The sequence below is a fragment of the Williamsia herbipolensis genome (assembly GCF_036153515.1).
GTDB classification, from domain to species: domain Bacteria; phylum Actinomycetota; class Actinomycetes; order Mycobacteriales; family Mycobacteriaceae; genus Williamsia_A; species Williamsia_A herbipolensis.
Map to the genome: position 1 here is coordinate 3501836 of NZ_CP108021.1, position 57671 is coordinate 3559506.

At 69.9% G+C, this 57671-nt stretch carries 50 protein-coding genes, 1 pseudogene and 1 riboswitch (2 of these 52 running past the window's edge); of the genes and pseudogenes, 28 read left to right on the plus strand and 23 right to left on the minus strand.

All coding sequences use genetic code 11. The features are described from left to right. On the minus strand, positions 1-55 hold the 5' portion of the coding sequence (locus OG579_RS16065; RefSeq protein WP_328856756.1) for a glycosyltransferase. 1082 nt of this gene lie to the left of the window's left edge; the window shows 55 of its 1137 coding nt (coding positions 1-55); its start codon is at positions 53-55; its stop codon lies off the left edge, out of view. Continuing rightward, the gene (locus OG579_RS16070) at positions 52-1098 is read right to left on the minus strand and encodes a glycosyltransferase family protein (RefSeq protein WP_328856757.1); all 1047 of its coding nucleotides are present in this window, start codon (positions 1096-1098) and stop codon (positions 52-54) included. Before OG579_RS16070 ends, OG579_RS16065 begins: the two co-directional genes overlap by 4 nt. Before the next feature lie 199 nt (positions 1099-1297). Here OG579_RS16070 and OG579_RS16075 point away from each other — a divergent pair, with 199 nt between their 5' ends. Genes OG579_RS16075 through OG579_RS16085 form a run of 3 tightly spaced genes read left to right on the plus strand, consistent with a single transcriptional unit; the run spans position 1298 to position 4586 of the window. Next, positions 1298-2215, plus strand: coding sequence for a WcbI family polysaccharide biosynthesis putative acetyltransferase (locus tag OG579_RS16075; protein ID WP_328856758.1), 918 nt, complete (start codon positions 1298-1300; stop codon positions 2213-2215). Continuing rightward, positions 2212-3255, plus strand: a complete 1044-nt coding sequence (locus OG579_RS16080) for a glycosyltransferase family protein (protein WP_328856759.1) — start codon at positions 2212-2214, stop codon at positions 3253-3255. Before OG579_RS16075 ends, OG579_RS16080 begins: the two co-directional genes overlap by 4 nt. Further along, positions 3252-4586, plus strand: coding sequence for a glycosyltransferase (locus OG579_RS16085; protein ID WP_328856760.1), 1335 nt, complete (start codon positions 3252-3254; stop codon positions 4584-4586). The genes OG579_RS16080 and OG579_RS16085 overlap by 4 nt, the downstream gene beginning before the upstream one ends. Here OG579_RS16085 and OG579_RS16090 read toward each other — a convergent pair whose 3' ends face one another. Genes OG579_RS16090 through OG579_RS16100 form a run of 3 tightly spaced genes read right to left on the minus strand, consistent with a single transcriptional unit; the run spans position 4587 to position 9586 of the window. Next, positions 4587-7067 carry a serine/threonine-protein kinase gene (locus tag OG579_RS16090; RefSeq protein ID WP_328856761.1) on the minus strand — a complete coding sequence of 827 codons (2481 nt, stop codon included), beginning with the start codon at positions 7065-7067 and terminating at the stop codon, positions 4587-4589. Between the two features lie 36 nt (positions 7068-7103). After that, positions 7104-8084: a glutamate ABC transporter substrate-binding protein gene (locus OG579_RS16095; RefSeq protein WP_045821637.1), complete on the minus strand. Its 981-nt coding sequence runs from the start codon at positions 8082-8084 to the stop codon at positions 7104-7106. Continuing rightward, positions 8081-9586: a hypothetical protein gene (locus tag OG579_RS16100; protein WP_045821638.1), complete on the minus strand. Its 1506-nt coding sequence runs from the start codon at positions 9584-9586 to the stop codon at positions 8081-8083. Before OG579_RS16100 ends, OG579_RS16095 begins: the two co-directional genes overlap by 4 nt. A gap of 161 nt (positions 9587-9747) precedes the next feature. On the opposite strand from OG579_RS16100, the gene OG579_RS16105 reads away from it, so the two are divergent. Beyond that, the gene (locus tag OG579_RS16105; protein ID WP_328856762.1) at positions 9748-10233 is read left to right on the plus strand and encodes an NUDIX hydrolase; all 486 of its coding nucleotides are present in this window, start codon (positions 9748-9750) and stop codon (positions 10231-10233) included. A gap of 49 nt (positions 10234-10282) precedes the next feature. On the opposite strand, the gene OG579_RS16110 is transcribed toward OG579_RS16105, so the two are convergent. Continuing rightward, entirely contained in the window at positions 10283-10735 is a 453-nt protein-coding gene (locus tag OG579_RS16110) for a hypothetical protein (RefSeq protein ID WP_328856763.1), read from the minus strand. A gap of 231 nt (positions 10736-10966) precedes the next feature. Next, positions 10967-11638, minus strand: a complete 672-nt coding sequence (gene thiE, locus OG579_RS16115; protein WP_328856764.1) for a thiamine phosphate synthase — start codon at positions 11636-11638, stop codon at positions 10967-10969. A 56-nt stretch (positions 11639-11694) separates the two neighbouring features. After that, positions 11695-11808: riboswitch (TPP riboswitch) on the plus strand. Here thiE and thiO point away from each other — a divergent pair. From thiO to thiG, 3 genes are all read left to right on the plus strand, one after another. Further along, on the plus strand, positions 11805-12884 hold the full coding sequence (gene thiO / locus OG579_RS16120) for a glycine oxidase ThiO (RefSeq protein ID WP_328856765.1): 1080 nt from the start codon (positions 11805-11807) through the stop codon (positions 12882-12884). (Overlaps the previous riboswitch by 4 nt.) Then, positions 12881-13096 carry a sulfur carrier protein ThiS gene (thiS, locus tag OG579_RS16125; protein WP_328856766.1) on the plus strand — a complete coding sequence of 72 codons (216 nt, stop codon included), beginning with the start codon at positions 12881-12883 and terminating at the stop codon, positions 13094-13096. The genes thiO and thiS overlap by 4 nt, the downstream gene beginning before the upstream one ends. 1 nt (position 13097) lies before the next feature. Then, positions 13098-13871 carry a thiazole synthase gene (gene thiG / locus OG579_RS16130; RefSeq protein ID WP_328856767.1) on the plus strand — a complete coding sequence of 258 codons (774 nt, stop codon included), beginning with the start codon at positions 13098-13100 and terminating at the stop codon, positions 13869-13871. Between the two features lie 15 nt (positions 13872-13886). On the opposite strand, the gene OG579_RS16135 is transcribed toward thiG, so the two are convergent. Then, complete coding sequence (locus OG579_RS16135) at positions 13887-15563, minus strand: sensor domain-containing protein (RefSeq protein WP_328856768.1); 1677 nt, start codon at positions 15561-15563, stop codon at positions 13887-13889. Positions 15564-15735: 172 nt separating this feature from the next. Between OG579_RS16135 and OG579_RS16140 the strand changes: the two genes are divergently transcribed. Both OG579_RS16140 and OG579_RS16145 read left to right on the plus strand, forming a co-directional pair. Beyond that, on the plus strand, positions 15736-16695 hold the full coding sequence (locus OG579_RS16140; protein WP_045821646.1) for an ABC transporter ATP-binding protein: 960 nt from the start codon (positions 15736-15738) through the stop codon (positions 16693-16695). Beyond that, positions 16695-17465 (plus strand): ABC transporter permease, encoded by a 771-nt coding sequence (locus OG579_RS16145; RefSeq protein ID WP_328859270.1) that lies wholly within the window; start codon positions 16695-16697, stop codon positions 17463-17465. Before OG579_RS16140 ends, OG579_RS16145 begins: the two co-directional genes overlap by 1 nt. A gap of 30 nt (positions 17466-17495) precedes the next feature. Here OG579_RS16145 and thiD read toward each other — a convergent pair whose 3' ends face one another. Next, a complete protein-coding gene (thiD, locus tag OG579_RS16150; protein ID WP_045821647.1) occupies positions 17496-18341 on the minus strand; it encodes a bifunctional hydroxymethylpyrimidine kinase/phosphomethylpyrimidine kinase in 846 nt (281 codons plus the stop codon). 35 nt (positions 18342-18376) lie between these two features. Next, positions 18377-20026: a phosphomethylpyrimidine synthase ThiC gene (thiC, locus tag OG579_RS16155; RefSeq protein ID WP_082501642.1), complete on the minus strand. Its 1650-nt coding sequence runs from the start codon at positions 20024-20026 to the stop codon at positions 18377-18379. 299 nt (positions 20027-20325) lie between these two features. Between thiC and OG579_RS16160 the strand changes: the two genes are divergently transcribed. Then, complete coding sequence (locus OG579_RS16160) at positions 20326-20670, plus strand: GNAT family N-acetyltransferase (RefSeq protein WP_045821649.1); 345 nt, start codon at positions 20326-20328, stop codon at positions 20668-20670. A gap of 68 nt (positions 20671-20738) precedes the next feature. After that, complete coding sequence (locus tag OG579_RS16165; RefSeq protein WP_328856769.1) at positions 20739-21497, plus strand: siderophore-interacting protein; 759 nt, start codon at positions 20739-20741, stop codon at positions 21495-21497. Here the strand turns inward: OG579_RS16165 and OG579_RS16170 are convergent. Continuing rightward, positions 21467-23143 carry a (2,3-dihydroxybenzoyl)adenylate synthase gene (locus OG579_RS16170; protein ID WP_328856770.1) on the minus strand — a complete coding sequence of 559 codons (1677 nt, stop codon included), beginning with the start codon at positions 23141-23143 and terminating at the stop codon, positions 21467-21469. The two genes, OG579_RS16165 and OG579_RS16170, sit on opposite strands and share 31 nt — an antisense overlap. Positions 23144-23234: 91 nt before the next feature. Here OG579_RS16170 and OG579_RS16175 point away from each other — a divergent pair, with 91 nt between their 5' ends. The 6 genes from OG579_RS16175 to OG579_RS16200 are packed head-to-tail and all read left to right on the plus strand — an operon-like array spanning position 23235 to position 28781. Then, positions 23235-24563, plus strand: a complete 1329-nt coding sequence (locus OG579_RS16175; protein ID WP_328856771.1) for a salicylate synthase — start codon at positions 23235-23237, stop codon at positions 24561-24563. Further along, on the plus strand, positions 24560-25558 hold the full coding sequence (locus tag OG579_RS16180; protein WP_328856772.1) for an ATP-binding cassette domain-containing protein: 999 nt from the start codon (positions 24560-24562) through the stop codon (positions 25556-25558). Before OG579_RS16175 ends, OG579_RS16180 begins: the two co-directional genes overlap by 4 nt. Continuing rightward, positions 25555-26334, plus strand: coding sequence for an ABC transporter permease (locus tag OG579_RS16185; RefSeq protein WP_328856773.1), 780 nt, complete (start codon positions 25555-25557; stop codon positions 26332-26334). The genes OG579_RS16180 and OG579_RS16185 overlap by 4 nt, the downstream gene beginning before the upstream one ends. Then, the gene (locus tag OG579_RS16190) at positions 26331-27146 is read left to right on the plus strand and encodes an ABC transporter permease (RefSeq protein WP_328856774.1); all 816 of its coding nucleotides are present in this window, start codon (positions 26331-26333) and stop codon (positions 27144-27146) included. Before OG579_RS16185 ends, OG579_RS16190 begins: the two co-directional genes overlap by 4 nt. Before the next feature lie 37 nt (positions 27147-27183). Beyond that, the gene (locus tag OG579_RS16195; RefSeq protein ID WP_328859271.1) at positions 27184-27477 is read left to right on the plus strand and encodes an acyl carrier protein; all 294 of its coding nucleotides are present in this window, start codon (positions 27184-27186) and stop codon (positions 27475-27477) included. Beyond that, positions 27474-28781, plus strand: coding sequence for a wax ester/triacylglycerol synthase domain-containing protein (locus tag OG579_RS16200; protein ID WP_328856775.1), 1308 nt, complete (start codon positions 27474-27476; stop codon positions 28779-28781). The genes OG579_RS16195 and OG579_RS16200 overlap by 4 nt, the downstream gene beginning before the upstream one ends. Before the next feature lie 171 nt (positions 28782-28952). Here the strand turns inward: OG579_RS16200 and OG579_RS16205 are convergent, their stop codons facing one another. The 6 genes and pseudogenes from OG579_RS16205 to OG579_RS16230 all read right to left on the minus strand — a co-directional run bounded on the left by OG579_RS16205 (position 28953) and on the right by OG579_RS16230 (position 41421). Further along, complete coding sequence (locus OG579_RS16205) at positions 28953-30305, minus strand: lysine N(6)-hydroxylase/L-ornithine N(5)-oxygenase family protein (RefSeq protein ID WP_328856776.1); 1353 nt, start codon at positions 30303-30305, stop codon at positions 28953-28955. Beyond that, a complete protein-coding gene (locus tag OG579_RS16210) occupies positions 30295-31821 on the minus strand; it encodes a pyridoxal phosphate-dependent decarboxylase family protein (protein ID WP_328859272.1) in 1527 nt (508 codons plus the stop codon). Before OG579_RS16210 ends, OG579_RS16205 begins: the two co-directional genes overlap by 11 nt. Positions 31822-31872: 51 nt before the next feature. Next, positions 31873-33372: pseudogene (locus OG579_RS16215) on the minus strand (condensation domain-containing protein); the annotation flags it as partial. Then, positions 33255-35567 (minus strand): penicillin acylase family protein, encoded by a 2313-nt coding sequence (locus tag OG579_RS16220; RefSeq protein ID WP_328856777.1) that lies wholly within the window; start codon positions 35565-35567, stop codon positions 33255-33257. The gene OG579_RS16220 and the pseudogene OG579_RS16215, both read right to left, overlap by 118 nt. Next, positions 35564-37369, minus strand: coding sequence for an IucA/IucC family protein (locus OG579_RS16225; RefSeq protein WP_328859273.1), 1806 nt, complete (start codon positions 37367-37369; stop codon positions 35564-35566). The genes OG579_RS16220 and OG579_RS16225 overlap by 4 nt, the downstream gene beginning before the upstream one ends. Positions 37370-37407: 38 nt before the next feature. Beyond that, positions 37408-41421, minus strand: coding sequence for a non-ribosomal peptide synthetase (locus tag OG579_RS16230; protein ID WP_328856778.1), 4014 nt, complete (start codon positions 41419-41421; stop codon positions 37408-37410). A gap of 90 nt (positions 41422-41511) precedes the next feature. Between OG579_RS16230 and mbtM the strand changes: the two genes are divergently transcribed. From mbtM to OG579_RS16250, 4 genes are all read left to right on the plus strand, one after another. After that, complete coding sequence (mbtM, locus tag OG579_RS16235) at positions 41512-43185, plus strand: long-chain-fatty acid--ACP ligase MbtM (RefSeq protein ID WP_408068690.1); 1674 nt, start codon at positions 41512-41514, stop codon at positions 43183-43185. Next, positions 43182-44342 (plus strand): acyl-CoA dehydrogenase family protein, encoded by a 1161-nt coding sequence (locus OG579_RS16240; protein WP_328859274.1) that lies wholly within the window; start codon positions 43182-43184, stop codon positions 44340-44342. Before mbtM ends, OG579_RS16240 begins: the two co-directional genes overlap by 4 nt. A 92-nt stretch (positions 44343-44434) precedes the next feature. Continuing rightward, a complete protein-coding gene (locus tag OG579_RS16245) occupies positions 44435-45238 on the plus strand; it encodes a hypothetical protein (protein ID WP_328856780.1) in 804 nt (267 codons plus the stop codon). 64 nt (positions 45239-45302) lie between these two features. Then, a complete protein-coding gene (locus OG579_RS16250; protein ID WP_045821661.1) occupies positions 45303-46268 on the plus strand; it encodes an ABC transporter substrate-binding protein in 966 nt (321 codons plus the stop codon). Positions 46269-46284: 16 nt separating this feature from the next. Here OG579_RS16250 and OG579_RS16255 read toward each other — a convergent pair whose 3' ends face one another. From OG579_RS16255 to OG579_RS16265, 3 genes are all read right to left on the minus strand, one after another. Then, positions 46285-47082: an exodeoxyribonuclease III gene (locus tag OG579_RS16255; RefSeq protein WP_328856781.1), complete on the minus strand. Its 798-nt coding sequence runs from the start codon at positions 47080-47082 to the stop codon at positions 46285-46287. A 46-nt stretch (positions 47083-47128) separates the two neighbouring features. Beyond that, positions 47129-47629: a CHAP domain-containing protein gene (locus OG579_RS16260; protein WP_328856782.1), complete on the minus strand. Its 501-nt coding sequence runs from the start codon at positions 47627-47629 to the stop codon at positions 47129-47131. 139 nt (positions 47630-47768) lie between these two features. Further along, entirely contained in the window at positions 47769-48437 is a 669-nt protein-coding gene (locus OG579_RS16265) for a hypothetical protein (protein ID WP_328856783.1), read from the minus strand. A gap of 111 nt (positions 48438-48548) precedes the next feature. Here OG579_RS16265 and OG579_RS16270 point away from each other — a divergent pair, with 111 nt between their 5' ends. Together OG579_RS16270 and fmdA are read left to right on the plus strand one after the other, a co-directional pair. Beyond that, positions 48549-48842 carry a zinc ribbon domain-containing protein gene (locus tag OG579_RS16270; protein ID WP_328856784.1) on the plus strand — a complete coding sequence of 98 codons (294 nt, stop codon included), beginning with the start codon at positions 48549-48551 and terminating at the stop codon, positions 48840-48842. 34 nt (positions 48843-48876) lie between these two features. Then, positions 48877-50130, plus strand: coding sequence for a formamidase (gene fmdA / locus OG579_RS16275; protein ID WP_045821664.1), 1254 nt, complete (start codon positions 48877-48879; stop codon positions 50128-50130). A 6-nt stretch (positions 50131-50136) separates the two neighbouring features. On the opposite strand, the gene OG579_RS16280 is transcribed toward fmdA, so the two are convergent. After that, positions 50137-50514 carry a hypothetical protein gene (locus tag OG579_RS16280; RefSeq protein WP_328856785.1) on the minus strand — a complete coding sequence of 126 codons (378 nt, stop codon included), beginning with the start codon at positions 50512-50514 and terminating at the stop codon, positions 50137-50139. A gap of 76 nt (positions 50515-50590) precedes the next feature. Between OG579_RS16280 and OG579_RS16285 the strand changes: the two genes are divergently transcribed. From OG579_RS16285 to OG579_RS16305, 5 genes are all read left to right on the plus strand, one after another. Continuing rightward, entirely contained in the window at positions 50591-51259 is a 669-nt protein-coding gene (locus OG579_RS16285; RefSeq protein ID WP_408068691.1) for a LysE family translocator, read from the plus strand. Between the two features lie 192 nt (positions 51260-51451). Then, positions 51452-52888 carry an ethanolamine permease gene (gene eat, locus OG579_RS16290; RefSeq protein ID WP_328856786.1) on the plus strand — a complete coding sequence of 479 codons (1437 nt, stop codon included), beginning with the start codon at positions 51452-51454 and terminating at the stop codon, positions 52886-52888. Between the two features lie 3 nt (positions 52889-52891). Beyond that, positions 52892-54316, plus strand: a complete 1425-nt coding sequence (locus tag OG579_RS16295; RefSeq protein ID WP_328856787.1) for an ethanolamine ammonia-lyase subunit EutB — start codon at positions 52892-52894, stop codon at positions 54314-54316. Further along, positions 54313-55038 carry an ethanolamine ammonia-lyase subunit EutC gene (gene eutC, locus OG579_RS16300; protein WP_275041727.1) on the plus strand — a complete coding sequence of 242 codons (726 nt, stop codon included), beginning with the start codon at positions 54313-54315 and terminating at the stop codon, positions 55036-55038. The genes OG579_RS16295 and eutC overlap by 4 nt, the downstream gene beginning before the upstream one ends. Before the next feature lie 123 nt (positions 55039-55161). Next, positions 55162-56040: an FAD:protein FMN transferase gene (locus tag OG579_RS16305; RefSeq protein ID WP_328856788.1), complete on the plus strand. Its 879-nt coding sequence runs from the start codon at positions 55162-55164 to the stop codon at positions 56038-56040. Positions 56041-56111: 71 nt separating this feature from the next. On the opposite strand, the gene OG579_RS16310 is transcribed toward OG579_RS16305, so the two are convergent. Further along, positions 56112-57092 (minus strand): GNAT family N-acetyltransferase, encoded by a 981-nt coding sequence (locus tag OG579_RS16310; protein ID WP_328856789.1) that lies wholly within the window; start codon positions 57090-57092, stop codon positions 56112-56114. Between the two features lie 24 nt (positions 57093-57116). Then, positions 57117-57671, minus strand: the 3' portion of a protein-coding gene (locus OG579_RS16315) for a peptide deformylase (RefSeq protein WP_328856790.1). 66 nt of this gene lie beyond the right edge of the window; the window shows 555 of its 621 coding nt (coding positions 67-621); its start codon lies beyond the right edge, outside the window; its stop codon occupies positions 57117-57119.

The window sequence follows — 57671 nt, forward strand, 5'->3', positions numbered from 1 at the left end:
GCCGGTCGCCGGTCGCGACATCCGAGGAGCGCAGCGGGGTGAGAACGCCGGTCATGAGGCACGCGCCGCGACGTCGGTGCGGATGTGGCGCAGTGCCCTGCGGTAGACGGCGTCGTGGGCCGCGGCGACGGCGTCGCGTTCGGACACGCGGTCCGAGCGGGTGGCCGTCGGCGGATGGTCCCGCAACAGGTACGTCGACCGCACGGCGCGTTCGAGACTGCCGGCGTCGAAACGGTCGGGACCGAAACCGAACTGCGTGACCGGGTGTTGGTCGCCGTGGTGGCCGCAGTCGCCGATGATCACCGCGGTGCCGACGTCGAAGCACGCCTCGAGCCATCCCGAATGCGTGCCGAAGCGGTAGGGGAGCACCGACACATCGATCACGGAGAGGTAGTGCCACAGGTCGTCGTCGCTGAAACGCGGGTGGACTCGCAGGTCCACGCCGGGCCGACCGGACATCGCGAGCAGATCGCCGGCGCGTGGATGGTCCGCATCGTCGATGTCGATGCGCAGCGTGACGTCGCCACCGCTGTCGTTCATGCTCGTCACCGTGCGCACAAGGGTGTCGGCGACCGCGCCGGGATCGAGATTGGCGCGAAAGCTCTTGGCGTGCAGCCCGATCACGAAGCCGTCGTGAGGGGTGCGCGGCGCACCGACACGGTCGAGCGGGGCGACATGCGGGTGCGCGATCACGGTGGGGCGTCGTCCCCACCGCTGCTCGATCTCGTCGGCCGCGCCACGGGTGAGGGTGATGAGTTCGTCGACGCCGGGGATCAGCACGTCGAGGCATGCGCGATGTGCCGCGTCGTCGCGGAAGTGGGGATTGTGCAGGTCGTGCGCGGTGAACACGACCGGCCTGCCCGCCGCGTGCACGGTGTCGAGGACCGCCCGCAGGGACGCGGGCGTGGCGGTGTCGAAACCGAAATGCAGGTGCAACAGGTCGAAGGAGTCGACATGGTCGGCGAGCCATCGTGGTTCGAGCAGACGCGGCGGCCACCAGCGGGTGTCACCGGGCCCCGCATCCGCCGGACGCGGGTCGGGGAGTCGGTGGACGGCTGAATCGACAACAGGGTCGGACAGCGAATCGAGATGTGCCACATAGGGATGCGCGGTGGGCACCGAGGCGACACGGATGGGGTCAGGAGGGGACGACGAAACCGATGGGATCAGGGTCAAATTTTCTCCGAGCGCGGCAGACGTTACAAAGGGGGGAGGGTCACACCCGGCCCGACTGCTCGAGAGGGAGAAGAAACGTGCTTCTCGACAATAGCCCCTCCCCCCGTCAGGCCCCACCCCGGTGACGAACGAACACGATCCGCGAACGATCCACTACGGCGATTTCTACGGGGTGTCGCAGGCCCCGGGGCCTGAGGACCCGCGCCCGCTGTGGGTGGTGTGGGGCAACTGCCAGGCCGAGGCGCTGCGGGTTCTCCTCGACACGGTCGCCGATCGGGCGTTCGTGACGTGCCGGGTCCCGCCGGTGCACGAACTCACCGGCGATGACATTCCTCACGTGCAGGCGCTGCTCGCCCGGGCTCGGGTGGTGCTCTCGCAGCCTGTGCGCTCGGGATATCGAGATCTGCCGATCGGCACCGACGACCTCACCCGGTGGCTGCCCACCGATGCGGTACGCCTCCGGTGGCCGGTCATCCGCTACGGCGGCCTCTACCCCTTCCAGGTCATCGTGCGTGATCCCGCCGCCCCGTCGGTGTCGCCCCCGGTGGTCCCGTACCACGACCTGCGCACGCTGTTCGGCCGCGACGACGTCGAGGTGACCCCGGAACAGATCCGTACCGCGGCGCGATGGAGCGTCGAACAGCTCGCCGCCCGAGAGGCGCGGCACTGCGATGTCGGCGTCTCCGACACGCTCCTCGCCTTCGGGGCGCCAGCCGCACACACCGTCAACCACCCGGGCAACCCTGTCCTCGCGACGGTCGCCACGCGTCTGCTGTCGGCGGCCGGTCACCCCGGCAGTCCCGGTGATCCGGGGCGCACCCTGCTGGGTGGTGTGCGGTCGCCGCTGGAGGAGCGGGTGATCGAGGCCCTGGGTCTCGACGCCGTACCGCGCGAGACGTGGACCGTGGAGGGACGATCCGTCACGAGCGCACACGTACACGCCGAGCAGACCGCGTTCTACGCCGACCACCCCACGTACAGAGAATCCGCGCGCATCCGCTACGCGGAACTGCTCGAGATCCTCGGGATGGCAGCGTGATCCGCGCCGGGGAGTCCGTAACGCATCTCCTCGTCGGGCCACCCGAACACGGAGTGGTCCGCTATGGCACGGCGGTGCACGCCGCCCTCGCCGCCGACGACCCGGCCGGCCACGCCCTGGTGGCAGTCCCCGCGGTCGACTCCAGGACCGTGGAGAGTGTCTGCACACCAGCGAGTCGCGGGCTGGTGCATCTGCAGTTCACCGACCGACTGTTCGGCGCGTCGGCTCCCGAAGCCGCCGCCGCCGCGACCGGCCTGGTCACCGCGCTGCACGATCGGGGAGCACGGGTCACCGCCACCCTGCACGACCTCCCGCAACCGTCCGACGGCACCGGTTTCACGCGTCGCGTCGAGTGCTACCGCCGGGTCGCCGCCGCCCTCGATGCGGTCGTCGTGTCCAGCGACCACGAGAGTGCGCTGTACACAGATCATCTCGGACTGCAGTCCCCGCCCGAGGTGATCCCGTTGATGGTCGAGACCCTCGTGGTTCCGCCCGGCGCCGCCGAGCCCTCGGCCGGGACGGTATCGGTGGGTGTGCTCGGTTTCCTCTACCCGGGCAAGGGACACATCGAGACCCTGCGCGCCATGGACGATCTCGACGCGGACATCGCGTTCGTCGCGCTCGGGGCGCCGTCACCCGGACACGACGACCTCGTCGACGAGCTCGAGGCGCATGCGACGGCCGTCGGGCGACCGCTGGAGGTGACGGGTTTCCTCGACGACGCCGAGTTGTACCGACGCATGGCGACGATCACCGTCCCCGTGGCGCATCATCGACACATGTCGGCGTCGGCCTCGGTGAACACCTGGCGATCGCTACGACGTGCGCCGCTCGTGCCGCGCACCCGCTACACCGAGGAGATGGCGACCCGGTCCCCGGGCACGCTGGTCGTCTACGCCGATGCCGACCTCCCGGCGACGATCGCTGCGGCACTCGACGATCCGTCACGCACCCGCATCGGTGACGACATCGCCGTCCATCCGACACCCGCAGAGGTCGCCGCCGCCCATAGCGTCGTGTTCGAGCGGGTGTGCCGATGACCGCGGACCGGGTGTTCCGCTGCGCCGACGGGACGGTGGTCGTCGCCGACAACCGATGGGATCTCGTCGCCGACGATCCGACACCGGTCCGCTCGATCAGCGTCGTCATCCCGTACTACGAGCAACCCGCCCAGCTGCACCGCGTGTTGACCGCCCTCGATGCCCAGACCATCGGCACCGACCGGGTCGAGGTGATCGTCGCCGACGACGGGTCGACGCACCCGCCCGACGTGCGCGGCCACACCGTCGACGTGACCGTGGTCCGCCAGGCCGACAACGGATTCCGCGCCGCCGCCGCCCGCAACCTCGGTGCGCGCGCATCGAGCGGCGAGGTGCTGTGCTTCCTCGACGCCGACACCGTGCCCGAGCCCGACTACCTCGAGTACGCCGTGCGGCTGCCGTCGGTGATGCCCGATGCCCTCGTGGTGGGGCGCCGTCGCCACGCCGACTTCACCACCGACCCGCCGACCGAGCTCACCGAACCGCAGTGGCTCATCGACGCCTACGGCTGGACCGAGAACCTGCTGCGCCCCGGCTGGACCGGGTATCGCTACGTGATCAGCGCGGTGATGACCTGCAGCCGTGTGCTGTTCGACGAGGTGGGCGGGTTCGACGAGTCGTTCACCCGCTACGGCGGCGAGGACTGGGAACTGGCGAACCGGATGACGATGGCAGGCGCCGTACTGGCCCACGAGCCGCGGGCGGTGGCGTGGCACGACGGCCCCGACTGGGCCGAGCGCGACACCGCGCGGCGAACCGACGCGAAGAACGGCGAGGCGTTGAGCCTGATGCCGGTCATCACCGAACCGGCCGCGCGCACCGCCGGTCTGCACCACGAGGTGCCCGATGTGGCGGCCAGGGTCTCGACCGAGGGTCACAGTCCGGCGTCGCTGTATCGGACGATCGCGTCGATCGTGCGAGCCGGCGACGTCGCGGTGTGGTTGGTCGGTGAGGACGGCGAGAGCATGCACGACGTTCTGGCGCTGCAAGATTCACGGATCCGTCGCGGCGTGCCCGGGCGCCACGTCCTCGACCGGTGTCGATTCGTCGCCGACGTGACCGGGCGGGTGGTGTTCGGTGACACCACCCTCGATGCGGTGACCTCTCCACTCGGGCCCGGTGGTGCGGGTGTCGTCGACGTCGCCTTCGGCGATGCCCCCGCCGCCGTGCGGGTGTCGACGACACGAGCCCTCCGCCGTGCGCAGCGCCACCTCGCTCGCCTGGAGATGACGCAGGACGAGGCGACCGCCGCGCTGTTCGGGCGCCTCACCGTCGCCGCTCACGACGTGGATGTCGCGGTCGTGCCCGAGGAGCCCTGGCTGAGTTGGTAGTCAGAACAGGGTGTGCGGGCGGATCAGGTTCGCGAGATCGACGAGGTTGAAACGCTGTTTGCGGTCGACGGTCGATCGGGCGAGGCGCCGGAGTGACCGTTCGAGTCCGGCCCGCAGGCCGTGTTCGGTGAACGGGAACCCCAGCAGTGAGATGTTCGGCGACGCCTTGTCGGGGTGGGCGTTCACCCAGCCGAGTGCGGTGCCCAACACCATGATCGACAGGCGCGGCTTGCGCGGCTCGGTGTCGGGCATCGCGGCCAGTCGGCGGGCGGCCTCACGCAGCTGGTCGCCGGTGACCTGCTCGGGGTCACGTCCGTGGACCAGCGCCAGCACCGTGGTGCACGACGCGGTGTTGAAGTGGCGGCTGGTGGCGGGGACGTCGTCGAGTGCCTTCACCGACTCCTCGATCTCGCCTGCGGTGAACAACATCCGGGCCACACCGAACGCGGCGGTGACGATACCGCGGTCGGTCTGCCACAGCGTCGTGTACTCGCGCAGCGCCACCTCGTCCCAGTGTTCTATCGCCGCAGCGCGTTCGGGGTCCGCGGTGGCCGTGCCGCCGCGGCGCGACCCGGGATCGGAACCCTCGCTGCGCAACCAGCGTCCGATGAGTTCGGCGGTCGCGGCGACGGCCAGCTTCGGGGCGATCTCGCCGGGCATGGCCGCGAGCACCGTCGAGAACCGTTCGTGGGCGACCTCGGGCTCCCCGTTGATCAACGCGCACAATCCGAGGAACCACTCGATGCGCCAGGAGTGCTGGTGGTGCCGCGAGGTGATGTCGAGCAAGCCGAGCGCGGTGTCGACGTCGCCGAGTTCGATGTAGGCACGGGCCTCGGCGAGGTCGACCTCCAGCGACGGGTGGTCGTCGCCGGGGTCGGTGCCGATCAACGACGACAGGCCGTCCTGCTTGGCGCTGCGGATCGTGTCGAGGGTCTGGTTGGGTTCCGAGAGTGCTGCCGAGGTGAGAAGCCCGGCGGCGGGGTCGGTCTGGTCGACGAGCGGCACGGGCAGCGCCGCGGCGATGTCGTCGGGGTCGAGGAACGTCTCGGAGTTGATCGGATCGAAGAACCCGTCGACCGGGCCGAGCAGGAGGTCGGTGCCGAAGGTGGTGCGCTGCGGGGTGAACACCGTCGACAGCGCCGGCCGGGGCACGCCGGTGGAGCGGGCGACGATCTCGCGGAGCACCGACAGCATCTGCGTCGCCATCTCGTCGGTCGACGAGAACCGTTGTGTCGGGTCGGGATCGGTCGAGCGTTGCAGCAGCCGGTGGAACGACTCGTTGTCGGCGAGGATCTGCGCGTCCTCGGGGGAGGGGAGGCCGTCGATGTAGCGGCCGTTCTCCATCGGCATCGGCAGGGTGAGGACGGCGAGCGTGCGTCCGATGCTGTAGATGTCGGTGACGATCTGCGGACCGGTCTTGACGATCTCCGGGGCCTGGAATCCCGGTGTGCCGTAGAGGTGTCCGTATCCGTTGATGGGCGAGACCGCCCCGAGATCGATCATCTTGACCTCGTCGCCGCCGATCATGATGTTCTCGGGTTTGACGTCGTTGAACACCAGCCCCACCGAGTGCAGGTACCCCAGCGCACCCATCACCTCCAGCAGGTACGCGATGGCGTGGGAGATCGGGAGGTGCTTGCGGTGGGAGGAGTCGCCGTCGACGGTGGTGAGGCTCTTGAGCGTCGCACCGCCGACGTACTCCATCACGATGTAGCCGAACGTGCGCCCCGAGGTGTCGAGGTGTTCGACGAAGTTGAAGATCTTGACGATGTTCGGGTGCGACACCGACGCCAGGAACTGTCGCTCGGCGAAGGCGACGGCCTGGGCCTCGGCGTCGTTGGAGTTCAGCAGGCCCTTGAGGACGACCGCGCGATCGGACACGTTGCGGTCGAAGGCGAGATAGATCCACCCGAGACCGCCGTGGGCGATGGCGCCGGTGATCTCGTACTGGTCGGCCACCATCGTGCCCGGCGTCAGGCCGGGGGTGAACGAGTAGTGCGCGCCGCAGTGGGGGCAGTCGCCGTTGAGCGGTCCCTCGCCGGGCCCCGACGAACGACCGAGGGGGCGACCGCACTGCCAGCAGTCCCGCTTGGCCTCCGGGATCACCGGATCGGACATCACCGCATCCTCGGGCTCGATGTCACGAACCCAGGTGACGTCGACGAGCCCGGCGCCGAGCCGACGTCGCTTGCGCGTCACCCGACTGGTCAGGGCCTGGAGCGCGGGCGGGACGCGGGTTCCGGCGTCGTCGGTGGTGGCCTCGGTACCCGGACCGCCGGTGGGGGTGGCCGCCTGGGTCGCCTGCGTGCCGACGTCGGGGACCGCTGCCTGAGTCGCCTGCGTACCCACCTCGAGCTCGGCGGCCTGGGTGGCGACCTCGATGTCGACGGCCTGGGTCGCGACCTCGGCGTCGTCGTCGGTCCCTGCATCGGTGCCGACGTCAGAGGCCGGCGCGCTGCCGCGTGCGTCGGTCTCGGCCATCGTGGTTCACCTCCGAAGGGGTCACGTCGATCGTGGTCAGTCGCGGTAGAGCGGCTGGGGCGGGTAGTACAGCGGTCCGAGGATGGAGAGCCACCGAGTGTAGATCTCGTACCAGGTGCCGTCGGCGCGGATCTGGTCGAGCACGCCGTTGACGAATCGCACGAGATCGGGCTGGTCCTTGTTGACCCCGATGCCGTAGGGCTCCTCGCCCAGGCTCGCCCCGACGACATGGACGTAGGGGTCCTGCGCGGCGAGCCCGGCGAGGATCGCGTCGTCGGTGGACACCGCGTCGACCCCGCCCTGCTGCAGCACCACCAGACAATCGGCCCACGTCGACACCGACGCGACGCGCACGCTCGGCACCCGTTGCTGCAGTCGCGCGATGGAGGTGGTGCCGCGGGCAGCGCAGACACGCTTGTTCGCGAGGTCGTCGATGCCGTTGATCGATGACCCGCGTAGCGCCAGGATGCGTTGTGACGCCTCGTAGTACACCGTCGAGAACGCGATGTCCTGCAGTCGGTCGCAGGTGATGCTCAGTGTCTTGACCACGAGATCGACCTCGCGGTTCTGCAGCGCCGAGATCCGTTCGTTGGAGTTGAGTATCCGGTACTCGATGCGGTTGGGGTCACCGAAGATGGCGAGAGCGATCTGCTTGGCGATGTCGACGTCGAAGCCCTCGATGTCACCGCTGATCGGGTCCCGGAAGCTGAACAGGTTCGAGCCGACGTCGAGCCCGACGATGAGGCGTCCGCGCGCGAAGATGCCCTCCATCGCCGAGCCGGTGGGCATCCGCCCGACCGGTGGCATTGGGCCGGGCCGCAGGCTGCCGGTCTCGCAGGAGGCCTGATCGGGGACCTCCTCACGCGGGGCGTCGGTCGTGAGTCCGGGGGGTGTCGGGATGGTCCCCGAGGCCGAGGGGGGTGCGTCGTCGGGGGCGGGCACGCGCAGACATGCCGACGCGGTGAGCGCGACGACGGCGAGGAGGAGCACGGCGAGCAGTCGCCGGCGGGACGTCATCGGTACTCCCGGATGCGCGGGGTCATGCCCAGCGCCGAGGTCGCCGCGGCCAGCAGGCCGAGCACGAGGGCTCCGCTGCCCACGTATCCGATGACGACGCGAGCGGTGTTGATGTCGTCGCGGAAGGCGGTCCGGGTACGCGTGATGCCGTCTATGAGTGCGCGGTCGAGGGTCATGTAGGCCTGCGCGGCGCCGTTCGCGGTGTTGCCGACGGCCATCGCGGTCGCGCCGTTGAAGTCGCCGGCGTTGGACCGCTCGATGGTCGCGGCGTGTGCGGTCTGCCATGTCGACAGTGCCGCCAATGCGCGCTGCACCGATTCGCGGGCGTCGGTGTCGTCATCGTCGTCGGTGTCGGCGAGATAGGAGTTGAGGGTGGCCGCGATGCGGCCGTTCGCGCTCACGAACTGGTTCTGCAGCGTGGCCTCGTCGCCGCGGCGCACCAGCGACAACGTCTCCGCCGATCGGGCCTGCTGGGTGAGGATGCGCGCGGAGGTGAGGTCGCGCAGCGGCTGGGCGCCGCGCGTCTCGGCGCTGTTGGTCGCCGACACCGACAACAGGCTGCCGACGAGCACCCACAGGGCGGCGACGACGGTGAACCCGATCGCGAGCAGCAGACCCAGGTTGAGACGGCGACGGGTCCGTCGGGCCAGGTACTGGTGGGTGGCGATCAGCGCGACGAGCAGAACGGCCAGCGCGGCGTAGACCCCCCACGGCGGATCGGTGAAGCGGTTCTGCGGATCGCTGATCGCCGTCGAACGCGCGGCGTAGAGCCGCTGCGCCGCGGGCAGGATCGTGGTCTGCATGAGGTTCGAGGCCTCGCCGAGGTAGGCCGATCCGACCGGGTTCCCCAGTCGGTTGTTGGTGCGCGCCGATTCGACGAGACCGGTGTAGACGGGCAGTTGCTCGGCGAGCGAGTTGAGGTCGTCGCGGACGGTGGTGTTCTCCTCGGCCGTCCCGCTCGCCGCCTGGATCAGGGCCTGGGATGCCGTCGCGATGGCCGCCGAGTAGCGGCTGCGGAGGGCGGCCGGTTCGAGTCCGCCGGAGATGAAGGCCGCGTTCGCCGACGCGTCGGCGATGGACAGGTCGCTGTAGAGCACCTGTGACGACTCGGCGATCGGCTCGGTGTCGGAGATGGTCTGCGCCAGCGCCGCGGTCCGGTTGTCGAGAGAGGTCGACGCATACCAGCCGGTCGCGATCGCGCCGATCACCAGGATGACCGCGATGAGGAAGAGCTTGCCGGGACTGGTGCCCGCGAGTTGGCGGATGGTGGCCAGCGGTGATCGCGCCTGATCGCGCGCCAGGGCCATCAGTTCGCGTCGTTCGGCGCGCGCCCCGCGGGAGGTGAGCGAGCCGCGTCGCTCGGTGCGGCGTCCACCCCGCCGGGTCCGGAGCAGTCCGCCGGGCCGGGTCGCGGCGGGCCCGGAGCCGTCGGGTCGGGAGTCGACGGATTCCGATGGCCCACGGATCAGCCGGGAGCGCAGGGACGCCGCGTCGCCGGTCACTGGTGGGTCCCTTCCGTGCGGACGGTGCAGATGTACCTGTCCGACTCTAATCGCGCAGCGCCTGCCCATGTCCGCAACTCCGACGCCGTCACCTCATCTCGGTACGGTTGTGACAGTGCGGCGACCTGCAGGTCGCCCGGGGAGAGAGACGAGGTCCGACAGTGCGAGGCGACGGTGACGGGTGGGTCTTCGAGTCCGACGGCGCCCGACACTGGGGTCTGCACGGCGCGGCGGGACTGTTGCTGCGGGCTCCCCTCGACGACGGATCGGTCGGCATCCTGCTGCAGCACCGTGCGCTGTGGTCGCACCAGGGAGGTACCTGGGGACTGCCCGGCGGAGCCCGCGACTCCCACGAGTCCGCCCGCGACACCGCGGTGCGGGAGGCCGGCGAGGAGGCCGGCATCTCCCACGACGACCTCACCGTCCGCGACGAGGTGCTGACCCATGAGGCCGCCAGTGGCTGGACCTATCACACGGTGATCGCCGACGTCAGCGCCCCGCTGGAGACCGTCGCCAACGTCGAGTCGTCGGAGCTGCGGTGGGTCGCCGAGCACGTCGTCGACGAACTCCCGCTGCACCCCTCGTTCGCCAAGGCCTGGCCGGCCCTGCGGACCCACATCACCACCGAACTCCCCGAACTGGGCTGATCTCGCAGGTCAGCCAACTGCGGGCTCAGTCCCGTCGGCCCGCCTCTGATCACCGCAGTCGATTGGCCGCGGCGATCATCGCGCCGACGCCGGCAAGCGCCGGATCGGCCGCGATGCCCATGCCCCAGGCCCGACGGCCGTCGATGTCGCACTCGACGAAGGTCACGGTGTCGCCGCAGACCGACTGCTGATGCAGGCCGATGATCTCGATCGCGACGCCGAGCGAGTGCAACATCGCCGTTGCCGCGCCCAGTGGTCCGACGGCGGTGGCATCGACGGCGCAGATGCGGTCGCCGACGGCGAGCGTGGCGCGGAAGTCGACGAGGTCGTCGTGGGCGGCGACGGCCGACCATGTCCCCAGGCGGATCGATCCGGACACGGCGTGGCCTGCGCAGAAATCGCGCCAGTCGAGGGTCTCGGCCGATGCGCGCAGAGCGCGCGGCAGGGGAGTGGCGAACCGGTTCGACGCCGGTTCGAAGGATGTGGATGTGGTGGCGAACATGAGTGGTCTCTCAGGAAAGAAGGAGGACCGAGAAGACGAGCGCACAGCGACCCCGCAGCGGGGGGTCGGTCGGATCAGACCCCGCTGCGGCGGGCTACGAGAAGAATGCGCGTCATGATCCGAAGAGGATAGATCAGTCGGCGATCGGGACACAACCGTCACCGATGCCGAGGGGCACGTGGACTGTCCACACGCCGCGCACCATCGGTGCGATCTGTGTACGCACTCGCGTCAGCTGTCGGGCGTGAGGAGCGATCGCAGGCGCGCAGCCGCGGCGCGCGGGTCGGGAGCAGCGGTGATGGCCCGGACGACCACGATCCGGCGTGCCCCCGCGGCCACCACCTGGGCGACGCGCGTCTCGTCGATGCCGCCGATGGCGAACCACGGCAACCGGGTGGCGCGGGCGGCCGTCGTCTCGACGAGTCCCAGGCCCGCAGCGGGTCGGCCGGGCTTGGTCGGGGTGGGCCAGCAGGGGCCGGTGCAGAAGTAGTCGATGTCGGGATCGGCGTCGGCCGCGGCCGCCTGCGCCGCATCGTGGGTGGACCGACCGATGACGGTCCCGCGCCCGACGATCGCACGGGCGGCGGCGGGTGGGAGGTCGTCCTGTCCGAGATGCAGCACATCGGCCGAGGCGGTCGCGGCGATGTCGGCGCGATCGTTGACCGCGAGCAGCGCCCCGTGCCGCCTGGTCAGAGCCGCCAGCTCGCCCAGCAGGTCGATCTCCCGGGCGGCCTCGAGCGTCCCCAACTGCTGTTCACCCGGGGACCCCTTGTCGCGCAGCTGCACGATGTCGACGCCGCCGGCCAGCGCGGCGTCGACGAAACCCATCAGGTCGCCGCGTTCACGACGGGCGTCGGTGCAGAGGTAGAGCCGGGCGTCGGCCAGTCTCGCGCGCGTGTCCACCCGCTCGACCCTAGAGGTCGGCTCGCCGGCGGACGATCACCGCGGCGTAGGGTCGAGGGCACACACACGGGGGCCCGAGGGATGAATCGGGCTGAGATCGCGGCTCACCGCCGCCGACCGTCGCACCTGATCCGGGTAATGCCGGCGAAGGAAGGGAGTGGATTGCGTGAGCGCACGTCTGGCCGTCGTCGGCGGTGGTGTCATCGGGTCGATGATCGCCTGGCGCGCGGCCCGGAACGGTTGGCGGACAACGCTGCACGCACCCGACATCGACGGCGCGGGCACCTCGGTTGCCGGTGGGATGCTCGGCTGCGCGGGAGAGGGTCGGCCCGGCGAGGACGCGCTCCTCGAGTTCGCACTCGCCGCACGTGACCGGTGGCCCGCGCTGCTGGCCGACCTCGAGGGGTCCGGCGTCGACACCGCCGACATCATGGTCGCCGCGGACACCCTCCTGGTTGCCGCCGACAGCTCCGACTCCGGGCACCTGCGCGCCGTGATCGATCACCTCGCCGCCTTCGACATGCGACCTGAGCCGGTTGACCGGAACCGGATGCGTTCGGCGGCAGCGATGTTGGGATCGGGAGTGCGCCGCGGGTACCTGGCGTCGGGTGAGGGTGCCGTCGACAATCGCGCCCTGCTGGCCGCGGTGCGGTGCGGTGCGCACAGTGCGGGGGTCACCGTGACGACCGAGAAGTTCTGCCGCATCGACGATCTCGACGCCGACCAGGTCGTCGTGGCCACGGGTTCCTGGGCGCCCGACCTCATCGAGGGCGCGCCCGTCACCGCCGAGAAGGGCGAGATCCTCCGGTTGTCGCGGCCGCCGTCCGCGCCACCACCGCCCGACGTCGTGGTGCGCGCCCGATGGCGGGGAAGGTCGGTGTACGTCGTCCCGCGACGCGACGGCGTCGTGGTGGGAGCCACCCAGTACGAGGCCGGCGACCGCGCCGACACCGCACCCCGCGTGGGCGGGGTGAGCGACCTGTTGATCGACGCCACCGAACTCATGCCGGGCCTCGCCGAGTACCGCGTCGCCGAGATCGGCTCGGGGCTGCGCCCCACCACCCCGGACGGGTTGCCGCTGGTGGGGCGGTGTGACGACCGCACCGTGGTCGCGGTCGGGCACGGACGCAACGGCATCCTCACCGCACCGTTGACCGCCGAGATCGTCGTCGACCTGCTCGACGCCGCACCATCGCCGCCGACGTCACCGTGGGTGGCCCGCCTGGACCCCCGGAGGTTCGCATGACCGAGAACGCGCAGGTGTCGATCCGTGTGAACGGCACCGACCGCGACCTCCCCGCAGGTATCACCGCCGCTCGACTACTGGCCACACTCGGACTGCCCGAGCGGGGTGTCGCCGTCGCCGTCGACGACGCGGTGCATCCGCGCTCGGCCTGGGACCGACCGTTGCCCGCCGGCGCGCGTCTCGAGATCCTCACGGCGGTGCAGGGTGGCTGACATGGGCGCTGGTCTCGCGACAGCAGGCCTTGCCATCGGCGGGCACCGGTACTCCTCGCGACTGATCATGGGTACCGGCGGCGCCGCGAATCTCGATGTGCTGGAACGCTCTCTGGTCGCCTCGGGTACCGAACTGACCACCGTGGCGATGCGTCGCGCCGACGCCGGCGGCGGAACGGGCGTCATCGACATGCTGCGACGGCTGGACATCGCGGTGTTGCCGAACACCGCAGGCTGCCGCACCGCCGCCGAGGCGGTGCTCACCGCGCAGCTCGCGCGCGAGGCCCTCGAGACCGATCTCGTGAAACTCGAGATCCACGGCGACGACCGCACCCTGCTGCCCGACCCGGTGGAATTGCTCGACGCCGCCGACACCCTCGTCGACGACGGTTTCACCGTGCTCGCCTACACCAGCGACGATCCGATCGTCGCCGCCCGACTCCGCGACGCCGGCGTCGCGGCGGTGATGCCGCTCGGGTCGCCGATCGGCACCGGACTCGGGATCGCCAACCCGCACAACATCGAGATGATCGTGGCGTCGGCCGCGACACCGGTCATCCTCGACGCCGGGGTCGGCACGGCCAGCGACGCGGCGCTCGCGATGGAACTGGGCTGCGACGGGGTGTTGCTGGCGTCGGCGGTCAACCGCGCCGACGACCCGCCGATGATGGCGCAGGCCATGGCCGCGGCGGTGCACGGCGGCTTCCTGGCACGCCGTGCCGGACGCATCCCGCGCCGCTTCTGGGCCCAGGCATCGTCCCCCGCGCGGGACTGAAAACGCCGGGCGACGTCAGACGGCGGTGTCTCGCGTCTGCTTGGCCAGGTACATGGCCCGGTCGGCGTCGCGCACGAGGTCCTCGGGAGCGGCGTCGCGTGACGACGCCACCCCCACGCTGATGGTCAGCGGTCCCGATGCGCCGGTGTCGGCGCTCTGGATCCGCCTCGTCATCTCCGCCACATCGGGTCCGTCCGAGCGGGTGAGGATCGCGAACTCGTCCCCGCCGTGGCGCGCGACGATGTCGCCGGGTCCGGCGATGAGGGTCAACGCCGTGGCGACCGCCCGCAGGTACTCGTCGCCGACCGCATGTCCGCGGGTGTCGTTCACCGACTTGAAGCGGTCGACGTCGCAGAACAGCACGGTCACCTGGGGTCCGCCGACGCGGGCGTCGTTGAGGGCCGCGCCGAGCAGTTCGATGAAACGGGTGCGGTTGAGCAGGCCGGTCAGCGGATCGGAGACGGCCCTACGGAAGAGGTCGGCCTCGGCGATCTTGCGGGTGGTGACGTCGTGGAGTTGTTCGAGGACCGCCGACGGGCTGCCGTCGAAGCTGTGCAACACCACCGACGTCGCGTCGACCCACACACTCGAGCCGTCCGCGCGCAGGAGTCTGGCCTCGTACGCCGACCCGTCGCCCCCCGCGGCGATCGCGGCCTCGACGACGAGACGGTCGTCGGCGTGGACGCGGTCGAGAAGTGTGGTGCCGATCAGGTCGTCGTCGGTGACGCCGAGCATGGCCTGCAGGGCGGAGTTGGTCCGGCGCACACGCCCGTCGACGTCGCGCAACGCCATCCCGATGGGCGACGACGCCATCACGGTGTGAAAGACCTCGACGGCCGCGTCGCGGGCCTGCTCGGCCTCGATGCGTGCGGTCACCTCGCGAAACGACGACTGCAACTGATGCGGTCGGCCACGCCGGTCCCGGATGAGCTGCCCGATGACCTCGGCCCACAACATCGCACCGTCGGCGCGCCACATGCGGACGGTGACCGTGACGGGGTCGGACCCGTCGAGCAGCGCGGCCAGGGTCGCGTCGGCCAGGTCGACGTCGTCGTCGTGGACGAGCTCGAAGACGTTCGTGCCGAGCAGTTCCGCGGGCGGACGGCCGAAGACGCGACCGGCCGCCGGCGACGCCCACAACCAGGTGCCGTCCAGCCCGTGGATGCCGACGACCTCGTGGGACCGCTCGGTGATCATGCGGAAGGTGCGTTCGGACTGCGCGAGACGCAGCTCGGCGGCGCGGGGTCCGTCGATGACGGAGAAACACGACAGCGCGGCACCGGGTGGTCGCGGCTCGTCGTGCGGGAGCATGTGGGTGTCGACGCGAAGCCACGTGTGTTCGCCGGCCGCGTCGCTGCCGCGTTGCACGCCGAGCAGCACCCCGGACTGGGGTCGACCGGTGCGCAGGGTGGTGTTCGCCGGCAGTTCGTCGCCCGCCACCGGATCGCCGTCGACGGTGATCGCCGACCAGCGTTGATCGACGATCGTGCGTCCCAGCAGTTGCTCGACGGTCAGCCCGAGGATGGATGCGGCGGTCGGGGTGCCGGCGACGAACCTCCCGTCGGCGCCGCTGATGATGACGCCGAACTCGGTGACCGGAATTCGACCCAGCACGCGCGCGGCCATCGACTCGAGTTCGGAGTTCGTCCACGAGGCCTGCCCGGGGGTGGTCGGAGAACCGGGTGATGTCACTGCGCTGTCTCCGCCTTTCCCGCAACCGAACACCGCCCCGAACCGCACGTCGACGATACCGTCCGCAGCCACCTCGCCCCGACGATTCTCCGACCTTCGACGCCCGCGCCGTCGCGGTTTGTCAATCCATCGACCGATCCGCCGGGATGGTCCGACTGGCATAGTCCGAGGAGTGATCAACGTTCAAGGACTGACCAAGACCTACGGTGCCACCCGTGCGGTCGACGACCTCACGTTCGAGGTGAAACCCGGCATGGTCACCGGCTTCCTGGGCCCCAACGGCGCGGGCAAGTCGACCACCATGCGGATGATGCTCGGACTCGACAACCCGACCTCGGGCACCGCCACCATCAACGGCCGCCCGTACCGCGAACTCACCGATCCGCTCCGCCAGGTCGGTGCCCTGCTCGACGCGAAGTGGGTGCACCCGAACCGTTCGGCACGCTCGCACCTGCGGTGGATGGCCGCGGCCAGCGGTGTACCCGTCAGCCGGGTCGACCAGGTGCTCGAGGACGTCGGGCTCACCGCCGTCGCGGGCAAGAAGGCCGGCGGGTTCTCCCTCGGCATGTCCCAGCGCCTCGGACTCGCGGGTGCGCTTCTCGGCGACCCCGGCGTCCTGCTGTTCGACGAGCCGGTCAACGGTCTCGATCCCGAGGGCATCGTGTGGATCCGCAAGTTCATGCGGGCACTGGCCACCCAGGGCCGCACGGTGCTCGTGTCGAGCCACCTCCTGACCGAGATGTCCCTCACCGCCGATCATCTCGTGGTGATCGGTCAGGGACGTCTGATGGCCGACTGCTCGGTGAAGGAGTTCACCAGCCAGGCCCAGCGGATCGTCACCGTCCGCAGTCCGCAGCTGCCGCAGCTGCACACCGCGCTCGTCGCCCAGGGCCTCGCGCCCGCACCGGCCGCCGACGGCTCGTCGGCGATGACCGTCCCCGACGTCACGACCGACCAGATCGGCGAGATCGCCGCGGCCAACTCGATCGTGCTGCACGAGCTCTCGGGCAGCACCGCCTCCCTCGAGGAGGTGTTCATGGCCCTGACCGCGAGTTCCGTGCAGTACAGCGGGGCGAAGAACACCGCACCGGGATCGGGCGCGCCGACGAACTTCCCCGGAGGACAGCAGTGATCACCAACGCCATCAACGCCGAGCGCATCAAGCTTCTGAGCACCAAGTCGCCGTACTGGTGCGTCGGGATCGTGGTGGTCCTCGGCATCCTCATCGCGGTCCTGGTCGGCTTCGCCGACTCGTCACTGAGCGCGTCCGAACCCCTGCTCGGGGCACCGGGATATCTCATCGGTGTCACCCAGTTCGGCGTGCTGGTCCTCATGATCATGGCCGTCCTCGCGGTGACCAGCGAGTACCGGTTCGGGACCATCCGCACCACGTTCCAGGCCATCCCCGCCCGCTCGAGCGTCATGTACGCCAAGGCCGTCGTCTACGGCGGCGTGTCCTTCGTGGTGACCCTCGTCCTCGCGTTCGTGGCCGTCCCGCTCGGCAAGGCGCTGGCCGGTGACCGGTCGAGTCAGGTCGATCTGCTGGGCGGTGACGCCGTGCGCCAGTACTGGGGCGTGCCGGTGTACATGGCGCTGTGCGTGCTGATCGGCCTCGGTGTCGGCGCGATCGTGCGGCAGAGCGCGGGCGCGATCGTCATCGTCCTCATCTGGCCGCTCGCACTGGAGCTCATCCTCTCGAGCATCCCGAAGGTGAAGGTCGTCGCGCCCTACCTGCCGTTCAACAACGCCAGTCGGTTCCTCGCGGGCGGGTCCGACGTCAACAACAGCGGCGGCAGCATCGACTACCCGTGGAACGACTACGGCTCGTTGATCTACTTCGCCGTGTGGGCGATCGGCCTGTTCGCGGTCGGCATCGTCCTGACGAACCGACGCGACGCCTGAGCTCTCGCGCTCCCCGCTCGACCCTCTCGACTACGGACCGGCGACCCGCCACAGCGGGTTGACCGGTCCGTGGCCTTTCCCGAGGGGATAGGACCAGCGGATCGACTCGCTCACCCACGCCTTGGCGAAGGTGGCGGCGTCGGGCACCGACATCCCGTGTGCGAGAGCCGAACACATCGCCGAGGCGAGGGTGTCGCCGGCGCCGTGATCGTGCGGGGTGTCGATGCGCACGTGCTCGAACTCGAGGAACTCGGTCCCGTCGTAGAGGATGTCGGCGCTGCGCGGGCTGCTGCGCAGATGACCGCCCTTCACCATCGCCCACTGCGCGCCCATCTCGTGCAGCACGACCGCGGCCTGCCGCTGGGTGTCGCCGTCGACGACGTCGATGCCGGTGATCAGCCGGACCTCGTCGAGATTCGGGGTGACCACGGTCGCGATGGGGATGAGTCGGTCACGCAGGGTGTCCATCGCCTCGGGTGCCAGCAGCTGGTGACCGTGCATCGACGCGCACACCGGGTCGACGACCAGGGGGATGGCGCGGTCGCGGCCCAGTCCCACCTCGGCCGCGACGTCGACGATGGCGTCGATGATCGCGCCGTTGGCGAGCATCCCGGTCTTCATCGCCTGCACGCCGATGTCGGTGACCACCGCGCGGATCTGCCCGGCCACGACCTCCGGGGGGATGGTGTGCACCGCGCTCACACCGAGCGAGTTCTGCACGGTGACCGCGGTGACCGCGACGCATCCGTGCACCCCGGACAGGGCGAAGGTCCGCAGGTCGGCGGCCACCCCGGCGCCGCCACCGGAATCGGTGCCCGCGATCGTCATCGCTCGGACCGGGGTGGCGCCCAGGGGCGCCGACGGCAACAGGTTCATCGGTCCATCATCCCCGTGCGGTGGCGGGATCGCCGTCACGTGGCGGTGGCCGGGGTGATGTCGAGATAGACCTGCTTGCCCGCCGCGACGAACTCCCGCGACTTCTCGTCCATCTTCGCCGCGAGCATCGCGTCGATGTCGGCCTGGGTCTCGAGGTTGTTGTCCTCGGCGTACTGCCGTACATCCGCCGAGATCCGCATGGAACAGAACTTCGGTCCGCACATCGAGCAGAAGTGCGCGGTCTTGGCGGGCTCGGCCGGCAGGGTCTCGTCGTGGTACTCGACGGCGGTGTCGGGATCGAGCGACAGGTTGAACTGGTCGTTCCAGCGGAACTCGAAGCGCGCCTTCGACAACGCGTCGTCACGCTCCTGCGCTCGCGGGTGCTCCTTGGCGAGGTCGGCGGCGTGGGCGGCGATCTTGTAGGTGATCACCCCCACCTTCACGTCGTCCCGATCAGGAAGTCCCAGATGCTCCTTGGGGGTGACATAGCAGAGCATCGCGGTGCCGGCCTGGGCGATCATCGCCGCGCCGATGGCGGAGGTGATGTGGTCGTAGGCGGGCGCGATGTCCGTGGCGAGCGGGCCCAGTGTGTAGAACGGGGCCTCCTCGCAGAGCTCCTCCTCGAGACGCACGTTCTCGACGATCTTGTGCATCGGCACGTGCCCCGGGCCCTCGATCATCACCTGCACACCATGCGATTTCGCGATCTTCGTCAGCTCACCGAGGGTGCGCAGCTCGGCGAACTGCGCCTCGTCGTTGGCGTCGGCGATCGATCCCGGGCGCAGACCGTCACCGAGGGAGAAGGTGATGTCGTAGCGGGCGAAGATCTCGCAGAGCTCGTCGAAGTGGGTGTAGAGGAACGACTCCTCGTGATGGGCGAGGCACCAGGCGGCCATGATCGATCCGCCGCGCGAGACGATGCCGGTGACGCGTTTGGCGGTCAGCGGCACGTAGCGCAGCAGCACGCCGGCGTGCACGGTCATGTAGTCGACACCCTGTTCGGCCTGCTCGATCACGGTGTCGCGGTACATCTCCCACGTGAGCTTCGTGGCGTCGCCCTTGCATTTCTCGAGCGCCTGGTAGATCGGGACGGTGCCGACGGGCACCGGCGAGTTGCGCATGATCCATTCGCGGGTGAGGTGGATGTCGTCGCCGGTGGACAGATCCATGATGGTGTCGGCGCCCCAGCGGGTGGCCCACACCATCTTCTCGACCTCCTCGGCGACCGATGACGTGACCGCCGAGTTGCCGATGTTGGCGTTGACCTTCACCGCGAAGGCCTTGCCGATGATCATCGGCTCGGACTCGGGGTGGCGGTGGTTGGCGGGGATGACCGCGCGCCCGCGGGCGACCTCCGAGCGGACCAGTTCGACGTCGACACCCTCGCGGGCGGCGATGAACCGCATCTCCGGGGTCACGAGACCCGCACGTGCCCAGGCCAACTGGGTCGCGGCGCCGTCGATGGCCTCGGGTCGCTGCCAGGTGTCGCGGGTCGTGGGCAGTCCGCGGTCGAGGTCGATGGACGCGTCGGTGTCGGTGTACGGACCCGACGTGTCGTAGAGGTCGAGGTGGTCGCCGGTGGACAGGTGCACGCGACGGAACGGAACGGCCATGCCGTCGACGTCGCGCAGGTGCTTGGAGCTACCCCGGATGGGACCGGTGGTGATGGCGGCAGAATCGTGCATCGAGTTCATCTCCCTACGCCGGCATTACCCGGACAGGTTCGGTCGGTCGGCGGCCGCCTGCCGCCATCTCAGCCCTCGGTTCGCGAGAGCCCCCGTGCGTTTTCGGTTGTGTGGTCGTGCGTCGAGCACATGCATCGCGGTGCTCACCGGCAACCGTACGCGATCGTTGCGGTGCTGTGATCGGCTCCAACGCCCTCGACTCGATGTGGTTACGAGTGCCTGAACCTTGGAAAAACTACGCCACCGTAGGTACGAGCCGATGTACTGTGATGGCTGTCACATTCGAGAGGAGGTCGCTGATGCAGGTCCGTCGCAAGAAGAAGCCACCGCAGTCGGCGCAATCGATCCTGCACCAGATCTCCGAGGTGGTGCACAACGCCGACCGCGACCGGTTCGAGCTGTACGTCGCGGGCGACCTCGTCGGTGTCCTCGGCTATCAGGTCGACCAGGTCGACGGTCAACGCGTGATGACCGTGCTCCACACCGTCCTCTACGACGAGTTCACCGGGCACGGTCTGGCCTCGCGTCTCACCACCGGCGCGTTGCAGTACGTCGTCGACACGGGCGCGAAAGTGCGTCCCATCTGCACGTTCACCCGCCACTACCTGGCCACGCACCCCGGCGTCGCACCCATCGCCGCCTGACCGACGGCGTCTCTGGCGTCTAGTTAGGTTACCCTCGCCTCACTGACACTGAGGAAGAGGGAGCAACCATGGGTGAGTCCACGACGGCGTCGCCGTCCAAGGGATGGCAGGGCGCGGTCCTCAAGCTGTTCGGCGCCACCGACTTCACGATCACCGTGACCGGGTCGGAGGTCGTCACCGATTCCTATGTCCGGGTGTTCTTCACCGGCGGCGGACTGCTCGAGAAGACGCCCGTCCACCCCACGATGTGGGTGCGGTTGTGGTTCGAGGCCGACGGCAGCCTGCACCAGCGTGGCTATACCCTCGTCGATCCCGACCCCGCATCCGACAGCTTCGCCATCGAGTTCGCGGTCCACGAGGGCACCGCCGCGCGATGGGCCCAGCACGTGACGGCCGGCGAGACCATCAACGCGACCGTGATGGGCTCGAAGTTCGCCTACCCCGATCCGGCGCCCGCGGGCTGGTTCCTCGCCGGCGACGCCGCATCGCTCGCCGCGATCAACTCCCTGCTCGACGCGATCTCCGCCTCGGACGCACCCGAGGTGCCGGTGACGCTCTGGTTCGAGTACCAGCACCCGAGCGACCGCGATCTGCCGCTGCGCGCCCGCCCCGGTGACACCGTGCACTGGATCCCGCGCGGCAACGGCTCGGCGGTGGTCGACGCCGTCCGTGCGGCCGCGACGCCGTCGCCCGATCACCACGGGTGGGTGGCGCTGGAGGCCGCGGCCACCCGCGCCGTCACGTCGATCCTCAAGAAGGACTTCTCGCTCGGCCGGAAGTCGGTGACCTCGATGGCCTACTGGACCGAGGGCAAGTCCGCGGGCTGATCCCCGTCGAGTGCATCCCCGTCGAGCGCGCGCCGGAGTGCGGCCTTGTCGATCTTGCCGACCGCGGTCACCGGCAGCGACGACCGCGTGCACACCGTGTCGGGCAGCTTGAACGTCGCCAACCCGCGCTCGGCGAGGAACCCGCGGACCTCGCCGAGCGACGGTGCGGCGGACGCGGCGACCGCGCTCGAGATCACCAACACCGCGCAGATGCGTTCCCCCAGAGCATCATCGGGCAGCCCGACCACCGCGGCCTGCGCGACGGCGGGGTGCGCGAGGAGGTGCTCCTCGATGTCGTCGGCGGCCACGTTCTCACCCGCGCGCACGATGGTGTCCTTGATACGGCCGGTGACGGCGAGATGTCCCGACGACAGGCGTCGCACGCGGTCACCCGAGCGATAGAAACCATCCGCGGTAAACGACCGCGCGTTGTGTTCCTCGGCGCGGTAGTACCCGCGGATCGTGTACGGCCCGCGGGTGAGCAGTTCCCCCTCGACACCGTCGGCGACGTCGTGCCCGTCGGGGTCGACGATGCGCACCTCGTCGAGCTCCGACATCGGCGCACCCTGCGACTCGTGGACCAGTGCACGGGGATCGGTGAGGCGGGTGTAACAGATCAGGCCCTCCGCCATCCCGAACACCTGCTGGACCACGTCACCGAGAGCGGCGTCGATCGCGACAGCGTCGGGGTGGGCCAGCTTCGCCCCGCCCACCTGCAGAAGCCGCAACGACGACAGATCGGCGGGCTCCCACTCGGTGGCCGCGCACCACACCTGGGCGAGCGCGGGGACCAGGGCGGTCACGGTCACGCCGTGGCGTTCGATGATCTCGAAGGCGTTGTCGGGACTGGGGTTGTCGGTGAAGACGGTGTGCGCGCCGACGGTGAGGGCGCCGAACAGGCCCGGGCAACACAGGGGGAAGTTGTGGGCGCCCGGCAGTGCCACGAGGTAGACGTCGCGAGCGGTGAGTTCGGCGATCTCGGCGGACCGTCGGGCGTTGTAGCGGTAGTCGGCGTGGGTGCGCGCGATGAGTTTCGGCAGTCCGGTGGTCCCGCCCGACACCAGGAACAGCGCGGGCAGCTGGGGATCGACCGCCCCCGGGTCGACGTCGCTCGACAGGCTCGCGGGGTCGGCGTCGGGCGGAGCGGGGTGGGAATCGCCGCCCTCGACGAACACCGCGGCGACCGCGGGGACGCGGTCGGACAACGCCGACGCGATCGCCGGTGCGTCGCCGACGTAGGCGACCGCACCCGCGGTCTCGGCGAGGTGTGCGAGCTCGGTGACGCGGTGGGCGGGCAGCGACATCACCGGGACGAGACCCGCGCGCAGCAGACCGAGGAGGTTGACGGCGAAGGCGGCAGAGTTGTTCTGGTGCAGGATGACCGGTGCGCCGGGCGTGAGACCGGCACCGAGGAACCCGGCAGCACGACGACGGGCTGCTGCGGCCAGCTCGGCGTAGGTGAGGCTGCGGTCGGGGTCGCTGACCGCGGGAGCATGCGGGGTACGCGTGGCGGCGTCTTCGAGCAGGCCCCACAGCGGTGCATCGTCCACGACGCCGGCGGCGCGATACCGCTGCAGGGCGTCGGGGTCGTGGGGGACGAAGCCGGTCGCGAGATGTGCCGTGGGGGCGGGTGTGGGCTGGGCCATGGCGACATTCAATCACGACTACGTTAGGGTAGCCTTTCCATACCCGGTGGCTCGTCGATCCGGGCCCACATGACTCCAGGGAAGCAGACTCATGTCGTTGACCTTCGACGCCGCACCACTCGACACCCCCACTCTCGACCATTCCGGTGAGGCCGCACGGGTGATCGCCGCGTGGGCGGCGGCAGGGGAGTTCGGCGACCACGTCGCGTACGAACGCGATCGACGGTGGACCTTCGCGGCCGGTGTTCGATCACGGATCGTGCTCACCCGCAACGAGATCCGCATAGAGGACGGCGAACACGAGTCGACCGAGACGTGGACCGGCGAGCCGGCAGACGCACTGCGGAAGGCGGTGTCGTCACTGCCCACGGGCGGCGACTGGCGCGTCTACGGCTGGGTGGGCTTCGACTTCTGTGCGGCCCGGCACGGCCTGCTCGACCATGTCGCCGCCGACGCCGTCCTGGCGCATCTGATCGTCCCGGAGTTCGAGGCCCACGTCGACGCCGACGGCATCGACACCGGCACCGCCGATCCCACCCGCGCCGGCCGCCTGCGCGAACTCGCCCGGGCCGCAGCCGATCCCGCGGGGAGCCGCGAGGTCGACGTCGACACCGACACCGACGACTACCGCGGCCGGGTCGCGACATCGATCGGCGAGATCGCGGCCGGTCGCTACCACAAGGTCATCATGTCGCGGGAGGTGTCGATACCCTTCGCCGTCGACATCCCGGCCACCTACGCACGCGGCCGTGCCGCGAACACCCCGGCGCGGTCGTTCCTGCTGTCGCTCGGCGGGTTGTCCGCGGCCGGGTTCAGCCCGGAACTCGTCGTCGCCGTCGATGCCGAGGGTGTCGTGGTCACCGAACCGCTGGCGGGGACCCGTGCCCTCGGCGAATCGGCCGAGGCCGATCTGGCTGCGCGCGACGACCTGCTGTCGGACGGCAAGGAGATCGCCGAGCACGCGATGTCGGTGCGGGCGTGCGTCGACGAGATCGCCTCGGTGTCGCGGTCCGGTTCGACCACGGTCGACGAGTTCATGGAGGTGCGCCGCCGCGGCAGCGTGCAGCACCTCGCCTCGACCGTCAGCGGCCGCCTCGACGCCGGCGTCGACGCGTGGGACGCACTCGCCGTGTTGTTCCCGTCGATCACCGCGTCCGGCATCCCGAAAGCCCCGGCTCTCGAGGCGATCTACCGTCTCGAACCCACCTCGCGGGGGCTGTACTCCGGTGCGGTGATGACCGCCTCGTCGACCGGGGAGCTCGAGGCCACGCTCGCCCTGCGCACCATCTTCGCCGATTCGGAGCATGCCTGGCTGCGGGCGGGAGCCGGGATCGTCGCCGCCTCGACACCGGACCGCGAGTTCACCGAGACCTGCGAGAAACTCCGCAGTGTCGCCCCCTACGTGGTGCCCGCCCGGTGACGGCCGATTCCGGGGCTCGCGACATCCCTGCGGTCACCGTCACCGACCTGGTGAAGGCCTACGGCGGGGTGCGGGCGCTGAGTGGCATCTCGTTCACCGCCGCGCGCGGCGAGGTGCTCGGACTGCTGGGCCCCAACGGGAGCGGTAAGACGACGACGGTGTCGGTGCTGTCGACCCTGCAGCGGCCGACGACCGGGACCGCGCGGATCTGTGGCCACGACGTCGTCGACGACGCGGGCCGCGTGCGCGAGTTGATCTCGCTCACCGGCCAATACGCCTCGGTCGATCCCGGACTCACCACCGCGGAGAACCTGGCGGTGTTCGGTCGACTCACCGGACTGCGTGGCCGGCGCCTGGCGCACCGCATCGACGAACTGGTCGAGCAGTTCGACCTCGGCGCTGTCCGCGGACGGCGGGTGGGGCAGCTCTCGGGTGGGATGCGCCGCCGTGTCGACATCGCCGGCGCCCTGGTCACACGACCGGAGGTGGTGTTCCTCGACGAGCCGACAACGGGTCTCGATCCGCGCAGCCGTGCCGCGGTGTGGGACACCGTCGCCGGGCTCCGCGACGCCGGCATCACGGTGGTGCTCACCACGCAGTACCTCGAGGAGGCCGACCGCCTCGCCGACCGCATCGTGCTGCTCGACCGCGGCGCGGTGGTGGCGACGGGGACTCCCGGACAGCTGAAGTCCAGCGTCGGGGGTGCGGTCTGCGAGATCACCGTCGCCGACGGCGAGAACGCCGTCCGCGCAACCGCTCTGCTCGCCGGGTTCGAGCTCATCGACGTCGAGGAGAACCCGTCGGCCCCGTCCTCCGAACCGGGGCAGACGCGGCTCGTCGTGCGCGCGCCCGAGGGTGTGGGCACGGTCGGCGAGGTCATCGCCCGACTCGACGGCGTCGCCGACGACGGGCACCGTGTCGAGGTCATCGACATCGGTCTCCGGCGCCCGTCGCTCGACGAGGTGTTCCTCCAACTCACCGACACCCCGGCATGACCGCTGTCCTCGACCGCTCGTCGGTCGGACTGGTGTCGGCGTCGACGACGTTGGCGGGTCGGAAGATCCGCGCGGCCGTCCGCTCCGGCGACGCGACGTTCGCGCTGTTGAGCCCCGCTGTCTTCTTCGTCTGCTTCTACACCCCGCTGCACCGTCGATTCGAGGCCGGCGGCGGTGACTACGCCCAGTTCCTCACCCCGCTGATCCTGGTGCAGGCCGGGCTCTTCGCCGCCATCGCCGCCATCGAGTCGGCGGGAGCCGACGCACGCGCCGGGACGCGGATGCGGATGATGTCGATGCCGATCTCCCGCCTCGCGCCGGTCGTGGCCCGCATGACGTGGGTGTCGGTGCGGATGGTGATGTCGATCGCCGCGGGTGTGGCGATCGGTGTGGCGCTCGGGTTCCGATTCGACGGATCACCCACCGACACCGCGCTGTTCGTGTTCCTGCTCGTCGTGTTCGCGGTCTCGGTCAGCCTGCTCACCGACGCGGTGGGCACCGTCGTCACAGGATCGGCCGCGATCGCCGGCGTCCTGATGATCCCCCAACTCGTGCTGGTGATGGCCTCGACCGGGCTGGTGCCCGCCGAGGGCTTCCCGGGATGGGCGCAACCTTTCGTGCGCAACCAACCGGTGTCGGTGCTCACCGAGGCGCTGCGCGATCTCGCGTCGGGACGTGACGTCGATGACGTCGCTGTCACCGCGTGGTCGGTGGGGCTGTTCGCGGCCGGCGTGCTCGCCGTCACCGTCGCCGGCCGACGACAGTTCCACCGATGACCGCGGGACACGCTGCGGCGCAGAGCACACCGACCCGCGCCTCGGTGGGCGTCGGACGTCAGGCGGTGGTGCACGCGTCGGCGCTGCTGCGCACGTGGTCGCGTGACCCGGGCATCGTGGTGCAGGCGGTGGTGTTCCCCGTCTTCCTGTTGCTGATGTTCCACCTCGTGCTCGGCAAGACCATCACCTCGATGGGCAGCGGCGACAGCATCGTCGGCACCACCGGGCTCGTCGCGCTCGTCGGCGCACTCTACGGGACCGTCGCGGCCGCACTCACCGTGATCGCCGACCGCGATTCTGGAGTCCTCGCGCGCCTGTGGACCCTGCCCGTGCACCGCTCGGGCTTTCTCGCCGGACGCCTGCTCGCCGAGGCCGTGCGCACCGCGATCGGGACGGTGGTCCTGTTCGCCGTCGCGATGACGATGGGGTTCGGTTTCGATCAGGGGATCGCCGCCGCGGTCGGTGCCCTCGCCGTCCCGGTGGTGTTCGGTGTCGGCGTGGCCATCCCGGTGATCGCGCTGGCGACCGTCGCCGCAGGACGCGAGGTGGTGCAGCTGCTCGGAGGCGCGTTCCTGTTCCTGCTGTTCTTCACCACCGGATTCGCCCCGCTCACCGAATACCCGGGGTGGATCCGTCCCGTGGTCGCCCACCAACCGATGAGCCCGGCGATCGACGCCATCGCGGGTCTCACCGACGGCGGACCCGTCGCGGTCCCGCTGGCGACGACCCTCGCCTGGGCGCTCGGGTTCGCGATCGTGTTCGGACCGCTGGCGATGCGTGGCTACCGACGCGCCGCCGCAGGACCGCGATGACCCGAAACCCTCCGTCACGCACTGCCACAACGACCGAATCGTCCCCGCCACCCGAGGAGCATCACCCATGACCGACCCCACCACCGACCGCGTGCACAGCGAACTGCGCGACATCCTCGCGAACGACCTCGACCTGTCCCCGGAACACGTCACCGGCTCCGCGCGTCTCGTCGACGACCTCGGGCTCGACTCCGTCGCCGTCGCGATCGGGGTCGTGGCCATCGAGGAACGGCTCGGTGTCGCGCTCACCGAACGCGAGATCTTCGAGAGTGCCTCGGTGGCCGATCTCGAGCAGGTCATCCGATCGCGCCTGACCGTGGCCGGCCGATGACCGAGACCCGTGACACGACCGAGGCCGTTGACACCGCTGACGTCACGGAGGCCCTCGCCGGCCCCACCGAGTACGGACCGCCCGACTTCACCTACCTCCACATGGACACCGCATCGCGGCCGATGCACTGGTCGATGGTTCTCGAGATCGCCGGTGGTGACACGCTGTTGGGCATCGACGAGATCCGCGACCGTGTGCGGTCGCGTGTCGGGCGCTACGACGTCTTCGGTGTCGGGGTTCGTGGTGGGCGGTGGCGTCGCCCCGAGATCGTCAGGACACCCGCCGACGCGATCGACATCGACCGCCACGTCGAGGCCGTCGAGGTCGCCGACCCGACGGCGCGTGACCGGGCGATCGCCGAGCTGTGTGCGACCCACCTCCGACGTCCGGATCCGTTCTGGCACATCACGCTGATGACGATCGTCGACTCGGGCGAACAGCTGATGGTGCTGCGCGTGCACCACAGCCTGTCCGACGGTCTGGCGGGCGCCGCGTTCGCGGCGCTGCTCGCCGACGGGACCCCCGAACAGCTCGCCGAGTTCGACCGTTTCGCGACCAGCCCCCGATTCCGTGTGGGCGACATCGATCCCCAGGTGCTGGCCGACGCCCGCGCCGCACACGGCGAACAGTGGAAGGCGGGTCGGTCCGGTCGCGGCTGGCCCGCTCTCACGACGTCGGGTCGCCGCGAGATCGCGACGGTGTCGGTGTCGACCCGGGACCTCCGTCGTGTGGCGAAACGTCATGGGGCGACAGTGCACGAGTTCGTCCTGGGTGCGGTCGGCGCGACCCTCAGTGCGCATCCGCCGTCGGAGAACGGCCCCGAGACGATCCGGGTGACCCTGCCCGCCACACTCGACCCCACGTTCCGACACACCGGCAACGCGGTGTCGGTGACCCTGCTCAACCTCGCGGGTAGCGACACCGACCTCGGTCGTCAGATCGAGCGGAGTCGAGAGCAGTTGTCGCTGATCGAATCCCGCCGTGCGGCGCTCGCGCTCGCCGCGACCGGGCATCCGTCGCCGCCCTGGCCGGTGATGCGGGCGATCGTCGGCGCATCGATGTCGCGGATGGCGCCCGACATCCACATCGGCGTGAATCCCGGCTTCTCCCGGGTGCGTTCGGTGTTGGGGCGCCGGATCGTCGCGCTGACACCGCTGTCGCCATTGGGCGGGTACTCGTTCTCGGTGACGTCGCTGATCCTCGGCGACCGCACCACCTTCGGCGTCGTCACCGATCCGCAGGCTCTCCCCGGTTACGCAGCCCGCTTCGCCGCCGCGTTCGACGAGGTCCTCACCACCCCCTGACCCGCCAGTTGGGCACGTAACGCCCGCAGTTGGGCACATAAAGACGCCAGTTGGGCACGTAACGCAGCCAGTTGGGCACCGACGCGTCGCGCTGCCCAACTGCGGTCATCAGGTGCCCAACTGCGGTCGTTACGTGCCCAACCGAGGGCGTTACGTGCCCAACTGCGGGCTTTAGGTGCCCACCTGCGGGGCGGCGGCGTCGACGACCTCGTCGTCGTCGGGGCCGAAGGTGGTGAACGCGGTGTGGCCGGGGAGGCGGTAGACCTCCCGACCGGTGACCGCGTTGAGGATCCGGGCGTTGCGGACCGCCCCGATGTCGAGGTTCGGCGACGACACCCCGTGACTGTGTTCCTCGGCGTTCGCGACGAACAGGCGACGCTCGAGGCCCTCGCGCATCACCACCGAGTGGTCGTTGTCGATGACCGGGCGGCCCCGCGAATCCCGCTCCATCAGCCCGTCGAGGGGATCGAGGAACGCTGTGCTGCGCGGTCGATAGCCGGTGGCCGCGACGACGAGATCGGCGGTGTGGGCGATGGTCGCGCCGGTGTCGTCGTGGCGGGCATGGATGCGGAGACGCTCGTCGGGTTGCGCCTCGAGACCGGTGACCGACACCCCCACGCGCAACTGCACCGGGGGTAGCTTGCCGGCGAGCTGGCGGCGGTAGAGCAGATCGTGGAGACGTTCGAGGGTGTCGGCCGAGATGCCCTTGTGGAACTGCCAGTGTCCCGCGCGCACGGTGTCGCGTGTCTGTTCGGGCAACGAGTGGAAGTAGTCCATGTACGCCGGCGTCGTCATCTCCAGCGACAGCTTCGTGAAGTCGAGCGGGGCGAACCACCCGGTGCGGGTCCACCACCGCACAGCGGGTCCGCCGCCGAGGTTCGCCTCGAGCAGGTCGACCACGATCTCCGCGCCCGACTGGCCCGACCCGATGACGGTCACCGCCTCGGCGGCGTGGGCGCGGGCCCGGTGATCGAGGTACTCGCCGCTGTGGATCAGCGACGGGGATCGCGCCTCGCCCGTCGAGAGCGATGGGGGCAGATGCGGTTCGGTACCGACACCGCACACCACGTGGGCCGCGTGGATGGTCGACCGTTGTCCCCCGGAGGTCACGATCACACGGAACGAGTCGGTCTCGGGGTCGAAGTGCACCTCGGAGACCGAGGTGTCCCAGCGCAGTGATCCCAGTCGCTCGACGACCCACAGCAGATACGCCTCGTACTCGATGCGTGTGGGGAAGAAGTTCTCGCGCACGAGGAACGGGTAGAGGCGGTCGACGTCGGCGAGGTAGGCCAGGAACGACATCGGGTGCGTCGGCTCGACCAGAGAGACGAGATCGGACAGGAAACTGACCTGCAGCGTCGCGTCGTCGAACATCAGCCCGGGATGCCACCGGAACTCCGGGCGTGCGTCGACGACGAGCAGGTCGAGGTCGTCGACAGTGGACGCCAGGGCGGCGAGCCCCAGGTTGAACGGACCGCACCCGATCGCGAGAACGTCGACGCTACGGGGGAACTCAGTGCTCATGGGATGCCTCCAGCGCATCTGCATCAGTGGACAGGGCACGGGTGTTCTCGGCTTCGACCTCCAGCGCCACGCGGATGATGTCGTCGAAGAGCGCGTCGATGTCGGCTTCGTGGGCCTCGGGATTGAGCAGGGTCAGCTTGAGGCAGACCTGTGGCCGGTCGGCGCCGGCGGTCACCACACGGGTGCGGCCGATGAGCGCCGCCCCGGACCGGATGAGTCGGCGGCGGAGCTCGGCGTTCACGGCGTCGAGATCGGCGCAGCGGTAACGGAACACAACCGTCGTGAGGGTCACCGGGGCGATCAACTCGAGGTGGGGTTCGGTCGCGATCCGTTGCTCGGCGTGCCGTGCGAGCTCGTGGCATCGGTCCAGCATCGATCCCAGCCCGAGCCTGCCGTAGGCGAGGAACGTCGCGGCCACCTTGAGAACATCCGGCCGCCGGGTGGTCTGCAGGGTCTGTCCCAGCAGGCCGCCGTAGCCGGCCTCGATGTCGTCGGTGGGGTTGAGATACGACACCGACCGGTCGACCGCGGCGAAACGCCCGGAGTCGGCGAGCAGCAACACGCTCGCCGCGGCGGGCTGCCACCCGATCTTGTGGAGATCCAGCGTGATCGAGTCGGCGCGGTCGATGCCCTCGACCAGCCCGGCGAGCCGATCGGAGAACAGCGACCCGAAACCGTATGCGGCGTCGACGTGCAACCACACGCCGCGTCGACGGGCGATGGCGGCGATCTCCGGTAGCGGGTCGACGGTGCCGAAATCGGTGGTCCCCGCGGTGGCGACCACGGCGACCGGGGTCCGGTCACCGGCGGCGGCGAGAGCGGACTCCAGCGCTGCGGGCAGCATGCGGTGGTCGTCGTCGACGTCGATGCCGACCACCGCGGACTCACCGAGCCCCAGTGCGGCGCAGGCGCGATGGATGGAGAAGTGCGCGATCCGCGAGCAGAACACGACCGGACGGGGCAGCGCGCCGGTGCCGTCGGTGCGGGTGTCGAGTCCGAGTGCCGAGGCCGCGTGATCGCGGGCGATCAACAACGCCAGCAGGTTCGAGTACGAACCCCCCGGACCGAACACGCCGCCCGCGCCCGCCCCGAGTCCGGCGAGGTCGGCCAGCGCCGCGATCATCCACTGCTCGATCGCCAGGGTCGCCGGACCCGAATCGTAGGTGTCGAGCGAGGCGTTGGTGGCACCGGCGAGGGCGTCGGCGACGACCGCGACCGTGAGCGGTGGTGGCTGCAGATGCGCCGCGGTGCGGGTGTGGGTGAGGTCGAGTCCGTGGCGCGCGACGAGGTCACCGAGGCGGGCCAGCGCCTGCGATTCTCCGACACCGGCCGACGGGATCACCCGCGGACCGAGGGCGGAGTCGACCTCGTCGAGGACGTCGCCCGGCAGTCCATGGGGCAGCGGGGCGCCGTGGTGGGCGGTGTCGGAGACCGATTCGGCCATGCGGATGAGATCGGCTCCGACCTGCGCCCACCCCCGACCGGGGGAGGCGAAACGAGATCGCCGCGTCGGCAACTCGGGGAACGCGCACGCCGCGCGCACCGCGTCGACGAGGTCGGCCAGAGTCGAGTCGAGGTTGTCGGGCAGTTCGGCGAGGAGACCCATCGCGACGGCCGGCGCGCGCTGCGTCACCTCGGACTCGGGGATGTCGGTGCGATGGTCGATCTCGAGATGTATTCCGTCGTCGGTGATCTCGAAGGCGTAGCTCAGCGGGTACCCGCCGACGCCGGTCGACACCGACCGGTAGTCGACGCCGCTCCCCGTCTCCGTGACACCACGTACCGGCGCGCTGCGGACCGAGGCCATCACGTCGGCGACGGGGAATCGCCCGCCGCGGGCGCGGAGCGCGGTGAGCAGGGTGCCGTAGTCGATCGATGCGAACTCCATGGACGAGTAGATCGCCGACATCATGCGGCGCAGCGACTCGCGCACCGACGCCGTCGGGTCGACCGTGCATCGGATCGGCACGATGGTGCCGCAGTAGCCGACCTCGCGGGGATCCTCGTCGGAGCGTCGGTTCTCGCTGGGGACCAGCATCACGAGATCGTCGGCGCCGGTGAGCGAGTGCGCGGCCAGGGCGCACACCCCGATCATGAGCGCGTTCGATGTCGCGCCCACCTCGCGGGCGACCTCGCCGAGTGCGGCGACCACCGCGGGGTCCAGTGCGCGCCGGTCGCGCGTCACCGCACCCTCGTCGAGCGGCGTGATCCAGCTCTGTTCGGCCGACTCCGTGGGCAGGGCCCCGGTCAGCGGATGGCGGATGTCGTCGGCAGCCCAGGTCGACAGGGCATGGCGCAGTGCGTCGTCGACCTGCGGTGCCGCCCGGTCCGCGGCGACACCGGCGACCGGGGTGACGGCGGATGTGCCGGTGACGAGGGGCCCCAACAGCGCCGGCCACGAGGTTCCGTCGACGGCGATGTGGTGGACGACGAGGATCACCGTGCACGTCCCGTCGGGCGCCACGGTGAGGCGCGCGCGGGCCGGCACCTCTTCGGCCAGTCGGAACGGCCGGCGGGTGAGCGAGGTCTCGTCCACATCGCCGGGGGCCGCGGCGCCCTCGGCGTGCGCGGGCCACTCCCAGACGGTGTCGGGCACCGACCATCCGCCCTCGACATCGGCGGATTCCCGTCGCACGACACCCTCGTCGTTGACGAGGACCGACGACAGGACCGGGCTGCGCAGCGTCTCCTGCAGGGCGGTGACCACCTCGTCGGTGCTGCGGCCATCGGTGAATGTCAGCACCAGACCGATGTTGTGCGAGACGGATTCGGGGTCGAGCTGGTGGATCCGCCACATCCGCCGCTCGGCGACACCGAGCTCGCCGTGCAGCCGTGGCGACGGATCGTGTGCGGCGTCAGGGGTCGGGGGTGTACCCGTGGCCGATCCTCCGGCGTCGACACCGGCGAGGCGTCGTCGCATCAGCTCGAGTCGTGATTCGTCCAGTACGCTCACGCGTCCTCCATCATCAGGTGGTCGGTCGTTGCGGTCGTGTCGTCGCCAAGCGCGGCGATGGTCGACAGCCGGTCCCAGGAATCGACGACGGGATACAGATCGCCGCGCGCCCATCGGTGCGACTGGTTCTCGTACGTCGGATGGCGCGGGTCGCCGGAGGCGCCGAGGGGGACCACCCATCGACTCGCGGAACGGTCGGCGAGGTCCCACACGAACCGCGCGGCCGAACCGACGCTGCAGGCGTGGCTGAAACCGATGGCGCTGCCGTTGGCGAACACCGTCTCGGCGTCGCCGCCGAGTGCATGCGGGTGGGGGCGCAGCCGCGCGGACAGCGCGGGGTGGGCCGTCGTCGCACCGACGAGGTCGAATCCGTGGATCGGGGTGAGCACGTGCACGTCACCCCACGTGGGGATGTCGTCGAGGTGTTCGAGCCCGGAGGCGACGGCGTCGACGGCCTCGCGCAGGATGGCGCCGACCTCGGCCCCGAGTCCACCCGCGTGCGCGATCACCGATTCCAGCGCCGCCGACACCCGGGGCAAGGAGACGAACCACGGGTCGAACACCGCAGGGAACACGTGCCTCGTCGCCAACGGCTGCAGGGCGGGTGACCGGATCAGTCCGCGGACGAGATGGGCACGGATCTCGGCGAACACGTAGGCCTGCGTGCTTTCGACCGCCATCGATCGATCCCACCCGTCGAGGCGGGCGACCAGCCGTCGTGCGCGCTCGTCGAGTCCGTCGATCTCGTCGAGGAGTCGCAGCACGATGTCCCGCGCGTCGAGCACGTCGTCGCGATGGATGCGTTCGGCATCGGCGACGCTGTGGTGCGCCTTGGCCTCGAGAAGGGCCGCGATCCGGTCGGCGCGATCGGCGCGGACGCATTCGGTGGTGACCGGCTGGAGTGTCGCGGTGGTCATGCGCTGGTTGGCGATGACGGAGAACGACGTGACGTCGGGTGACTCCGCTCCGTCGTGCACGGACGTCGTGCGCATCCCCGTCCACCGGTGACGGTCGGTCCACGCCGGCACCGGCAGCCAGTAGTTCTCCGGGGTGCGTTCGGGCATCGCCCCCACGAGGTGCGCGACCAGTCGACCGCTCGTGTCGCCGATGACGACGCGGTTGACCGGCTCCACCCAGTCACGCAGGGCGCGTTCGACACCCGCGATCGACGTCGCGAACAGCAGGTCGATGAACGGGTCGGCGGTCGTGTTGTCGTGGTGCAGGATCGGGGTGCGCAGGCTCAGTGCGATGGGTGCGTCGGGTCCGCCGACGATCACCGATCCGTGTGTGGTCTCGATGATCTCGACCGGTACCGGTTCGGCGTCGCGCACCGTGATCGATTCGGTCCACGTGGTGACCGCGACGTCGCCGTGCGGGCCCCGCGCGGTCACGGAGCCGTCGCGGCGCGAGAGGTGTTCGATGTAGACGTCCTGGTGGTCGCCCATCGCGTTGGTGATGCCCCACGCGACCGGACCCGCGTGGGCGAAGTGCGGCACCCCCGGGACCCCGGCGAACGCGAACCCGACGACGTCGAATTCCGGTGACGCGAGGTGGGTCTGGAGGTAGATCCCGGGGAGTTCGAGGAAGCGGTGCGGGTCGCCGGCGATCTGCGGTGTCCCGCTCGCCGAGCGTGCGGCGGCGATGCCCCACGCGTTGCTGCCGCTGATCGCGTCGCTGAGCGGCGTGGGTCCGGGAGGCTCGGTCCCGATGGCGCCGGCGGCGAACTCGGCGAGCACGGTCTCGACGAAGGCCGCGTCGGGCAGCGGCGGATCGAAGGGGTCATCCGGGTCGGGGGCGGCCGGACTCTCGAAGTCGAACAGGCGCAGCGCATCCGCGCCGAGATGGGTGCAGGCGTGCACCCTCCACAGCTTGGTGAGGAAGCGGCCGAACAGGATGTTGTGGGTGATGAACACCGCGATCGGTGTCCACGGTCGCCAGGGCAGCGGCCGGTGGTCGAGCTCGGTGAGCTCGAGCGCCTCGGCGGTCCCCAGTGTGCTGTTGACCCCGTCGACATACGCGCCGAACAGTTCTCGTGTCCGGACCGACGAGCGGGCGAGGATCGTGCGTGCGGCACGGTCGATCCCGGCGCGCCGGGCGAACTCGTCCCAGCCGATGGCGTCGGCGCCGAAGACCTCGGCGGTGCGGCCCTCCGACCGGAGCCGGAGGAATTCGATCTGCCAGGCGCGGTCCATCCCGCAGGCGCGTCCCTGTCCGTAGAGGGCCCCGCGTGCGGAATCGGCACGGATGTGCGGGATCCCCCATGCGTCGCGGAGGATCTCGACACCCTGGGCGTCGCAGGGAGCGGTCACGGATGCTCCGCGGTCGGCGAGGGGGCGAACCGGGCGATCGGGTTGACGAGGCGGTGGTCGGTGTCGAGGAGTGCGGCGTAGGAGTCGCCGAGATCGACCATGCGGCGGCTGTTGCCGAGTTGCAGCCGGTTCATGTGGATCGCACCGAAGTCGGGTGCGAACAGATCCCACCGGGCGAAGCGGTCGGCGAGCTCGGGGTGGGCGGTGATGTACTCGGTCACGCTGTCGGCGACGGCTGTCCAGAACGACATGTCGTCGCAGAGACCGGCCTGGTGCAGGATGCCCGCGAGTGGGCGGAGGAAGTCGTCGAAGACGTCGGACAGGATGCCGAGATTGCCGATGGCGTCGTCGGTGTGCACGACCGCGCGTCGGCACGACTCGGGTAACCCGGGGGCGTCGTCACCGATGGTGACCTCCTCGCCGATGTCCTTGAGGATCGCCCGCACGGGCACGCCGCCGTCGAGCACGAGGATGAGGTTCTCGCCGTGCGGTGAGAACTTCAGCCGGTGGCGGTAGAGGAGATGGATGATCGGGTGGAGGTAGGCCCGCAGGTAGCGCGAGAGCCATTCCGTGGCACGCAGTCCCGAGCGGCGGATGAGCGCTCCCACCAACGGATCGCCCCGGTGGTCGACGTGGAGCAACGCGGCCATCGTCATGAGCTGCTCGTGCTCGGCGACGAGTCCGACGGGGCTCTGTCGCCACAGCGCCGACATCAGTTTGCGGTACTCCGAACCGGGCGTGGTGACGCTCTGCAGCACGGGGTTGCGGTAGCCGATCGCGACGACCTCGAACAGCATGGCGAAGCCGAGTTCCCGGAGGTGTTCGTCGTCGCCGACCCGGTCGCGCACCCAGTCGTTGATCAGGGGTGTGGTGCGCATGTAGTCGGCCGACATCCCGCGGGTGAAGCCCATGTTGGTGATCGACAGTGCGAGCTTGACATAGTGCCGACGGTTGTCGGTGGCGTTGAACAGCGTTCGGATCGACTGCTGCGGCCGATGGAGGTCGTCACCCTCCCCCACGAACACCAGTGTCCCGTCGGCGAGTTCCCGCGCGAACACACGTGTCACCTTCTCGTTCCACTGCCACGGGTGCACGGGGAGGTAGAGGTGGTCGGCGGGCTCGAGTCCTCGCGCGAGCAGGACCGCGTCGAAGCGAGCGAGGGTCGCCGCGCCCAGTTCGTCGACCAGGAGGTCCCGGTGGTCGTGATCGGTCATCGCCGCGACATCGCAGTGTTCCCGCGGTGCGGCGACCCACACGAGGCGACAGTGTTCGCCGCGCTCGGGCGCATAACGGGCGACGTCGGTGGAGCTGAACCCGATACGGCCGGCGTTGGCGACGATGCAGGGATGCCCTTCGGTCATCGTCTGCTCGATGGTCTGGAAGTCCGCGCAGGCCAGGTCGGCGGCCGGGATGCGCAGGTGCTCGGGTCGATCGGCACCCAGACCGAGTGTGTTCACGAACTCCTCGAGATATGCCGGAACGGCGTCGGGATCGATCCCGAGGCGTTCACGCAGGTCGAGCAGGACGGCGACGGGGTCGACGGGAACCTCGGTGCCGTCGACGAGGCGGCGGATCGAGGGCTCGTCGATCACCCAGTTGTCGAGGAGGAGCACCTCGGCGCGGAAGACGTACTCGGTGCGCTGGTCGTCGGACAGCACCAGGTACATCGAGCCGGGACCCGAGGTGTCCCGATCGTCGGTGTGATCGGGGTCAACGCCCATCGGGATCGGGTGGATGATCTGTTCGTGGGCGAACTCGGCCAGCACCTTGCGGGCCATACGCCGCCCGTACACCGTCGCCATGTCGGCACGACCGTCGGCCACCGGCGACACTGTCGAGGTCACGAGTCTCCCGACTCGGTCGCCGCGAAATCGCCTGCCGTGCAGTAGCTCAGACGCGCCATCTTTGCACCGACCGGGTGATCGCCCTCGACGCGGAACCCCACCAGCTCGTTGAGTCGGTGCACGGCGGTGTTGCGGACGTCGGGCTCGACCACGACACGTCGCGCCTCGGCCTCGCCGAACGCGGTCCGCATGATGTGGCGCATGACCGACGCGGTGAAGCCCGCCACCGGTGCATCGGTCGGCGCGACGAGCAGGTGCATCCCGATGTCCCCGGGCTCGTGGACGTACCCGGTACCGGCGTCGGCGAGTTCGCTCGTCCGTGGCTCGTAGAGCTCGAACAGGAACTGCGGGTCGCCGTCCACGATGCCGAGTCGCATACCGAAACCGCCTGCGTCTGCGTGGGTGATCAGCGCGACCACCTCCGCTCGGGTGGCGCTCGCCATGTCCCAGAAGTGCGACTTGGGATGGGTGAGCCAGCGGTGCACGAGGTCGACGTCGGTGTCGAGATCGATGCGGCGATGGGTGATCGCCGGGCTCGTCCGGCCCAGTTCGGAGGCGACCTCGCCGGCGGAGAGACCCAGCACGTCGAGCATGACCTCGGCGACCTCGGTGATCGACGCACCGTGCAGCTCGTCCAGTCGTGTCGCGAGACCGGCGACCGTCCGGTGGGTGAAGATGTCGGCGACGGTCACCGACGCCGTGGCGCCGGGAACCGCGAGCCATCGGCGGATCTGCGCAACGAAACGGGTCGCGAGCACCGAATCGCCCCCCAGGGCGACGAATTCGTCGGTGACACCGATCGGTCGCGTGTCGAGGATGGTCTCGAGCACCGTCACGAGGGCCTTCTCGACCGGCGTACGCGGGGCGATCGACTCCGCCGACCCGGCATCGCCGAACTCGGCGGCGACGCGGGCGCGGTCGAGCTTGCCGTTGGGCGTCAACGGCAGTCGGTCGGCGACAGTGATCGACCGCGGGATCATGTGCGCGGGGAGCAGATCCCGCAGCGCGTCGGCGAGATCCGTGGGTTCCGGCGTCTCCGCTGCCCCGACGGTGACCGCGGCGCGCAGGTCGCGTCCGTCGGTCCAGGCCACCGCGGCCGACACCGGCCCCAGGCGCAGGAGTGCGGCCTCGACCTCGCCGAGCTCGACGCGATGGCCGCGGATCTTCACCATGTGGTCGTCGCGGCCGAGGAAGTCGAGGAACGCCCCTGGCAGATAGCGCGCGACGTCGCCCGTCCGGTACCACCGCACACCGTCGACCTCGACGAACCTCTCGGCGGTGCGGTCGGGGTCGCCGCGATAGCCCGCGGCCACACCGTCGCCGCCGATCCACAACTCACCCGGTACGAAATCAGGTCGGTCGCGGCCGATGGCGTCGACGACCCGGCAGCGCACGCCGCGCAACGGCGTGCCGTACGGGACGAAACCGGTGTGGTCCCCGACGTCGGCCAGTGCGCAGACGGTCGAGTGGATCGCCGTCTCGGTGGTACCGCCGAGGCCCGCGACACCGACCCCGGGCACCTGCTCGGCGATGCGACGCAGATGCGCCACCTCCACCCGGTCGCCGCCGGTGAGCACCACCCGCAGCGACGTGGGCATGTCGGAGATGTCGAGGAGCATCCCGAGAACCGTAGGGACGCAGTTGAGTACGGTGACCGACTGCTCGTGCAGGGCGCGGGCCCACGAATCGACGCGCGTGGTGGGGTCGTCGTCACCGACGACGACCGCACCACCGACGGCGAGCAGGGCGAAGATGTCGAACACCGACAGGTCGAACTCCAGCGACGACACCATGAGGGCGCGATCGGTGGCGTCGAGTCGGTAGCGATCGGTCAGGTCGGTCAGCGTGGCCACCGCGGCGCGATGGGGGACCTCGACACCCTTGGGTGTGCCGGTCGACCCCGAGGTGAACAGGATGTAGGCGAGCGAGTCGGGACCGCTCGTGTCGTCGGCGGGGTCGAGCGGCGGGGCGGATGCGGTGTCGTCGAACACGACGACGGCGAGCGCGGTGTCGGTCACGCGGTCGGCCCGATCGGTGAGCACCGCCGCAGGGGTCGCGACCGAGACGATGCGGTCGCGGCGGTCGTCGGGCTGCGACGGGGAGATCGGGACGTAGGTGGCGCCGGCGGCGAGAACCCCGACGGCCGCGACGATCTGCGCGGCACTCTTGGGCATCGTGACCACGACGGTGTCGCCGGCTCCGACACCGGCGGCGCGCAGTGCTCCCGCCACCCGTCGGGCGCGGTCGGCGAGTTCACCGTGCGTCCAGGTCGTTTCGCCGTCGATGAGTGCCGGGGTGTCGGCGCGGTGGGTGGCGAGGTCGAGCAGGCGGCGGTGCAGTGTGCCGTCGAAGGTGTCGGTGACGGGCAGCGGATGCTCGACGGCGCGCCGCTCGGCGATCACCTCGGCCGGGACACTCGAGGGTGCCGGCCGCTCCCAGTCACCAGCGATCAGCAGGTCGAGCAGTGCGACGTAGTGGTCGAACATCGATTGCGCGACAGCGGGATCGAGATCGGAGGCGCGGACATCCCAGTTCACCAGCAACCCGCCGTCGATCTCGGTGACCTGAGCGTCGAGAAGGACCTGCGGGCCCTGCGACACGATCCACGTGGGCGTGCCGAACACCTCGGTCACGGCGGGGGAGAACAGTTCGCCGAGGCCGAGTGCGCTCGTGAACACCACCGGCGACACCACCGGTTCCCCGCGGCGGCGGCTGAGGTCGCGCAACACGTCGAGTCCGCTCACGGTGCCGTGCGCCGCGGCGTCGTGCATTGCCGCTCGCATGTCCACGGCGCGTTCGGCGAGCGTGCGGGGCGCCGTGAGATCGACGGCGACGACGAGGGAGGACGTGAAGTCGCCGACCACCCGTTCGACGTCGGGGTGGGTGGTGTCGCGATCGAAGAGGGGAACCGTCAGCAGGAAGCGAGACGTGGCCGAGTGTGTCCCGACGGCCTCGGCGAACACGGCGGCGACCGCGGTCGCCGGTGTCACGCCTCGCGAATGTGCCTGGGTCTCGAGACGCTCGCGGTCGGCCGCGTCGATCACGTGGTGCAGTCGCACCGTCGCAGCCGTGCCCGCCGGGGTCGACGCCGGGCCGGTCGGGTCGGTACGCGGCAGCTCCGGTGGTCCGGGGAGGTCGTCGAGACGCGCCTGCCACCAGGCGATGTCGGCGTCGCGGGCGGGCCGTGACGTGCGCTCCGCCGACAGGGTGCGGAAGTCGGTACGCAGCGGGGTCAACTGCTCGCCGCGGTACAGGCGGGCCAGGTCGTCGACGAGGACGCGGAAGCTCATGGCGTCGGCGGCGATCATGTCGACATCGAGATGCACACGGGTGCGACCGCGGGGCAGCAGCGTGAGATCGGTACGGACCACCTGACCGTCCTCGACCGGCAGCATCGCGTGCGTGTTCTGGTGCCGCTGCTGCGCGAGGAACTCCTCGACCGCCTGATCGGACCGACGGCGCAGATCGTGCACGCGCACCGTGTCCGGGTGAGCCGATCCGACCCGCTGGGTGCCGTCGGGGGCCACGGCCACCCGCGTCATCGGATGGCGTTCGACAAGTGCGGCGACAGCCCCGCGGAACCGCTCGGGATCGATTGCCGCGCCGTCGAACTCGACGTACAGATGTGCGGCGACGCCACCCAGGTCGTGGCTGTCGGAACGACCCACCCAATAGGCGTGCTGCATGGGCGCCAGCGGGAACGACGGGTCGTCGTCAGCGGCCGTATCGGCTCGCTGCTCGTCCGCGGGCTGGGCTGCGGCCGCCTGTCCGGCGAGCAGGCGCGACCACGCGTCGATGGTCGGTTCCTGCGCCAGGCGCGCGAAGTCGATGTCGTGCCCGCGCTTGCGCCAGTGACCCGCGAGCCGCATCATCCGCAGCGAGTCGAGACCCTGGGCGATGAGGTCGCCGTGCGGATCGAGATCGGCCGGATCGACGCCGAGCGCCTGCCCGACCGTCGACACCACGTCTGCCGACACCTCGTGCGTCGGCACCGCTGTATCGACCACCATGTTGACTCCCCTTCGTTGCCGGCTTCCGTCGAACTTAGGTTAGGTTAGGCTTAATATACAAACGGTGGGGACGTGGAGAGGTGTAGGCCGATGTCAGTCGCTCCGACCGAGCACGAAGTGGCACAACGCGATTGGTACGACAGCGACAGCTCTCGCACGAACTGGGCTGAGGTGATCGATACGTCGATCAGTGCGAGCGACGCCGTGTTGTCGGTCTTCGACATGGCCACCGAGCGGTGGGTGCAGCGTCCGTGGCGCGTGGTTCGCGAGCGCGCGATCGAGATCGCGTCCTGGATCGACGCCACCCGCGGCGGTCGTACGACGGGCGCGGCCATAGGCCTCGTCGGCGATCCCGGTCCCGACCTGGTCGCCGCGGTACACGCCGCATGGCTGTCGGGGTCGGCCGTCTCGATCCTGCCCGGACCGGTGCGTGGCGCCGACGACGCGCGGTGGGCGGTCGCGACCGCGGCGCGCTTCGCCGGCGTCGGGGTCGACATCGTGCTGGGGTCCGGATCACAGCTCGAGGCGTTGACCGCGGTCGACTGTGCGTTGCACATCGACCACGTCGACCTCGTCGGTGTCGGCATCGACACCGACGGTTTTCGCCCGGTCGGCCTCGTCGGCGACGCCGCGGCCATCCTGCAGGGCACGGCCGGGTCCACCGGTGACCCGAAGACGGCGGTGCTCACCGCCGAGGCGGTCGCGACGAACACCGCGGCCCTGGTCGATCGCCTGCGCCTCGATGCCGCCGAGGACATCGGTCTGAGCTGGTTGCCGCTCTACCACGACATGGGGCTCACATTCCTGGTCGCGGGGATGTCCACCGGGATCCCGCTGTGGCTCGCGCCGAACTCGGCGTTCGCCGCGTCACCGTTCCGGTGGCCGCAGTGGCTCACCGATTCCGGCGCCACGGTCACGGCGGCGCCGAACTTCGCCTACGACATCGTCGGTCGGTACGGGACGCTTCTGGAGGGCGCCGATCTGTCGCGCCTGCGGGTCGCGCTCAGCGGCGGCGAACCCATCGACCCCGACGCATTCGACCGTTTCCTCGATCGGGCGGCGGCGGTCGGATTCGATCCGGCGGCTGCGACGCCGGCGTACGGGATGGCCGAATCGGTCTGCGCGGTCACGGTTCCGGCGCCGGGGGAGGGTGCTCGCTACGACCAGGTGACCGTCGGCGGTGACGACGGGACGACCATCGAGAGGCGGTACCCGCTGCTCGGCGAACCGCTGGAGGGCATGGAGATCCGCGTCGTGCCCGCCGACGTCGCGGTTCCCGCGATCGAGGGACGCGATGTCGGGGCGGTCGAGATCCGGGGCACGTCGATGATGGCGGGCTACCTCGGGCATCCGCTGATCGAACCCGGCACCTGGTTCCCCACCGGCGACCTCGGATACCTCGTCGACGGCCGCCTCGTCATCTGCGGTCGGACGAAGGAGATCGTCATCGTCGCCGGTCGCAACCTGTTCCCGGTGGAGATCGAGCGCGCGGCCGCCGGTGTCGACGGCGTCCGGCGCGGAGGGGTGGTGGCCGTGTCGCGGGGGTCGGGTCGACCCGGTCTCGTGATCGTCGCCGAGACCCGCACCACGGGAGACGCAGTGGCCCAGATGCGGTCCGCGGTGATGTCGGCCGTCGCCTCCGACTGCGGCGTGGTCCCCACCGACGTGGTCTTCGTCGACCCCGGATCGGTACCACGGACCACCTCGGGCAAACTCCGCCGCCTCGCGACCCGCGACCTCGTCGAATCGGGGGCGTGGTCGTGACCGTCGTCGCGCCCACCGACACCTATCGGGAACTGCTCGACCGGGTCTTCGACGACGAGGTACGCGGCTGGGTCGACGAGGCCGAGGCCACTGCACACTTCCCGCGCCCGCTGATCGAGAAGCTTGGCGCAGCAGGGGTGTTCGCCGAGAAATGGGGTGACGCGACGACCCCTGACATCGGCAAGCTCGTGGCGTTGTCGTTCGCGCTCGGCGGGCTGGGGTCGGCCGGGATCGGGGTCGGCGTGAGTCTGCACGACTCGGCCATCGCGATCCTGCGTCGGTTCGGTGGCCGTTCGGACACGCTGCGCGCCGTCGCGGAGGCGGCCATCGCCGGCGAGGCGGTGCTGTGTCTCGCCGCGTCGGAATCATCCGGCGGCTCGGACCTGCAGATCGCGCAGACCTCGATCACGCCGCAGGACAGCGGCTTCGGAGTCCGTGGGCACAAGAAGTTCGTGTCGTTGTCGCCGATCGCCGACCACATCCTGGTGGTCGCACGGGACACCTCGGCCGACGGTTCGGCGGCCCACGGCAACGTCGCACTCGTCCTGGTGCCCACCCGCGATGTCACGGTGCACGCGCCATGGGACAAGGCCGGTGCCGCACCGCTCGACACCGCGTCGGTCGAGATCGACACCTGGGTACCCGCAGACCACCTCATCGGTCGCCCGGGGACGGGCCTGGCCATGGTGAGTTGGGGACTGGCCCACGAACGACTCTCGATCGCCGGGCAGGTCGCCGCCGCGTGCGAGATGGTGCTGGGTGTCACGGTCGCCCGGATGCAGGACCGGACGCAGTTCGGGAACACGCTCTTCGAGCATCAGGCCCTGCGGCTGCGGGTGGCGGATCTGCATGCGCGCGTGGAGATGCTGCGGTGGTCACTGCACGGCGTCGCGGCGGCGGGCCGTCTCGACGTACGTACCGCCTCGGCGCTGAAGGTGACCGCCGCGCGTCTGGGCGAGGAGGTCATGGGGGAGTGCATGCACATCTTCGGCGGCTCGGGGTATCTGCTCGACGAGACGCCGCTCGCCCGATGGTGGCGGGACATGAAGCTGGCCAGGGTCGGTGGCGGCGCCGACGAGGTGCTGTGGGAGCTGGTCGCCGCCGGCATGCGGCCCGACGTGGACGGCTACCGCCGTTTCGCCGACTCGATCAGCTGACGTCACCGTTTGGTGATTGAGGTTAGCCTCACCTATATTCTGACCACACCGTGGACGACTGCGTCCACCACGCCACGAGGAGACCACACGACATGACCCAGGGCGACCCCTATTCGGTTGACTCCCACGGGACCGACCCCCGCGACACCGCGGTGACGCCGTCGAAGCGGACCTCCCCGGTGAACCTGCCCACCGTGCTCGCATCTGCCGGTGTCGCCGCTGTGGTCTCGGCCGTCATCGTCACCATCGGCGTGGTGGGACTGGTCATCTCGGGCGACATCGACGGTGAGCCGAGCGCGTCGGCGCAGACGCCGACCGTCGTCAATCTCGGTGCCGCGCAGTCCGCATTGACCCAGCAGCCCGTCGCGCAGGCCGCCCCCACCTCGGCCGCTGCGCTCGCAGCGACCGCCCCGGCTGCCGAGCAGGTCCCCGAGAGCGACGGTGGCGCGGGCGCAGGCAGCGCTCCGGTCGCGACCGCCACCACCGGCCCGGCGCCCATCGCCGCGCAGCCCGCCGCGCCCCAGCAGGCCGCCACACCGGTTACGCCCCAGGCACTCACCGCCGGCCAGCTCAACACCAAGGTGCGCATCCTGATGAACACCGGGGCATCCCGCTCCGCGCGTGCCGACGAATTGCAGTCCGGCGCGCGGGGTCTCGGCTCGGTCGACGGCGTCGCCAACCTCCTGCGCGTGAGCGGAGCGGGCTTCACCTACCGGATCATCGACCCGATCACCGTGAACGGCACCACCCTGAACGCCACCCTGCAGATGACGCTGGTCGGCCAGGGGTCGAAGACCCAGGCGCTGTCGTGGGTGTGGACCGACGGCAAGTGGAAGCTGTCGAACTCCAGCACCTGCGCCGTCGCCGGTCTCGCCCTGCTGCCCTGCACGGTCTGACCGTCGCGTGTCCGCGACCGCCGCACACCACCTCTCGAGGAGAACGATGACATCACGACGCCGCATGACGGCCCTGACAGTCGCGCTGATCGGCGCACTCACGCTGGGGATGTCGGCCTGTAGCGCACCGGCGGAGAACGACGACGCCTCAGGTTCGGTCGCGCCGGTCACGATCAACACCTCGGCCGGGTCGGTCACCATCGACTCGATCCCGAAGCGGATCGTCGCGATCGGTGACCAGTGGACCGACGCCGTCGCGGCGTTCGGGGTGACCCCGGCCGCCTACGGCACCACCGCGCAGATGCAGGGCGGATCGGTGTCGCCGTGGGTGAAGGACAAGCTGGGGTCGGCGAAGCAGATCAACCTCTCCGGTGACCGCGTGTCGCAGATCGCGGCGGCCGATCCCGACCTGATCCTCCTCCCCGGCTTCGGGGTCGAGTCGGCGGAGATCGGCAAGCTCAAGGCGATCGCCCCCACGATCCCCAGCATCACCGGCGCGCAGATCGATCCGTGGCAGGACCAGATCACCCTGCTCGGCACCATCCTGCGGCAGAAGGACAAGGCCACCGAGATCATCGACGGTGTGCAGGGTCAGGTGACCGAGCTGAAGAAGGCCGACCCCGGTCTCGCGGGCAAGACCTTCACCTTCGCCTACCTGTACTCGGCCGATCAGATCCAGGTGTTCGGCGACCCCAAGGACGGCGCAGCGACACTGTTCGCCGATCTCGGACTGACGATCCCGCAGCGACTGCAGACCCTCGCCGCGCAACAGAAGATGCCGCGGTTCCCGATCAGCACCGAGAACATCCCCGAGCTGAACTCCGACCTGCTGGTGGTCGCGGCCTCGTCGCCACAGCTAGCGGCGACGCTGAAAGACCTTCCGGGCTACGGACAGCTCGACTCGGTGAAGCGCAACGCGGTCGCCCAACTCGACCTCACGGCCATCACCGCGCTCAATCTCCCGTCGGCGCTGTCGATCCCGTATGCCCTGGACAAGCTGAAGCCGGCACTCGCCGCGGCGGCGGCCTGACGCCGCTTGCGCGTTGTCAGTCCAGGTCGACGATCACCGGTGCGTGGTCGCTGGCGCCCTTGCCCTTTCGTTCCTGGCGGTCGATCTCGGCCCCGGTGACGCGGGCCGCCAGGGCCGGGGAACACAACGCGAAGTCGATGCGCATGCCCTCGCGACGGGCGAAGCGCAGCTGGGTGTAGTCCCAGTAGGTGAACACCCCGGGCCCCGGGGTGAACGGGCGGACCACATCGGCGAACCCGGCGTCGACGACCGCATCGAACGCGGCGCGTTCGCGCGGCGAGGTGTGGGTCTTGTCGGCGAAATAGTCGGTGTCCCAGACGTCGTCGTCGGTGGGCGCGATGTTCCAGTCGCCGGTCAACGCGATCTGCGCCTGCGGGTTGTCGGCGAGCCACGCGGCGCCGGCACCGCGCAGCGCCTCGAGCCACGCCAGTTTGTACTCGTAGTGCGGATCGGTCAGGTCGCGGCCGTTGGGGACATACAGACTCCACACCCGCACCCCACCGCAGGTGGCGCCGAGCGCGCGCGCCTCGATCACCTTCTCGGCGTCGGCCTTGCCGAAGGCGGGCTGGCCGTCGAAACCCCGGGCGACGTCATCGATGCCGACGCGTGAGGCAATGGCCACGCCGTTCCACTGGTTGTGGCCGAGCGTCGCGAGGTCGTAGCCCGCGGCCGCGAAACCCATCGCCGGGAACTGTTCGTCGGTGCACTTGGTCTCCTGGATGGCCAGGACGTCGATGTCGTGGCGTTCGATCCAGTCGACCACCCGTTCGCTGCGGGCCCGGATCGAGTTCACATTCCACGTCGCGATACGCACGCCTGCGAACGCTACGCGTCGCCGGTCGGGCAGACCCCGGCGAGGTTCAGCCGGTCGCAGCCCGGGGCGCGAGGATGTATCCCATGCCCGGTACGTGTCGGATCCACGTCCACCGGGTGGTGAACGGTCCGCCCGGCCCGTTCACGTCGTACATGTGCAGCCACGTAGACCCACCGATGCGGCGGAGCGCGTCGACCCACCCGACGTGGCCGTATCGGCTCGCCCCCTGCACGCCTGGCGGGAACACGACCATCGCGAACGGGCGCGGGGTGGCCGATGTCGACCAGCCGGCGGCCCGGGCGTTGCGATACCAGTCGGCGGCGTTGCCCGCGAGCGCGGCGTAGCGACCGGAGTGGGCGCGGAACTTCTCCATCGCGCCCCAGGTGCACTGGCCCGGTGCACCGGTGTTGTAGGAGATCGTCTGTCCCACAGCGCGACCGGAGACGACGGTGGCGGGTGCCGCCGACACCGGGGCGGCGGCGACAGCGGCGGGCGCGACCGAGACGACCAGCGCGAGGAGGACGCCGAACAGGCGCGAACGCACCATCAAGGGCATGACCTTCGGTTCAGCCGACCCCGAACCGGACGTCTGACGTGGCAGGTGCCGCGACGAAATGTAACGGAACGGTCGCGGTCGTGTCCACGAAATCGCGCACGCAGGATTCGCGGCGATCCGCGCCGAACGATCAGTTCGGGGCGTTGCCGGTGAGTCGGTAGGTCTTCGAGGTGCCGTTCTCGTCGGTCACGGTGACGGTGCCGAAGGCCTTCTTGGTGACGTCGCCGAGCACGACGGTCACCTGCTCACCGACCACCGAACCCTGTGCACAGTTCGGTTCGCACACCTTGCGCACCTCCGTGCCGCTGCCGACCGCTTCGCGCGCACCCCATCGGGTCCACTGCATGTTGGTGAGCGAGACGGCGTTGTCGCCGCAGTAGATGGAGGTGATCTCGGTGGGCCGCACCTGCGGGTTGCCCGCGCAGTCGTACACGGCGGCGTCGCGGCCGTTGCCTGCGGTCTCCGACGCGGTCGACGATGCGGAATCCTCGGTCGACGGCTCCTCGGTGGTGGTCGTGGTCTCCTCGGTCGTGGTGGTCTCGTCGGTGGTGCTGGGGGTGACGGTGACCGTCTCGGTCGTCGGTGTCGACGACGTCGATGCACTCGCGGCGGTCGGGGAGTCGCTCGAGCCCGAGGTCGCGATGAGGATCGCCGCGATCACGATCGCGACCGCGGCGACGGCGGAGACCGCCAGCAGGATCGTGGTCCGGCGGGACGAGGGATCGGGTCCGGCGGCGGGGTCGGATCCGGGTTCATCGGGCTGGAAATCGTGGGGTCCGGGTGTGAAGGGCTCAGTCATGGCCGTCCAAGGATAGGGGACGTGCCTGAGAGGCCCCGGGCGTCGTTCCGGTGGACAGGGGTCGCGGGTCGCCCTAGCGTTCCCCGTACGTTCCCCACGGAAGGAGCCGCGATGCCGTTGTACGGATTCCGCTGTGACCAGGGATGTGGCGACACCGAGCGTGCGTATTCGATGGCGTCGGTGCCCGATCGGATCGACTGTCCGGACTGTGGTGCGGTCGCCCGTCGACGATTCGACTCGATCGCGGTGAGCCACCGGGGCTCGGTGGCGATGCGACTCCACGACGCCACCGCCGCGACCGCGCAGTCGCCGCGGGTCACCTCGTCGATACCCGCGACGAACTCCGGTCGCGGCCGGCGGCCGGTGTCGACCGATCCGCGTCATCGACGCCTGCCCCGCCCCTGACCTCCTCGAGAACCTTCACGAGATCGGAAACCGCATGCCCGAGTTGATCTTCCCGTTGGATTCCACCAAGCCGTTCACGGCGCAGGAGAAGGTCGGGCACAACCGATGGCACCCCGACATCCCCGCCGCGGTGACCGTCAAGGCCGGCGACTCGTTCCGGGTGCACTGCCGCGAATGGTTCGACGGCGCCATCGTCAACGACGACTCCGCCGACGACATCCGCGACGCCCCGTTGGCCGGTGTCCACGTGCTCTCGGGACCCATCGCGGTGGAGGGCGCGAAACCCGGCGATCTGCTCATCGTCGACATCCTCGACATCGGGCCCATTCCCCAGGAGGACTCCGGGCCGCTGGCGGGCCAGGGGTGGGGCTACACCGGCATCTTCCCGACCCTCAACGGCGGCGGGTTCCTCACCGAGCAGTTCCCCGACGCCTACAAGGCGATCTGGGATTTCAGCGGCCAGAAGACGACGTCGCGTCACGTCCCGCACGTCGAGTTCACCGGCATCGTGCACCCCGGACTGATGGGTACGGCGCCCTCGAGAGACCTGCTGAGCACGTGGAACACGCGTGAGGCCGCGCTCATCGCGACCGATCCCGATCGCGTCCCGCCGCTGGCGTTACCGCCCCTCCCGGACAGCGCGATCCTCGGGTCGCTCACCGGCGAGGAGTTCGACACCGTCGCCGCCGAGGGCGCGCGGACCGCCCCGCCGCGGGAGAACGGCGGCAACCAGGACATCAAGAACCTGACCAAGGGCAGCCGGATCTTTTACCCCGTGTTCGTCGACGGCGCGAACCTGTCGGTGGGCGATCTCCACTTCTCGCAGGGCGACGGTGAGATTACCTTCTGCGGTGCCATCGAGATGGGCGGGTTCATCGACCTGCGCGTGGAGATCCTCCGCGACGGCATGAGCACCTACGGCGTCAGCGAGAACGCGATCTTCATGCCCGGCAACACCGATCCGCAGTACTCGGAGTTCCTCGCGTTCTCCGGGACGTCGGTCACCCTCGACGGTGAACAGCGCTATCTCGACTCGCATCTGGCGTACCAGCGGGCGTGTCTGCACGCCATCGACTACCTCACGAAGTTCGGCTACTCGCCCGAGCAGGCCTACCTCCTGCTCGGCGCCGCGCCGATCGAGGGTCGACTCTCGGGAGTCGTCGACATCCCGAATGCCTGTGCAACCGTCTACATCCCGACGGCCATCTTCGATTTCCCGATCGCACCGAGCGCGTCCGGTCCGTTCCAGATCGATCCCGGTATCGGAGCCCCGCATTCGGCCTTCTGACGAGTCTCAGCCCGGCTTCTTGTCCGGTCCTCCGGGTCCACCGGCGGGGCCACCCGCGCCGGGACCGGGTTTCGTGTCGTCCTGCTTTTTCTGCTGACCGGGCGGCTCTTTCGGTCCTGCCGGGGCGGGTGCCTGTTCGGTCGTCGGGGGAGTCTGCGTGGTGGTGGTCGTCGTCGTCTCGGATGTCGTCGACGTCGTGGGCGTCGTGGGCGGCGACGACGGGACACCCGAGGTCACCGCCGGCACCGGCTGGTCGTCACCTCGGCACGACACCCCGACGGCCAGCACGACGACAAGGATCGCGAGCAGTGCCGCGACCGCGACGAGGACACGAGTGCGCCGCGTGCGCTGCTCCTCGGCCGGCGACGGCATCTGCAGGGTCATCGTTGTGAGCCTACGACGGCGATGTCGTCGGAAAAGCGTTTGAGCGCAGACGGGCCGGTGGTTCAGGCTGGCGCGCATGGACGCATTCGTCGGACTGCTCTCGATCTCGCTGCCCGCGGCGTCGGGCATGGTCCTGACCGCGTTGGTGATGGTGCTGACGCCGGGGCCGAACATGATGTACCTGGTAACGCGGAGCATCGGCCAGGGGCGTCGGGCCGGACTCGTCTCGCTCGCCGGGACCGGTGTCGGGTTCGTCGTCTACATGCTGATGGCGAACCTCGGGCTCGCCGTGGTGTTCGTCGCTGTCCCGTGGCTGTTCATCGGGGTGAAGGCGGCAGGTGTCGTGTATCTCGCCCATCTGGCGTGGCAGGCGTTGCGGCCCGGTGGCCGAGGGGTTTTCGAGGTGGCCGACCTGCCGCGCGACAGCTCGGCGCGACTGTTCTCCATGGGTCTGGTGACCAACCTGCTGAACCCCAAGGCGGCCATCATGTACCTGACGCTCATCCCGCAGTTCATCGACCCGAACCGTGGACACCACTTCGCGCAGGGCCTCACCCTCGGCACGCTCCAGATCACGGTGAGCATGATCGTCAACGCCTCGCTCATCGTCGGCGCCGCCACCGTCGCCGGCTTCCTCACCCGCAGCCCGAGGTGGGCGATCTGGCAACGACGGGTCACCGGCACTCTCCTCGGCTGTGTCGCCGTCGTCCTCGCCCGGGAGGTCCCGGCCCGAGCACGAGTGTGACCGCGGGTGTTCGCACGCTCGCGCGCTGTTCGCATGCCGCCGGCAGGGTGCGAACGACGCGACAGCATGCGAACGGTGAACGAGCGTGCGAACGCGCAACCAGGCGGGCGAGAAAAGTTCAGAACGGTGAACGAAACATGCCCGAAAAGCCGATATCACCCGTAGTTCTCACAACGGGTCTAGCGTCCGGTCATGACGATCGACAAGTCCGCCCCGCCGGTGTCCGCGGCGCCGAAAGGTGCAGGTGCCGAAAGTGATTACCTCGAGAAACGACAGCTGAAGAAGGGGACCGCGGGCTGGGTCCTGCTCGCCGGTCTCGGCGTCAGCTACGTCATCTCCGGCGACTACGCCGGATGGAACGGCGGCCTCGGCGAAGGTGGTTTCGGCGGGCTGCTGATCGCCGCGATCGTCATCGCTGCGATGTATCTCGCGATGGTGCTGGGCATGGCCGAGCTGTCCTCGGCACTGCCCGCCGCGGGCGGCGGCTACACCTTCGCGCGTCGCGCGATGGGCCCCTGGGGCGGATTCGCCACCGGCACCGCGATTCTCATCGAGTACGCGATCGCACCCGCTGCCATCGCCACGTTCATCGGCGCCTACGTCGAATCGTTGAACCTGTTCGGCATCACCGACGGCTGGTGGGTCTACCTCGCTGCCTACGCGATCTTCATCGGCGTCCATCTGGTCGGCGCGGGCGAAGCACTGAAGGCCATGTTCGTCATCACCGGCATCGCGCTGGTCGGACTCGTCGTCTTCGCCGTGGCGGCCGCGGGCATGTTCGACGCGTCGAATCTGACCAACATCGCCGCCGACCCCGACGCCGCCGGGTCGTCGAGCTTCCTGCCGAACGGCTACCTCGGTATCTGGTCGGCCATCCCCTTCGCGATCTGGTTCTTCCTCGCCGTCGAAGGGGTGCCGCTGGCGGCCGAGGAGGCCGAGAACCCCGAGCGCAACGTACCGCGCGGCATCATCGTCGCGATGCTGATGCTGGTGGTCACCGGTGCGGTGGTCCTCGTGCTCGCGACCGGCGCGATGGGCGCCGACGAGATCTCCGGCTCGGGCAATCCGCTGGTCGAGGCGCTCGGCGACGGCACCGCCGCGACGGTCGTCAACTACATCGGCCTGGCTGGCCTGGTCGCCAGCTTCTTCTCGATCATCTATGCCTACTCGCGCCAGACGTTCGCGCTGTCGCGGGCCGGGTACCTCCCGACGTCGTTGTCGCTGACCAACAACCGCAAGGCGCCGGTGTGGGCGCTGATCATCCCCGGCGTGATCGGGTTCGGGCTCACCTTCATCGGCGAGGGTGCGATGTTGCTCAACATGGCCGTGTTCGGCGCCGCGCTGAGCTATGTGTTGATGATGATCAGCCACATCGTGTTGCGCGTCCGCGAGCCCGACATGCCGCGCCCGTACCGCACCCCCGGCGGTATGGTGACCACCGGGTTCGCGCTGGTCATCGCTGTGGCCGCGGTCATCGCCACCTTCCTCGTCGACACCACCGCCGCGCTGTGGACGCTCGGTGCGTTCGCCGCGTTCATGGCCTACTTCGGCCTCTACAGCCGACGACATCTGGTGGCGGGATCCCCCGACGAGGAGTTCGCCCTGCTGGCCGACGACGAGGTGGCGTGAGGGGTGTCGACCCATCGACAGACGCTCGGCGGCACCACCTTCACCTTCGACTCGCTCATCGAGCTGCTCGCCAAGGCCACGCCGCGGCGCAGTGGTGACGAGCTCGCCGGATGCGCGGCGCAGACCGACCTCGAACGCGCCGCCGCGCAGTGGGCGCTCGCCGACGTCGCGCTGACCACGTTCCTCGAGGATCTCGTGATGCCGTACGAGACCGACGAGGTCACGCGGCTCATCATCGACACCCACGACACCGCGGCGTTCGCCCCGATCGCGTCGATGACCGTCGGTGAACTCCGTGACCACCTGCTGTCGGTCGCGAGCGCACCCGATGCCGCGACGACGCTCGCGGCGCTCGGACCGGGACTCACCCCGGAGATGGTTGCCGCGGTGAGCAAGCTGATGCGCAACCAGGACCTCATCGCCGTCGCGAAGGCGTGCCGTGTGACCACGGCATTCCGCACGACCATCGGGTTGCCGGGCACGCTGACGACCCGGCTGCAGCCCAACCACCCGACCGACGACCCGCTCGGCATCGCCGCGGCCACCCTCGACGGTCTGCTGCTCGGCTGCGGCGACGCGGTCATCGGCATCAACCCCGCGACCGATTCCCCGCAGGCCACCTCCGACCTGCTGCACCTGCTCGACGACATCCGCGTCCGGTACGCGATCCCCGTCCAGTCGTGCGTGCTGTCGCACGTCACCACCACGATCGGGCTGATCGAGGCCGGTGCCCCCGTCGACCTGGTCTTCCAGTCGGTCGCGGGCACGGAGGGCGCCAACCGGGGTTTCGGTGTCGATCTCGCCGTGCTGCGCGAGGGCAACGAGGCGGGGAAGTCGTTGCGGCGCGGCACCGTCGGCGACAACGTGATGTACCTCGAGACCGGGCAGGGCTCGGCGCTCTCGGCTGGCGCGCACATCGGTACGGGCGGCAGGCCGGTCGATCAGCAGACACTCGAGGCGCGTGCCTATGCCGTTGCGCGCGAACTCGATCCGCTGCTCGTCAACACCGTGGTCGGATTCATCGGGCCCGAGTACCTCTTCGACGGCAAGCAGATCATCCGCGCGGGGCTCGAGGACCACTTCTGCGGCAAACTCCTCGGACTGCCGATGGGTGTCGACGTCTGCTACACCAACCACGCCGAGGCCGATCAGGACGACATGGACACCCTGCTCACGCTTCTCGGCGCGGCCGGTGTGCCGTTCGTGATCACCGTTCCCGGAGCCGACGACGTCATGCTCGGGTACCAGAGCCTGTCGTTCCACGACGCCCTCTACGCACGCCGCGTCCTCGGGCTGCGGCCGGCACCCGAGTTCGAGGCCTGGCTCGATTCGGTCGGCATGCTCGACGCGGGGGGCCGCATCCTCGACCTCGCCCCGGAGGCGTCGCCGCTGCGTGCCCTCACCGACGCCACGGCGGCCCACTCGTGAGCGATCTCTGGGACATGCTGCGCGAGAACACCGCCGCCCGTATCGGTCTCGGGCGGGCGGGCGATTCGCTGCCCACGGCGCGGGTGCTGGAGTTCGCGGCCGCGCACGCCGCGGCCCGCGATGCCGTGCACCATCCGCTCGACGTCGAGGGCCTCGTGGCGGCGATCGCACCGATCGGACTCGGCACGCCCGAGGTCGTCGCCAGCCGGGCGGTCGACCGCAGTGAGTACCTCCGTCGCCCCGACTTCGGACGTACGCCCGGCGACGACTTCTCGGTGGCCACCGCGGACGCCGACATCGGCATCGTCCTCGCCGACGGGCTCTCGCCGATCGCCCTCACCGAACACGCCGTCGGGGTGGTGACCGCGATCAAGGACGTTCTCGCACCCACGTATTCGATCGCCACACCGGTCATCGCCACCCAGGCGCGTGTCGCGCTCGGCGACCACATCGGCGCCGCACAGAAGGTCGGGACGCTCATCGTCGTGATCGGGGAGCGGCCGGGGTTGTCGGTCGCCGACAGCGTCGGGATCTACCTCACCCACCTGCCGCGACCCGGACGTGCCGATTCCGAACGCAACTGCATCTCCAACATCCATCCGCCCGGAGGCCAGAGCTATGTCGGTGCGGCGCGTGTGGTGGCCGCGTTGGTGGAAGGTGCCCGTGCACTGGGCCGCAGCGGTGTCGACCTGAAGGACACCAGCCGCACCCTCACCACCTGATCGGCGATCGGGCGTGTCGCGGACGATCCCATAGGCGTCTGTCGGGTGGCTCACAGGAAGCACCCAGGGTCGGCGCACACGATGGTTCTCATCAGCCAACCACCACCGACACAGGAGTCGACGATGATCGCCACCACTTCTCTCACCGGTCTCGACACCGACATCACCGTGTCGGTGACCGAACCCGCCACCCTCGGATCCGCTCGACGGGAGGTCGCGCGTCACGCCGAGAACATCGACCTCACCGTCAACCGCCGCCGCGCCTCGGCCGAGATCCACGCGGTCGATCTGGCCGCGGGCACCCCGGTGATGGTGAGCGTGGTGTTCGAACAGATCCTCACCGACGCCCTGTTCCACGCCGATCTCACCGGCGGTGCGACACAGGCGGTTCGGCGCAGCTCCGTCCCCGACTACCGCCACCTGCCGCACCTGCGGTTCACAACCGACGGGCCGCTGCCCGTCGTCGTGCGGACCGTCTCGCCCATCCCGGCCTGGCACCGACCGCGACTGGGCGACGGCTGCGTGACCGTTCCCGCTGACGTCCGGATCGAATTGCTCACGGCCGGGCACGCTTTCCTGGCCGACATGGCCGCACACCTGGTCGGCGAACGCCTCGGCTGCGGGGTGATGGTGGCCGTGGGCGGCGTGGCCGCGTCCGCGGGACATCCCCCGCTCGGCGGATGGCATGTCGCGAGCGCACCGGCGATCGGCGAACTCGAACTCCCGCAGGGACATGCGATGGCCACGGTGTCGGCGGCCGACATCGCGGCACTGCCACGCGGCCCCTTCGACCCGCGACCCGTCTCGGGCGTCACGTCGGCGACGGTCGTCGCCGACCATGCCGGCACCGCGCAGGCCGCCGCCACGCTCATGCACACCGATCCGACGCGGGCGCGTGCCTGGATCCTGGAGGAACAGATGTCGGCGTGGTCGGTCGACCGCGACGGCACGGTCGACGAATTCGGTCCGCTCGCAGCGCGACTCCACGCTCACGCGGCCTGACCCCGATCGCCATCCGTCCGATCGATGCGAACGGCTGCCCGATCGGCGTCAGTACGCCTGACCGACGGGGGTCAGAGGGGGAGGTAGCCGTAGGTGTGGTGTCGGATGAAGCCGAGGCGGCGGTAGAGACGGATGGCCGCGGTGTTGGTCGTCTCGACCTGGAGATAAGCCTGCTCGGCGCCGAACTCGCGACCCCACGTCAGCAGTCGGTCGATCACGGCGGTCCCGACACCGCTCCCGCGTAGCCGCGGGTCGGTCCACAGGCAGGTGATGCCGTTCCAGGCGGCGCCGCGCGATCCGGCGTCGAACGACTCGTCGGTGGTCACCGCGCCGCGGCCGATCGCGACGATCTCCTCCGCATCGGTCACCGACGCGAATCCCAGTGAGCCGTCCATCGACGCGGTCACCACCCGTCGCACCAGCTCCGGTGACCCGACCCGGTCCGCACTCCCCAGGTACGCGTGTATCCACGCGTCGGACGGGGTGTCGGTCATCGTGATCTCGACATCGCGCCGGACGTCCATCGCCTCGGCCGAGCGGACCATCGCGATCGCCTCGATCTCGAACCGATCCGGGTCGACGTGCACCGACGGGATGAGCCTCTCCACCACAGCGCATCGCGCGGAGAGATCGCGGTCGGCGTAGAACGCCGACAACGCCTCCACGACACCGCCGTCGAGGGTCGCGCCCCGTTCCAGGGGCACCGCCGAATTGGCGCGTCGACTGAAACCCCCACCGGCGCGCACGAACCACCCACCGATCGTCGTCGACTCGAACCCGGGCCACCCGCGCGCCGCGGCCCTCTCGAGCGCGCGGATCTCGGAGTTGCGCACCGGGCGATCTGAGAGCACTCGCACCGACATCACCAGTTCGGCGGGGACCGAAACGATCTCGCCATCCCGATCGACCGCCCACGCGCCGTTGTCGGGAACGGCCACGAGCACGCCGGTCACGTCACTCGCCGTCGCCGACGGGTCGCGCCGCCAGTCGCCGGGCGCGCCCGCGCCCTTGCGGAAACGGACGACGACGCGATCGCCCGGGGCCGCGGTCACTCGCCCGGGTTCATTCGTCGGGGTTCATTCGTCGTCGAGGTCGTCGTCGTCGTGACCGAACGGATCCGGTCCCTCGCCCGGCGTCCAGGTGAGTCCGGGCTCGCCCCACCCGTTGCGCTTGATCGCCTTCTTCGCGGCGCGGGCGTTGCGCCCCACGAGCACGTCGACGTAGAGGAACCCGTCGAGATGCCCGGTCTCGTGCTGCAACATCCGCGCGAAGAAGCCGGTGCCCTCCACGACGACCTCGGCGCCGGTGCGGTCCACCCCGGTGACCCGCGCCCAGTCGGCGCGGCCGGTGGGGAACTGCTCACCCGGCACCGACAGGCAGCCCTCGTCGTTGTCATCCGGGTCGGGCATCGTCTCGGGGATCTCCGAGGTCTCGAGCACCGGGTTGATGATCTCGCCGCGTTCACGACCGGTGGACCGGGTCTCGCCGGCGGGGCAGTCGAACACGAAGAAACGCCGACCCACCCCGACCTGATTGGCCGCCAGGCCCACGCCGTGGGCGGCGTCCATCGTCTCGTACATGTCGTCGAGCAGCGCGACGACATCGGCGGGCGGCCGACCGTCGGCGTCGAG

Coding starts and splice junctions, on each gene's coding strand:
- OG579_RS16085 (WP_328856760.1), top strand. CDS start 3,252: ATGACCGCGGACCGGGTGTTCCGCTGCGCCGACGGGACGGTGGTCGTC.
- OG579_RS16090 (WP_328856761.1), bottom strand. CDS start 7,067: ATGGCCGAGACCGACGCACGCGGCAGCGCGCCGGCCTCTGACGTCGGC.
- OG579_RS16095 (WP_045821637.1), bottom strand. CDS start 8,084: ATGACGTCCCGCCGGCGACTGCTCGCCGTGCTCCTCCTCGCCGTCGTC.
- OG579_RS16110 (WP_328856763.1), bottom strand. CDS start 10,735: ATGTTCGCCACCACATCCACATCCTTCGAACCGGCGTCGAACCGGTTC.
- thiS (WP_328856766.1), top strand. CDS start 12,881: ATGACCGAGAACGCGCAGGTGTCGATCCGTGTGAACGGCACCGACCGC.
- thiG (WP_328856767.1), top strand. CDS start 13,098: ATGGGCGCTGGTCTCGCGACAGCAGGCCTTGCCATCGGCGGGCACCGG.
- thiD (WP_045821647.1), bottom strand. CDS start 18,341: ATGAACCTGTTGCCGTCGGCGCCCCTGGGCGCCACCCCGGTCCGAGCG.
- thiC (WP_082501642.1), bottom strand. CDS start 20,026: ATGCACGATTCTGCCGCCATCACCACCGGTCCCATCCGGGGTAGCTCC.
- OG579_RS16160 (WP_045821649.1), top strand. CDS start 20,326: ATGCAGGTCCGTCGCAAGAAGAAGCCACCGCAGTCGGCGCAATCGATC.
- OG579_RS16165 (WP_328856769.1), top strand. CDS start 20,739: ATGGGTGAGTCCACGACGGCGTCGCCGTCCAAGGGATGGCAGGGCGCG.
- OG579_RS16170 (WP_328856770.1), bottom strand. CDS start 23,143: ATGGCCCAGCCCACACCCGCCCCCACGGCACATCTCGCGACCGGCTTC.
- OG579_RS16175 (WP_328856771.1), top strand. CDS start 23,235: ATGTCGTTGACCTTCGACGCCGCACCACTCGACACCCCCACTCTCGAC.
- OG579_RS16185 (WP_328856773.1), top strand. CDS start 25,555: ATGACCGCTGTCCTCGACCGCTCGTCGGTCGGACTGGTGTCGGCGTCG.
- OG579_RS16190 (WP_328856774.1), top strand. CDS start 26,331: ATGACCGCGGGACACGCTGCGGCGCAGAGCACACCGACCCGCGCCTCG.
- OG579_RS16200 (WP_328856775.1), top strand. CDS start 27,474: ATGACCGAGACCCGTGACACGACCGAGGCCGTTGACACCGCTGACGTC.
- OG579_RS16205 (WP_328856776.1), bottom strand. CDS start 30,305: ATGAGCACTGAGTTCCCCCGTAGCGTCGACGTTCTCGCGATCGGGTGC.
- OG579_RS16225 (WP_328859273.1), bottom strand. CDS start 37,369: ATGGCGACGGTGTACGGGCGGCGTATGGCCCGCAAGGTGCTGGCCGAG.
- OG579_RS16230 (WP_328856778.1), bottom strand. CDS start 41,421: ATGGTGGTCGATACAGCGGTGCCGACGCACGAGGTGTCGGCAGACGTG.
- mbtM (WP_408068690.1), top strand. CDS start 41,512: ATGTCAGTCGCTCCGACCGAGCACGAAGTGGCACAACGCGATTGGTAC.
- OG579_RS16245 (WP_328856780.1), top strand. CDS start 44,435: ATGACCCAGGGCGACCCCTATTCGGTTGACTCCCACGGGACCGACCCC.
- OG579_RS16250 (WP_045821661.1), top strand. CDS start 45,303: ATGACGGCCCTGACAGTCGCGCTGATCGGCGCACTCACGCTGGGGATG.
- OG579_RS16260 (WP_328856782.1), bottom strand. CDS start 47,629: ATGGTGCGTTCGCGCCTGTTCGGCGTCCTCCTCGCGCTGGTCGTCTCG.
- OG579_RS16265 (WP_328856783.1), bottom strand. CDS start 48,437: ATGACTGAGCCCTTCACACCCGGACCCCACGATTTCCAGCCCGATGAA.
- OG579_RS16270 (WP_328856784.1), top strand. CDS start 48,549: ATGCCGTTGTACGGATTCCGCTGTGACCAGGGATGTGGCGACACCGAG.
- fmdA (WP_045821664.1), top strand. CDS start 48,877: ATGCCCGAGTTGATCTTCCCGTTGGATTCCACCAAGCCGTTCACGGCG.
- OG579_RS16280 (WP_328856785.1), bottom strand. CDS start 50,514: ATGACCCTGCAGATGCCGTCGCCGGCCGAGGAGCAGCGCACGCGGCGC.
- OG579_RS16285 (WP_408068691.1), top strand. CDS start 50,591: ATGGACGCATTCGTCGGACTGCTCTCGATCTCGCTGCCCGCGGCGTCG.
- eat (WP_328856786.1), top strand. CDS start 51,452: ATGACGATCGACAAGTCCGCCCCGCCGGTGTCCGCGGCGCCGAAAGGT.
- OG579_RS16305 (WP_328856788.1), top strand. CDS start 55,162: ATGATCGCCACCACTTCTCTCACCGGTCTCGACACCGACATCACCGTG.